This window comes from Flavobacterium sp. 21.1 (genome assembly GCF_057801535.1).
Map to the genome: position 1 here is coordinate 57,672 of NZ_JBYNXA010000002.1, position 57,489 is coordinate 115,160.

The window sequence follows — 57,489 nt, forward strand, 5'->3', positions numbered from 1 at the left end:
TTTTAATATTTATTTGTTGGTGGCAATTTGGGTAATGTCACCAATTGTCTATATCTTGCACCTTTTTACGTATCCGTTGAAATTTGCGAGGATAAAGAAAGAAAAAGCCTATTATCAAGGGGTTTAAAAGAATTTTAGAATACTATGTTTGAAGTTTATATAACAAGATCCGGGAAATATTTACCTAACGAAGCGGTTCCAAATGGCGAGATGGAGACGTTTCTCGGATTAATAAATAATACGGCCTCAAAAGCCAGAAGGATAATTCTGCGGAATAACGGAATTGCCTCACGCTATTATGCCTTGGACCGGGAAGGAAATCCCACGCATACCAATGCGGAATTAACCAATAATGCCATAAATACACTTTTTGACGCAACTTTTACTGCCAATGATGTAGAACTACTTTCATGCGGGACTTCTACCCCGGACACTTTATTGCCATCGCATGCCGCTATGGTACACGGATTGATGAAAAACAGATCCGTAGAACTGAATTCGTCCTCAGGCGTTTGCAATGCCGGGATGAATGCGATGAAATTCGGCTACCTTTCCGTAAAAGCCGGAAATACCAAAAATGCGATTTGTACCGGATCGGAACGCGTTTCCACATGGATGCTTGCCGATAAGTTTCAAAATGAAGTAGCCAATCTGAAAAGCCTTGAAGAGCAGCCTATAATTGCATTCAAAAAAGACTTTTTACGTTGGATGTTGTCTGATGGAGCGGCCGCTTTTTTATTGGAGAATGAACCAAGAGGTGAAAATTCCCTGAAAATAGAATGGATGGAAGCGTTTTCCTATGCCCATGAATTGGAAGCCTGTATGTATGCGGGCGGCGATAAAATGGGGAATGGTGAGTTGAAACCTTGGAGTAATTACAGTTCAAGCGAGTGGCTTACCCAATCGGTTTTTTCTCTTAAACAGGATGTAAAACTGCTGGACAGCAATATCCTTGAAAAAGGAGCAGAAAGTATGAAGGCGGCCATGGATAAAAATAATGTAACGGCTGACGATATCACTTATTTTCTGCCGCACGTTTCGTCCCATTATTTTGTGGACGGTTTAAGAAATAAACTTGCGGAACGGGGAATCGAAGTACCGGCTGAAAGATGGTTTATGAATCTTTCAAAAGTCGGGAATGTAGGTTCGGCTTCCATCTACTTAATGTTGGAAGAACTGATGAATTCCGGAAATCTGAAAAAAGGGGATAAGGTAATGTTATCCGTTCCTGAAAGTGGAAGATTCTCGTACACCTATGCTTATTTAACTGTGTGCTAATGGAAAAGATGTTTCCTATCCTTGATGATGTTTTTGTAGGTAATCTGATACCGCAGAAATTTCCGTTTGTTATGGTGGATAAACTGTTGTCGTATTCTGAAAATGAAGTTGTGGCAGGTCTGACCGTTGCCGGTGATAATATTTTTTTTAACGAAAATAAGTTTCAGGAATCCGGTCTGATAGAACATATGGCACAATCCGTTGCCTTGTATACCGGTTATCAGTTTTATTTAAAAAACGAACAGGCTCCCACCGGTTATATCGGTTCCATAAAATCGATTGCCATCACGGAATTACCTCTGTTAGGTGATAGGGTTGAAACTACAGTGACTGTGCTTCACGAGTTTATGGGAGTAACCTTGGTGGACATAGTTTCAAAAATAAATGATAAAGTGATTGCCCGAGGGCAGATGAAAACAGTTTTAGCATCCTAACTGATGAGACAGCTCGAAAATGCAATCGATATTAAGCAGTTTTTACCACATCGTAAGCCGATGCTTATGGTCGATTACATACTGGAACTTACGGCCGAGGAAGTCGAAACGATATTTGAAATCAAAGACGATAACCTTTTTGTCGAAAGTGGTTTTTTTTCAGAAACAGGGCTCATTGAGAACGGAGCACAAACCTGTTCTTCCATTGTAGGACAATGTTTTTTTCTGGATGAGAACAATCAGGTAAAGAACGATGTGAAGGTTATCGGTTTTATCAGCGGAATAAAAAAAATAACAATACATGCCTTGCCGAAGGTTGGAAGTTCCATTACCACTCACGGCATTTTGATCTCCCGATTTGACACCGAGGAATACAGCATCTGTACGATGACCTGTCAGACGTTTTGTGAGGGAGTATTGCTTTTTGAAGCAGAAATAAATTTATTCATTCAGGAGGAAAGATAAATGAAGAAGGAAGAAGTACCGCAGGACCAAAGCAATCTTTCGAAAGGAAATCTGAGAGAACTTTGTTATGCAACTGATGAAAACGGGAATTATACGACGGCTTTAAGTTCGGGTTGGGAACCCAAAACCATTGCCCTGGAAAATTCCATGCAGGATATCAATGAAAGAGTGGAACAGGCCAAAATAGCTGTGAAGGAAGGGGGTTCGAGTCCGATTGTATATTTTATGGAATTGCATAAAATGGATTGGACTATTCTGGCAAGTTACGTCGGTATGTGGGTTTGGCGCGTGAAACGGCACGGTAAACCCGCCGTATTTAAAAAAATGAATGATAAAATGATGGCGAAATACGCTGAAGCCTTTGAGGTTTCGGTGGAAACGCTAAAAAATTATAAAGGAGACTAATGGAAACCAATTTCATCCATCACCAGTCCGCACACTGCGAAAACGGAGTAGCCTCCAATTTGCTCAAGCATCACGGAATCAATATCAGTGAACCAATGGTTTTCGGTATAGGATCCGGGCTTTTCTTTTTCTACCTTCCGATGTTGAAAGTCAATCATGCACCGGCAATCAGTTACCGTCCGATGCCCGGTTCTATTTTCAATAAAGCAGCCAAACGATTGGGGATTAAAGTGAAAAGAGTAAAATTTTCCAATCCGCAGTCGGCTCAAAAAGCACTTGAAGAAAATCTTAAAAACAATATACCTTCAGGACTACAGGTTGGGGTTTATAATTTAACCTATTTTCCTGATGAATACCGCTTTCATTTCAATGCACACAATCTGGTGGTGTATGGAAAGAAAGAGGATACGTTCTTAATCAGTGATCCGGTAATGGAGACCGTTACCACGCTGACCGAAAAAGAACTGGAGAAAGTGCGTTTTGCCAAAGGAGCTCTTGCGCCTAAAGGCCAGATGTATTATCCTGTGGCAATTCCGGAAAAGATCGATTGGGAAAAAGCCATCAGAAAAGGAATAAAAAATACCTGTAAAGACATGCTTGCCCCTATGCCGATCATCGGTGTAAAAGGAATGCGCTATGTTGCGAAAGGCATCCGCAGATGGCCGATTAAAAAGAATCCAAGAGTAGCAAACCACTATTTAGCGCAAATGGTGCGCATGCAGGAGGAAATCGGTACCGGGGGCGGTGGTTTCCGATTTATTTATGCGGCTTTTCTTCAGGAAGCAGCAGTTATTCTTCAGAATGATAAATTGAAGGAACTTTCGCTTGAAATGACAACTATCGGTGACAAATGGCGTGATTTTGCCGTTAATGCGTCCCGAGTTTATAAAAAGAGAAGTAATCAGAATGATGTTTATAACAGTCTGGCTGATGAACTTCTCGGATTGGCGGATTTGGAAGAAGCTTTTTTTAAAAAACTGAAAAAAGCGATATAAAACGATGAACGAGCCAATAATCCATATAACAGAACTTTACAAAAAGTATAAGGAGGCGGAAGATTTTTCGGTGAACAACCTGAGTTTGTTAATCGAGAAAAACGAAATTTTTGGTTTGTTGGGACCGAACGGCGCCGGCAAAACCACGCTGATCTCCATGTTATGCGGACTGATAAAACCGACTTCAGGTAAGTTTACCATTGACGGACTTTCCTATGATAAAAGCGCGACGGTAATCAAAGAAAATATTGGCGTAGTTCCTCAGGAGTATGCCTTGTATCCGACGTTAACGGCGCGTGAAAACCTGCGTTATTTCGGAAGCATGTACGGATTGAGAGGTAAAGAGCTGCACAGTAAGGTAGATGACGCTCTGGATCATTTGGGTTTGTTGAAATTTGCAGATAAAAGAGTAGAGACTTTTTCAGGGGGAATGAAGCGAAGAGTCAATCTCATCGCCGGAATCCTGCATCAACCTTCGGTTTTGTTTTTGGATGAACCTACTGTTGGGGTAGATGTGCAGTCAAAAAATGTTATTATCGATTATCTGAAGGAACTTAATACAAAAGGGACTTCGATTATTTATACTTCACATCATTTGTCGGAAGCGCAGGATTTCTGTACACACATTGCAATTATCGACAAAGGACGAATTTATGCCCAGGGTGCACCGGAGGAATTAATCCGGAAGACGCCCAATGCGCATAATCTGGAAGACGTATACATTTCATTAACCGGTAAAGAATTGCGCGATGATGTATAAGTTTTTGATGTCGGTTCATAAAGAAATACTTCTGCTGAAAAGAGATTTAGGTGGATTGGTGATCTTGTTCATCATGCCATTGATATTGATCATTACGGTTACTTTAATTCAGGATAGCACCTTCAAATCGGTTACTGAAAGTAAGATTCCGATTCTGTTGGTGGATAAAGACAATGGTCAAATTTCCAAAACGGTAAAGACCAGTTTAGATGAAAGTGGTTCTTTTGAAATAGTTGCCGAGATAAATGGACAAGCCGTAACCGAGGACGTGGCAAGGGAAGCCGTTTTTAAAGGGAAATACCAGTTGGCAATCGTTATTCCTGAAAAACTGAGTGCCGATTTGGAAAAGAAAGTAACTCAGAATGTAGACGAGATCATCAGCAAATTTGGTCTGGAAGATTCGGTTCCAAAAACCAAAAAAGAAAAAATCAGCAAAAAAGAAATCAAAATGTACTTTGATCCCGCTACACAGCTTACTTTTAAGAATGCGGTGAAAAGTGCGATTGATAAAATGATATCCCAGGTTGAAACGAAATCTATTTACAAAGCATTTCAGGATCAGCTAGGTGAAGAAGGCGAGCCTTTTTTCGAACAGGAAAACTTTATCACTTTTAAGGAAATAGTACCTAGAATCGATAATAAAGAGATGCTTCCCAATTCGGTGCAGCATAATGTGCCGGCGTGGACGCTGTTTGCGATATTTTTTATCATCGTGCCGCTTTCGATCAACATCGTAAAGGAAAAAGGACAAGGCACACAGATACGTTTAATTACAAATCCGGTTCCGTACGCCGTTGTAATTGCAGGTAAAACCGCTACCTATCTGATCATTTGTATGATTCAGTTTTTCCTGATGGTCGCTGTGGGAGTTTATCTTTTTCCGTACTTAGGTCTTCCGGTTTTGGACATCGAAGGAAAAGTGATTTTAATGAGCCTGGTGGCACTTTTTTCAGGTTTGGCGGCTATCGGATTCGGGATTTTATTGGGAACCGTTGCTAGAACACAGGAACAGTCGGCGCCATTCGGAGCGACTTCTGTTGTTATTTTGGCGGCCATCGGAGGTGTTTGGGTTCCCGTTTTTGCCATGCCTAAAATCATGCAGTATGTGTCGCATATCTCACCGATGAACTGGGGATTGAATGCATTTTATGATGTGCTGTTGCGCAACGGAGGTATTATGGAAATCCTTCCCGAAATTAATTTATTACTTTTGTTTTTTATACTTACAATAACCATTGCAATCGTCTATGATAAAAAGAAAAGAGCAGTATAACGAAGCGACGGAACTTACGGTTACCCAGGAAATACGTGTTCGTTTTAACGAAACCGATCCGTTGGGGATTGTATGGCACGGTTATTACATTACGTATTTTGAAGACGGACGCGAAGCATTTGGCCGCAAACACGGCATTTCCTATTTAGATGTGAACAAATATGGTTATACGACACCCATCGTGAAGTCGACCTGCGAACATAAATTATCGTTGCGTTATGGCGATGTAGGTCGGATTGAAACCACAATCGTGGATACACCTGCCGCTAAAATGATCTTCAGATATAAGATTTACGATCCTAATAATGAAGTGGCCTGCACTGGGGAAACCGTTCAGGTATTTGTAGATGAAACGGGAACATTATCGTTAAATCTTCCGCCTTTTTTTGAAGAATGGAAGCGAAAAGTAGGTTTGTTGAAGTAATGGTAAAGAATGTTTACATAACAGAAACCAACTGTGTTACCCCTTTAGGTTTTGACGTGGCTTCCAATTGGGAGGCGCTGCTGAAAGGGCGATCCGGCATTCAGCAGTTTAAGAAATTGGGCATGCTTGAATCGTTTTATTCATCGATCATTAATTCAGATGAAATCGATACGGCTTTCAGCGGAATTTCTTCGGAAACCCATTTCACCAAATTAGAAAAAATGCTGATTTTGGCTTTATCGCCATTAATCGCTACACATAAAATTACCAACAGAACAGCATTTGTTTTTTCAACAACTAAAGGGAATATCCGCCTTTTGGAAGATCAAAACAATACTGTTGATGCAGCTCATTTAGCTGCTTTGGCAAAGAAAATCAGTTTGTTTTTCGGGTTTTCGACCGAACCTATCGTAGTTTCCAACGCCTGTGTGTCTGGTGTATTGGCCATTGCAATCGCCAAGCGAATGATTCAGGCCGGTGTTTATGATAACGCTTTCGTGCTTGCCGGAGACGAGGTATCCGAATTTGTTCTGTCGGGATTCAATTCGTTTCAGGCGATGAGTGAGGTTCCCTGCAAACCATACGACGAGGAACGAAATGGAGTTTCATTGGGTGAAGCAACCGCTGCAGTTTACGTGACTTCAATCGAATCGGAAGTGGGCAAAGGAGCTGTAAAAGTTATAGGAGATGGTGCTGTAAATGACGCCAACCACATTTCAGGTCCTTCGCGAACCGGAGAGGGATTGTTCAGAAGTATTGAAAGTGCTTTTTCGGAAGCAGGCTTAGAAAAAGAAAAGCTGGATTATATTTCGGCGCACGGAACCGCGACACTTTACAATGATGAAATGGAAGCGGTGGCATTTAGCCGTTTGGGTATTAACGACGTTTCCGTGAATAGCCTAAAAGCATTTTATGGTCACACGTTGGGTGCATCCGGGCTTTTAGAGGCAGTAATCGCTATCGAAAGTGCCAGAAAAAATCAACTGATCGCATCAAAAGGATTTACTAAAATGGGAGTTTCACAGCCTATTTCGGTTCTGACAAAAAATGAAAAAAAGGAAATCAATTATTTCCTGAAAACGGCCTCCGGTTTTGGAGGATGTAATACCGCTGTTTTATTTGAAAAAGTAAATTAAATTTGCAGACAAAAAATTACATATCAGGTCATTGTGTAATCGAAAACAATTCGGTTACAATTAACGGCGCGAAAGTATTTGAACTCGGGGAGGTTCCTTTTTCGGAATTTGCAAAAACGGCTTATAAAAATTTCAACATGGATTATCCTAAATTTTTCAAAATGGATAATCTAAGCAAATTGGCCTTTTTAGCTTCGGAGATCATTCTGTCGAACAGTGATAAACAAGAAGAGAATAATAATATCGCTTTGGTTTTTGCCAATCAGTCATCCAGTTTGGATACCGACGTGAAATACCAGAGTTCCATTGCGGATAAGGAGAATTATTTTCCGAGTCCGGCCGTCTTTGTTTATACGTTGCCTAATATTTGCATCGGTGAGGTCAGTATCAAGCACAAATTACAGTCGGAAAACGCTTTTTTTGTTTTTGAAGATTTCAATGCCGAGTTCATGACCAATTATGCCGACTTACTTTTGGCGACAAACAAAGCGGAAAAAGTATTGTGCGGTTGGGTGGAATATTATCAGGAACAGTACAAAGCAATCCTTTATATGGTTGAAAAACAAGGGGATTTAGAACATAATAAAGAAACAGTAAAAACATTATACAATAAATAATCATGGAAGCATTAAAGCAGGAGTTAAAGGGGAAAATTATTGAAGTTTTAAATTTAGAAGACATTGCGGTTGAGGAAATTAATGATGACGATGCGCTTTTCGGAGATGGTTTAGGATTGGATTCTATTGATGCTTTGGAACTAATCGTATTGTTGGATAAAGATTACGGTATCAAATTGACAGATCCGAAAGCGGGAAAAACAATTTTCCAGTCAATTGAAACCATGGCAACCTATATTACCGATAACAGAACAAAATAAGCGTTAGTTGCTTTTTTGTCTCACCGACTAAAAAAGAACTATAACAATCCGGATATATCAGATGAAAGTAGCCATAACAGGAATGGGGATAATCTCTTCGATTGGAAACAATGTCGAAGAGAATTATGCTGCTTTGATAAGCGGTAAAACCGGAATTTCTGCCATTGAGAATTTTGAAACGACCCACGCAGCCGTTATTAAAGTCGGAGAAATTAAAAAAAGCAATCAGGAGTTAGCGCAGCAATTAGGACTTTCGTCGGATAATGATTTTTCCCGAACGTCCATGTTGGGTGCCATTGCTGCACAACAAGCTTTGGAAGATGCCGGAATCAAAGACTGTAATGAGTACCGAACCGGACTGATTTCTGCGACAAGTGTAGGCGGAATGGACATGACCGAAAAGTACTATTACGATTACTTTGAAGACGAATCCTGCAGAAGATACATTACCAGCCACGATTGCGGCGAAGTCACTCATAAAATCGCCGAGTATATCGGACTGAAAGGATTGGTGACTACAGTCAGTACGGCCTGTTCTTCGGCGGCGAATGCCATTATGATCGGTGCGCGTCTAATACAGTCGGGACAATTGGATCGAGTAATCGTAGGCGGAACAGACGCTTTGGCGAAATTCACCATCAACGGTTTCAAGACCCTGATGATTTTGTCGGATTCTTATAACACGCCGTTTGATAACAACCGTAAGGGATTGAATTTAGGGGAGGCTGCGGCTTTTCTGGTCTTGGAATCTGATGCGATGGTTGGCAAGGAAAACAAAAAAGTACTGGCCTATGTTTCCGGTTTCGGAAATGCCAACGATGCCTACCACCAAACGGCTTCTTCTGAAAACGGGGAAGGTGCTTTCTTAGCAATGCAAAAAGCTTTGAAAATGGCCAATTTAAAGATGTCAGATATTGATTATATCAACGCACACGGAACGGCAACGCCGAATAACGATTTGTCGGAAGGACGTGCCCTCTTGCGTATTTTCGGAGAAAACGTTCCGGAATTCAGTTCAACGAAAGCATTTACCGGACATACTTTAGCGGCAGCTGCTGCCATTGAAGCGGTTTACAGTGTTTTGGCTTTGCAGAACAATGTTGTTTTTCCGAATCTGAATTTCAAAACGCCAATGGAGGAATTTGATTTAATTCCGCAGACTACTCTGAAAGAAAAACCTATTTCACATGTTCTATCCAATTCTTTCGGATTTGGTGGAAATTGTTCAACCGTATTATTCTCTAAAAACTGATGAAGACGTATATCAACGGAACAAGTTGTATTTCAGTGCAAGATACTTTCGAAACGGAATTTTTATCGGAAGTAACCGTGAATACTACGGAGAATGTGGTTTATGCCAATCAGCCCTCGTACAAGGAGTTTATTCCGCCGGCGGCAAGCCGTCGTATGGCTAAAGGAGTGAAAATGGGAATTGCAGCTTCTTCAAAAGCGCTGAAAGAAGCAAATGTGGAAATGCCGGAAGCCATCATCATTGGAACAGGAATGGGTTGTGTTGAAGATTCGGAAAAGTTTTTGAAATCCATCTTAGACAATCAAGAAGAATTCCTTACGCCAACATCCTTCATCCAATCCACACACAATACCGTAGGTGGTCAGATCGCTTTGGGATTGCAGTGTAAAGGCTATAATTTTACGTATGTAAACGGTGCGGTTTCTTTTGAAATGGCATTGTTAGATGCAAAAATGCAGATCGAAAACAAGGAAGCAGACAGTATTCTGGTCGGCGGAATCGATGAAACAGGTGCTTATACCTTGTCACTTCACAAGCTGGTTAATCTCGTGAAGTCAGAAGAAGATAAACCTTACTCTGTTCTAAATTCCGACTCAAAAGGAATTGTTCACGCCGAAGGAGCCGGTTTTTTTGTGTTGGAAAGTGAAAAAAAGGATAGCTCCTATGCCTCCGTTGACGCAGTTGCTATGCAAAGCGCCATGGAAGTTAATGAGGTTGCTAATTTCATCTCTGCCTTTTTAGAAGCTAATAATTTAAAAATTTCCGACCTTGACGCAGTAGTTCTGGGGAATAATGGTGATGTGGAATTCGATAATTACTACGATGTTTCCCGTTCACTTTTCGGAAATACGCCTCAAGTATATTACAAACACTTAAGTGGTGAGTACAATACATCATCCGCATTTGGTTTCTGGACCGCTGCGAACATTATCAAAAATCAGCATATTCCGGAAATCGTAAGTATGAATGCGCTGAAAAAAGATGCATACAATACAATTTTACTATACAATCAGTACCGGGGGAAAGACCATAGTTTAATCTTACTCAAGAAATGCTAAAACATAAAAACATACTTATTTTTTGTATTTGTGCAGTTGCCTTTCTTTCCGTTTTGAGTTTTTTTATTGATGTGAAATGGTGGGTTGTTCTACCATTTTTTGCTTTTTGGATTGGGATCACCATTTTCGGGTCGTCGAATATCAAAATGGGCTATTTCGTAAAAACCTATTGCGATAATCCCGGTGAAAAAAAGCCAAGAATTGCGATTTCGTTTGATGACGGACCGCACCCAATGACCGAAAAAGTACTTGATCTTTTGAAGGAATACAATGCAAAAGCTACTTTTTTCTGTATCGGAAGTCAGATCGAAAAGCATCCCGATATTTTTAAACGTATTGTAGCGGAAGGTCACACCGTTGGAAATCACTCGTATTCCCATTCGAACCGTTTCGGTATTTTTCCGACGCGAAAAGTAGTAGAGGAACTGGTTCAGACCAACACAATCATTGAGCGTTTTTCCGGTAAGAAAGCTTTGTATTTCCGACCGCCGTTCGGTGTAACGAATCCCAAAATAGCCAGAGCCGTTTCCAAGACCAATCACCATGTTATTGGTTGGAACAATCGCTCGTTAGATACGGTTATTGATAATGAAATCAAGATTTTGGAGCGCATCAAAAAAAGACTGGTGCCGGGAGGAATTATATTGTTACATGACACTTCGTTAAAAACAGTGAATGTTTTGGAACAGTTATTGTTATTTTTGCAATCCGAAAAGTATGAATGTGTAACCATAGATGCTTTATTAAATCTTCCAGCTTATGAAAATTAGAGTTTTTATACTGTTGCTTTTAATTGCCAACAGTGTTTTTGCCCAGGAAAAGAAATTGACTCCGGCAGAAATCGATGTTTTTAAAACGAAAGTTGAGAAAGAAACCAAGAACATAAAAACATTAAAGACTGATTTTACGCAATACAAACACCTTGATTTCTTATCGAAAGATATTGAAACGTCGGGAAAAATGTATTTCAAACAGCCGAACTGGCTTAACTGGCAGTATACAAAACCGTATCAGTACAGTATTGTTTTCAAAAACAATAAGGTATATATTAATGATCAGGGAAATAAAAGTACGGTGGATGCGAAAAGCAAGATGTTTGAAAAAATCAATAAACTGATAGTCGGCAGCGTAAGCGGAAACATGTTTGATGATAAGGAATTTACGATAGCTTATTTCAAAAGTAAAGATTCCTATATCGCCAAACTGACGCCGAAAACAGCAACCATTAAGAAATACATTCAGCAGGTGGATCTGTATTTTCCAATGGATGACGCGACCGTTTCTCAGGTAAAACTGATTGAGCCGTCCGGCGACTTTACCCTAATCGTATTTAAAAATAAACAGATCAATGCAAAAATTGACGATTCGGTTTTTACTAATTAGTTTTTTTTCGACGCTTCTTTTTTCCTGTAAATCCTATGAAATTCCCAATGCGGTCAGAAAGGAATCAACAATAAAAGAAGTAAAGAATCCCTATTTTTCGGATCCGAAAACCGATTATATCTATAAAGCACATATTGAGGTTTATGGAAATGAACTCAGCGGAATATTTATCGCCAAAAGACTTAATGATTCCATTCATCGTGTAGTTTTTACGACGGATTTTGGAAACACCCTGCTTGATTTTGAATTATCGGAAAAAGATTTTAAGGTCAATTACATTGTTGAAGATTTAAATAAGAAAATAGTCGTAAACACCTTGCGGGATGATTTCCGCTTACTGCTGAAAGTAAATTACGCGGTAACGGATAGGATGGCCCACGAAGAGTACGATATTTATAAATCCGAAGCAGGCAAACGATTTAACTATCTCTTTTTTGATAAAAAGGATCAGAAGTTGCAGAAATTGATCAATGCGTCGCGTCATAAGGAAAAAGTTGTCTTCGAATTTGATTCAAAAAACAGTACTTTTGCCGAAAATATCACCATCAGTCATAAGAATATCCGGCTGACGATTAAATTAAATCAAATCACTAATCAAAATTAAAGATGAAAAAACAAGTATTTGTAGCGTTGTTATGCTTTTTCGGATTAACACAGATGAATGCACAGGTAACCGTAAAACCGGGTATCCGAGGTGGTGCTACCTTCTCAAAGTTCACCGGTGTGGATGATGCCGATTTCAAAACCGATTTTTACGTTAGTGCTTTTGCGGCCATTAAACTGGCAAAAATTTATACCCTTCAGCCGGAACTTGGATACTCCGGGCAAGGAGCGATCGTTCAAAACTACAACTTCGCTACCGACACCTATACTGAAAAAAAGTATTCATTGGATTTTTTATCTTTAGGACTGATGAATAAATTTACATTCCACGGGTTCGAAGCCGTTGTGGGACCGACATTAGATTTTAAATTAAACGATAATTTTGAAAGACCGCTAGGTAATGACCTGATCGGTTTTGATATGGGAATCGTGGGAGGTTTCGGGTATACGTTGCCTAACGGACTTGGTTTCGAAGCTCGATACAAACAAGGATTGATCGATATTTTTGGAGGTGAGTACTATGATGATAGCGGTTATAACAACGATTTTAATGATGTTTATTTAAATCAGGTTTTCCAGGTAGGTATTTCTTATACTTTTGATATTAAACAATAATCATAGCTTATGTTACTTAAGGATTTTTATACCGTTCAAAAATTAGAAAATGTTTCGGAAGGGAAATATGATGTAGTCGTGCAGTTGAATAACCAACACGATGTTTTTAAAGGTCATTTTCCGGGAAATCCTGTAACGCCGGGCGTATGCATGATGCAGATAATCAAAGAACTTTCTCAGGAAATACTGGGAAGTTCTTTGTTTATGACCAATTCTTCCAACGTGAAATTCATGGCGCTTATCAATCCGGATGTGCATGCTGTACTGCGCTTGGAATTGGAGATTTCAGGTACGCTGGAAACCGAAATCAAAGTTAAAAACACTACAAGCTTCGAAGATACCGTAGCGCTAAAACTGACCAACACTTATAAAAAAGCATAGTTTTGAAATTACTGTTTTGCATAGTTGCGACTTTTTGTACCCTGCTTGCCCAAGATTTGACGGAGGTGCGGGAAGCTTATTATGCCGCTTCACAGTCAAAGCAAACAGCGGAACAGTTTCATACAATGCTTTCGGGATACAGTAAAAACAATCCGACTTTATTGGCTTATAAAGGCGCTTCGATCATTCTTACAGCAAAGTATGCTCCGAAAGTCAAACAGAAAAAAGAACTGTTTCTTGAAGGTGTAACTTTGTTGGAAAAGACATTAAAATCGGAGCCTTCAAGCGTTGAGATTCGTCTGATTCGTCTCAGTATTCAGGAAAACTCACCCAAGATCCTGAAATATAAAAGCAATATTGAAGAAGATAAGAAGTTGATTATGAGTTCTTTCGATAAACAGTCTCGTGAGGTAAAGGAATACGTAAAAAAATACGTTAGACAATCAACGGTTTTTTCCGATAGCGAAAAGCAACAGATTTTAAAATAATACACATGAGTGCCAATCCATTCTTTAGTGAGCGAATTGAAACCCATAAATTGTGTGTTATCATTCCAACTTACAATAATCACAAAACCTTACGACGTGTTATTGACGGTGTCCTGAAATATACGCAACACTGTATCGTCGTTAATGACGGTTCAACCGACACCACAAAAGAAATTTTGACCTCATATCCGCAGATTCAACAGATTCACGTAGCTGAAAATAAAGGAAAAGGGAATGCGCTTCGCGTAGGTTTTAAAAAAGCAAAGGAATTAGGTTATCGTTATGCAATTACTATTGATTCTGACGGCCAGCATTTTCCTGATGATATTCCCGTTTTTTTGGATCATTTGGAGCAATCCGGAGAGAAGGTACTGTTGATCGGAAGCCGTAACATGAGTCAGGACGGTGTTCCGAAAAAGAGCAGTTTCGGGAATAAATTTTCAAATTTTTGGTTTTGGTTCGAAACCGGAATCAGACTGGAGGATACACAGTCGGGTTATCGCTTGTATCCGCTGGAGTCGCTTCCGACCCGTTTTTTTACTAAGAAATTCGAATTTGAGATCGAAGTTATTGTCCGTTCAGCATGGAATGGTGTTGAAGTAAAAAACATACCGATTGACATTTTATACGATCCGAATGAACGTGTAACTCATTTTCGTCCTTTTAAAGATTTTACCCGAATCAGTATCCTGAATACGGTTTTGGTGATCATTACTCTTTTATACATCAAACCCAGAGACTTCTTTCGAAGTTTTAAAAAAAAAAGTTTAGCGGAGTTCATTCGTGAGGACATTTTAGAGAGTTCGGATTCCTATTCGATAAAAGCATCCTCTATCGCCTTGGGCGTTTTTGTGGGCATAGCGCCTTTTTGGGGATTTCAAACGCTGATCGCCATTTCGGTCGCGGTACTGCTGAAGTGGAACAAAGCCTTGGCTTTTGCGTTTTCCAATGTTAGTATTCCGCCGATGATTCCTTTTATCATTTATGGTTCATTGCAGGCAGGTTCGTTTTTTGTCGAGGATACCGCAAAATATACTTTAGGGAGCCCTATAACCTTTGAGCATATAAAAACAAATGCGCTGCAATATGTGATTGGCAGTTTTGTTTTGGCAACTGTAATGGCAATTCTTTTTGGAGTTGGAAGTTATTTGCTACTTTCGCTGTCGAAAAAATCGAGAAATTAAATGCATACCTATTTTATAAGAATTCATCATTTTGTGCAGCGAAATAAGCTGGCAGCAGTAGGGATTGCTGTGGTATTTTTGCTGATTTTCGGTTTTTTTGCCTCCAAAATCAAATTTGAGGAAGACATTACCCGCATCATCCCGAAAAACGACAAAGCCGATGTAGCGACCAAAGTGTTGAAACAGCTTAACTTTTCGGATAAAATTACGGTAATAATCGAGAAGGAAAAAGGCGGCACGGTAGACGATATGGCCGAAACCGCAACTGTTTTTTTGGACAGTGTGGCTTCCTGCAACGCTTACATTAAAGATATTCAAGGGAAGGTTGATGAAGAAAATATTCAGGAAACGTTCGATTTTGTATACAATAATCTTCCTTTGTTTCTGGAGGACAAAGATTATGATCAAATAGAGCAGAAACTGAGTAAAGACAGTATTTCAGTTCAGGTCGAAAAAAATTACCATACCTTAATTTCGCCAACCGGAATCGTAGCAAAGGATTTTATCTTAAACGATCCGCTCGGAATTTCCTTTATCGCCTTAAAGAAACTGCAACAGTTGAGTATTGGCGATGAGTTTCAGCTTAAAAACGGTTTTCTGGTTACTAAGGACGAATCGAAACTTTTGTTGTTCATCAATCCGAAATTAAGCGGAAGCGAAACCAAAAAAAACACGCTTTTCGTTGATAAACTAACGGCTATAAAATCCAATTTAAACAAACAGTTTGCCGGGAAAGCAAGCGTGGATTATTTTGGTGCATCGCTGATTGCAGTAGCCAATGCCAAACAGATCAAACAGGACATCATCACGACCATTTTGGTTTCTCTGGGAACGCTGATGCTGATTCTGATCCTGTTCTACAGAAAATTACTGGTACCGGTGATCATTTTTATCCCTTCAATTTTCGGCGTACTGGTTGCCATTGCATGCCTGTATTTCATAAGAAACACGATTTCGGCTATTTCATTAAGTGTGGGTGCGGTATTGTTAGGGGTGACCATCGATTATTCACTACACATCCTCACACATTACAAGAATAACAGCGATCTGAAAACACTGTACAAAGACATTACGATGCCACTGATCATGAGTAGCAGCACCACGGCTTTGGCTTTTTTGTGTTTACTCTTCGTGAATTCCGAAGCGCTTAAGGATTTGGGGATTTTTGCGGCCATCAGTGTCGTGGTTTCGGCTTTGTTCTCCTTGCTGATTATCCCGCATCTGTATCATCCTAAAATCGATGAGCAGGAACGCAAAACGATATTGGACAAAGCAGCCGGTTTTTCGTTTGAACGCAATAAGTTTCTGATCATTTCGAGTATTGTAATTATCATCATTAGCATTTTTACTTTCGGAAAAGTGAAGTTCAATAACAATCTTTCTGAATTGAATTTTGTTCCGACCGAAATTAAAAAGGCCGAATCTAAATTGGAAAATGCAACCAATCTGACATCAAAATCGATCTATCTGGCCTCTTACGGTAATTCTGCGGAAGAAGCACTTTCCAATGCAAATTCGCTATTCCGAACGCTAACCGAAGATAAAAATAATAAGGAGATTCTAAACTTCAGTTCCATTGGAGGCGTAGTGCTTTCAAAGGAAACGCAGCAAAAGAAAATAGCAAAATGGAATGCATTCTGGACAGCTGATAAAAAAGCAGTTCTACAACAAAATTTAATTTCAGCAGGAAGCGCCATCGGTTTTAAACCGGAATCGCATCAAAATTTCTATGATTTGCTTCAAAAGCAATTTGCACCTATTGGGTTTGAAACTTATGCTAAAGTGAAAACCCTCTTTTTGGATGAATTTGTGGCATCGAAAAATGGTTTTTATACGATCGCTTCGGTTGTAAAAGTATCCAACGAGCAAAGGGATGCTTTCGTGAAGAATATTTCAAATGAAAAGAATGTACTGCCGATCGACAGACAGCAAATGAACGAAACCTTTTTAGGTAGACTTCGAGATGATTTCAACGATCTGGTAAACTATTCGTTTGCGGCCGTAATTTTGATATTGTTCGTGTTTTTCCGTCGTATCGAACTGGTAATTGTGAGCACAATCCCAATTGTCATCACCGGATTGGTTACAGCCGGAGTAATGGGGGTTTTCGGAATTCAGCTGAATATTTTCAGTACGATCGTATGTACGCTTATTTTCGGTCACGGAGTCGATTTCAGTATTTTCATGACCAGCGCAATGCAGAAGGAATACACCACTGGAAGAGACGAAATGCCGACGTACCGGACTTCAATAATATTAGCGGCTTTAACAACAATTTTAGCTATCGGAGCGTTGATTTTTGCGGATCATCCGGCCTTAAAATCCATTTCATCTGTTTCGTTAATAGGTGTTTTCGCAGCGCTGTTGATTACGTTTATTTTCTACCCTATTTTGTTCAGAATCTGTTTCTTCAACAGAACAAAGAAAGGGAACTCGCCGATATCAATGAGATTGTTGATCCACTCGACGCTTTCGTTTTTATATTATGGCTTGGGCGGACTTGTTTTCTCCTTCACCGGAAAAATCATATTGAAATTGTTGCCGGTTAAAAAGGAAGTGAAAATCATGTGGTTCCGGATCATTATTTCCAACTTCATGAAATCGGTTTTGTATTCGAACCCATTTGTGAAAAAACAGATCATAAATCGAAACGGGGAAACCTTTGATAAGCCGTCAGTGATTATTTCCAATCATACGTCTTTCTTGGATACTTTGGCCATCGGAATGGTAACACCAAAAATCATTTATCTGGTGAATGACTGGGTTTACAATTCGCCGATCTTTGGCCGCGTGGTAAAATTGGCTGGCTATTATCCGGTTTCACAAGGAGTGGAAGGAAGTGTGGAGCATTTACGCGAAAAAGTGGAACAGGGTTATTCCCTAATGGTTTTCCCCGAAGGTTCGCGTTCTGATGATGGTGTAATCAATCGTTTCCACAAAGGCGCTTTCTATCTGGCCGAACATTTTAATTTAGATGTGCTCCCGGTATACATCCACGGAAATGCAGAAGTTCTTCCTAAAGGCGACCATATTATTTACGACGGAAGTATTTCGGTGGTTATTGGAAAAAGAATTGAACCTGAAGATACTTCCTTCGGAACGAATTACTCCGAACGAACAAAAAAAATAGGCAAATATTTCCGTGCGGAATATGATGTGTTACGCAAGGAACTGGAAGATGAGAATTACTTCAGAAACAAAATTCATCTTAGTTACCTTTACAAAGAACGGGAAGTGATCGATGCTGTGAAATCTGATTTTGAAAAGAGAAAATCATTGTATTTCAAATTAAGTCAGATCATAAAAGAAGAGGCTAAAATACTTCACATAGCTGATGATTACGGTCAGTTGGATACTTTATTAGTGCTCCAACAGCCGAAAAGAAAAATAGAAAGCTTTATTCAGGACGAAGAAAAAAGGAGCATAGCGTCGTCCAATTATATTTTGAAAAGACGACAGCTGTCTTATCTGAATTCCGTTTCGGGAAATAATCAGAAAGCAAATGTTTTACTGGTTTCAGGGCAGCGTACTGATTTTGTAAAGCAAATGGAACTGAACGATGTAAAACAAATCGTTTTAATTGATAATTTTGAGTTGAAAGACCATTTTATAGGGCAAGGTTTCGAGATGAGTGGTAATGAAGAGGGTCTAATGGTTTTAAAGAAATAAAGAGTGGATAAAAAATACGACATAGTAATTATCGGTAGTGGTCTGGGAGGTTTAGTTTCTGCCATTATTCTTGCCAAGGAAGGGAAGAGCGTCTGCGTGCTGGAGAAGAACAACCAATACGGCGGCAATCTGCAGACTTTCGTACGCGAAAAGACAATTTTTGATACCGGTATCCATTATATTGGCGGATTGGAAGAAGGCCAGAATCTTTATAAATATTTTTCTTATTTAGGGATTATGGACGATCTGAAGCTCAAGAAGATGGATGAGGATGGGTTCGATATTATTACTTTTGAAGGTGATGAAACCGAATACCCACATGCGCAGGGCTATGAGAATTTCGTGCAGCAATTACTAACTTATTTTCCTGAGGAAGAAAAGACCATAAGAGCTTATTGCGATAAACTGATCTATACCTGCGATTCGTTTCCGTTATACAATCTAAAGCAAGGTGGCGGCTATCAAAGTGAAATTTTATCCTTAAATGCCAAAGCGTATCTGGATGAATTAACGGATAATGAAAAACTGAAAGCGGTTTTAGCCGGTTCCAACTTTTTATATGCCGGAATTGCCGATAAAACACCTTTTTATGTTCACGCACTTTCCGTAAATTCGTATATCCAAAGTGCCTGGCGTTGCATAAACGGGGGAAGCCAGATTTCCAAACAGCTGATCAAACAGCTTAGGAGATACGGCGGGGAAGTGTATAAGCACCGTGAAGTAGTAGGCTTTAATTTTGAAGAAGATAAGCTGGTTTCGGTTAACACACGTAATGGTGAAGTGTTTTCGGGAGCTATTTTTCTTTCGAATATAGAACCGAAGACCACATTGAAAATGGTAGGAGAAGAAAGGTTCCGAAAATCGTATTACAGCAGAATTCAGAGTTTGGAGGTACTGCCGTCCGCTTTTAGTCTGTATATTGTTTTTAAACCGGAATCGTTCCCATATCTTAATCATAATTATTACCATTTCAAAGATAGTAACAGAGTTTGGGATACAATCGAATATACTGAAGACTCGTGGCCGGAGGGTTATATGGCTTCGATGAATGTCTCGGAAGAAAATCAGGTTTGGGCGGAAAGCTTTACGGCTATCACTTATCTGAAATTTGAAGAATTTGCAGAATGGGAAAACACGCATAATACGGTTTCTCAAAAAGGCGATCGCGGTGAATTATATGAACAATATAAAAAGGAAAAAGCGGGAATTTTTATAGCAGAAATTGAGAAGAAATTCCCTGGGATACAAGAGTGTATTCAGTCGGTACATACATCGACGCCGCTTTCGTATCGCGATTATATCGGAGGGCATAACGGAAATTTGTATGGCTACATAAAAGATTCGAGCAATCCGATGAAAACATTCATTTCGCCAAAAACGAAATTGGACAACCTGTATTTGACCGGGCAAAGTATCAATATGCATGGCGTTTTAGGTGTAACTATTGGGGCAGTAGCCACTTGTTCGGAAATTTTAGGTGGCGATTATCTTGTAGATAAAATCAACAAAGAATTAGAGCTGTAATATGAAAAGAGGAATTCAAATACTGCTTGTTATAGGATTGGCCTTTTGTATGTTCTCTTGCGGGACTTACGAATCAGTTCATCATATACCTAAAATAGAAGGATACAAGCAGGAAAAGCCGGTAGTCGTAAAACATTCGGATACTCTTTTTTCCTCGGGCAGCAACTATTTCATTAAGAACAGGCAGAATCTTTGGGAATTATATGTTTCGGGGGATGCTTTGCAGATTGGACTCATTACCGGCAGCCTTTCTGAACCGCTGATCAAGAAGCAGGAACACGTATTCTTTGGGAAAATTCAGGAAATGATTCCTTCAAAATTCAAACAGAAGATGCTGCGTCAGTTTCTGAAATGGTATAATCGAAAACTCTACCTCAATGTTCCCGAAGAATATCAGACTGAAATTTACGGTATTTCACAATATGTTTCCAATGATTTTGAATCGATAGCGCCCAATTATTTACGAATATTATATCTTCATGGCGCCCACGATATTGGGCATGCGATGCAAGACCTGGCTTTGATAGGTTGTTCGTCTATGGCGGTTTGGGGCGATAAAACCGAAGATGGCGAATTGTTGATCGGGCGAAATTTTGATTTTTATGCCGGCGATGAGTTTGCCAAGGACAAAATGGTATCTTTCGTTAGACCGGAGACCGGACATCCATTCATGTCTGTTACCTGGGGAGGAATGATAGGCGTTGTTTCCGGTATGAATTTAGAAGGACTGACCGTGACGATAAATTCCGGAAAATCCGAAATCCCATTGGTTGCTAAAACGCCTATTGCTATACTTGCAAGGGAGATTTTACAATATGCTTCGAACATTGATGAGGCGGTAGCCATTGCAAAAAAACGCTCCGTTTTCGTTTCTGAATCCATTATGGTCGGAAGTGCCAAAGATAAAAAAGCGATCCTAATCGAAGTTTCTCCGGATAAATTTGGAGTTTATGAAGTAGTGAACAGTGACCAGTTGGTGTGTTCCAATCATTTTCAGAGCGATGCCTACAAGACTGACGAACGCAATCGCATGCATATCATAGAAAGCCATTCCAAATACCGTTTTGATAGGATGACCGAGTTGTTGGCCGAGAAGGACAAAATGAATCCGCAAAAAATGGCTGATATTTTGAGAAACAGAGAAGGGCTTAAGAACGAAAAGATCGGTTACGGAAATGAAAAATCGGTAAACGAGTTACTGGCGCATCACAGCGTTGTTTTTAAACCGGAAAGCAGAATGGCATGGGTTTCTTCCAATCCCTATCAGTTAGGGGAGTTTGTGGCCTATGATCTAAATAAAATTTTTGGTAAGAAAGATAATGACTTTGCGGTTTTGGAAACGGCATCAGCTAATATTCCGAAAGATCCTTTTGTGGATTCGCCGGCTTATCATGCTTATGAGGAATTCAGGATTCAAGACAGGACAATAGATAAAGCCATTAAAAAGGATACATCATTGTCTGCGGATTTTATCAAAAAATACCAAAGCAACAATCCTGATTATTGGATGGTGTATTATAAAACGGGAAAATATTACTTCGAAAAAGGATGGGACGCGGCCGCTAAAATCGAATTTGAAAAAGCACTGGCCAGAGTAATTCCATCGCTTCAGGAGCGCAATCACATCGAAGATTATCTGAAAAAAATAAATCGCAGACGCTAATGATACCGGCAATAGAAAAAGCAACCTTACAGGAAATCAATGCGCTGCAGGAGCAAAAGTTGGTCGAGACGCTGCAGTATTTAAGCAAAAAATCACCTTATTACAAAGCGCTTTTCGAAAGAGAAAAAATAGATATCCTCGAAATAAGAACGGTTAAGGATTTACAACAGATCCCTACTACTTCCAAAACGGATCTTCAGTTGGATAACGATGCTTTTTTTTGTGTTCCGATGCATGAAATCATTGATTACGCCACTACCTCCGGAACCTTGGGAAGTCCTGTGACCTTTGGGTTGACCGACAAAGATTTGGATCGTCTGGCCTATAATGAAGCCATTTCGTTTGCGTGTGCGGGAATTCAGAAAGGTGATGTCGTACAGTTGATGACCACACTTGACAGAAGGTTTATGGCAGGTCTGGCCTATTTCTTAGGGTTGCGAAAACTGGGAGCGGGTGTTATCCGTGTGGGAGCCGGCATTCCGGAATTGCAATGGGATTCGATTTTAAAGTATGACCCTAAATATTTGATAGCCGTTCCTTCTTTTTTGTTGAAAATGATCGAATATGCTGAAAATCACGGGATCGATTATAATGCTTCAAGCATAAAAGGAGTAATCTGTATCGGTGAATCCCTGAGAAATCAGGATTTTTCCCCGACACTATTAGCCGAAAAGATTACATCAAAATGGAATCTGCAGTTGTTTTCCACTTACGCTTCCACCGAGATGAGTACAGCTTTTACCGAATGCGAATATTTTCAGGGCGGACACCAGCATCCGGAACTGATCATTACCGAGGTCTTAGACGACAACGATAATCCCGTTGCAGAAGGTGAAAGCGGAGAACTGACCATCACTACTTTAGGAGTTGAAGCAATGCCTTTACTGCGGTTTAAAACGGGCGATATTGTAAGACTCCATAAGTCGCCTTGTCAATGTGGAAAAAATACGCTGAGGGTTGGCCCGGTCGTAGGCAGAAAGCAACACATGATCAAGTACAAAGGAACTACGTTGTACCCGCCGGCTATGCATGATTTGCTGACTTATTTTGAAGGGGTTCAAAGCCATGTGATCGAGATTTCCTCCAATGAGGTGGGGACAGACGAAATTCTGATTAAAATTGCCTCTAACCAGCCTTCCGAAGAGTTGCTCACTGAAATCAAAGATCATTTCAGAGCAAAATTACGTGTTTCGCCAAAAGTGGAATTTGTTGCAAAAGATATATTAAATAATGTTATATTTGCACCGAAGAGCCGTAAACCTATTACTTTTATAGACAAACGGACTTCCTAATATGGGGATGTAGCTCAGTTGGCTAGAGTGCTTGACTGGCAGTCAAGAGGTCGTGGGTTCGAGCCCCATCTTCTCCACAGTGTAAAATTGTAAAACCTTGTAAGCGTTGAGTTTACAAGGTTTTTTGTTTTTCATTTATTTGTTTCACTTTGATGATAGTAATTTGAATTTGACTATCGGAAATTTCATATTTTTTTAATAATTTTAATGTCCTCTAACAGAGGTGTTTGTGTTTTTGTTTTTCGGTCCCAAATCCTAAAGATGCGTTTAATTCTAATTAAGGATATTATGAATAGAGTAAAAAAAACACTATTGTTTTTGGGATTGTTTGCAATTGCCGGCCTCTTTTTAGCAATGCTGTACGTAAAAACAGCGCTTCCCGATGTAGGTTCTCCCCCGGATATCAAAGTGATTTCCACCCCTGAAAAAATTGAAAGAGGAAGATACCTGGCCTATCATGTAACGATTTGTATCGATTGTCATTCCAAAAGGGATTGGTCTAAATTTTCCGGCCCGCTGGTTCCCGGATCCATAGGGATGGGAGGTGAGTTGTTCGATCAGAAATTCGGTTTTCCGGGGTCCTATTATTCCAAAAACATTACGCCGTCTTCCATCAGCAATTATACGGATGGTGAGCTTTACCGAGCCATAACTACAGGTGTAAACAAAAATGGGGATGCGATGTTTCCGGTGATGCCTTTTCATAATTATGGCAAGATGGATCCTGAAGATATCAAATCGATTATTGCTTATATCCGTACCTTAAGTCCGATTCAAAACGCAATTCCGGAATCGTCTTCCGATTTCCCTATGAATTTTATCATCAATACGATTCCGCAGAAAGCAACGCCAACCAAAATGCCTGATCCAGGTAATACGGTGGCCTATGGCAAGTATTTGGCCACAGCGGCCTCCTGCTTTGATTGTCATACACAGTTTGAAAAAGGGAGTTTTATCGCGGGAACTGACTTTGGCGGCGGCCGGGAATTTCCTTTTCCGGATGGTTCGGTAGTACGCTCGGGAAATATTTCCCCACATTCGACCGGTATCGGTTCCTGGTCAAAAGAAAGTTTTGTCGCTTTGTTTAAATCAAGGATGGATATTTCTAAAAATCCGGCAAATATTAAACCCGGAGAGTATAATTCCGTGATGCCGTGGACTATGTACGCAGGGATGAAAGACGAAGATTTAGCGGCTATCTACGATTATCTTAAAACGGTTAAACCAATCAACAATAAAGTTGAAAAGTTTACGAAAGGCGGTAAATAAAGTCATTCCGGCAATCGGACTACATAAACAAAAAACACGAAAAGTTACTGAGGTAGTTGGTGGCTTTTCGTGTTTTATATGCTGGATAAAATGTTTTTATTGTTGAGGGATAGGTGCTCCAACGGGTAGGTCACAACGATGTCCTTCCTGGCCATGAGCAGGATTCGTTTTCAATTGGGTAACGGTCGCGGTGTTTGTATTCAAAATCGCGGGAACTGCTTGGTTTTGCGGGGTAACAGTCCCTGCTGCTGAAGGGTTCGCCGGCGTAACTGTATACTGAGCATTTTCAATCTTCTGGATGCTTGCTGTTCCTTGCGGAGTAGCCGGTTTTGCAGTCGGTGAATTCAAAGGTGCTCCTACAGGAATATCACAACGGTGACCTGGTTGGCCATGCGACGGGTTCATTCCTTTACCAACTTTTACCGGAGCCGGCAAAGTCGGTGGTGTAACAGTTGTTATAGTTTGTGGTTGTGTAGTCGCAACCGATTGTTGCATTTGTGCCGGTTGTTGCATTTGTGCCGGTTTATTCGGAATGTTGGTGCCATTCACAATTTCATAAACAGAAGGTACCGGTTTTTTATTGGTTGGATCTGTTTCGGCGGTTTCTTCATTTTTACAAGAAACAAACGTTATGGTCCCGGCTAAAACAAGGCCTAAAAAGTATTTTTTGTTCATGGGTTGTGTTTTTAATAAAGTCAAAAATACTGTTTATTGTTCAGCTTTTTTCATTATAACATGTTAAAAATAAGCTCGCAACTGAATACTTCCCGTATGAACTGTCTGACTGGTTTCACTCTTTCTTCCCTGATAATTGACATTCACATCCAGATATTGGGTCAGGTTTTTTTGCAGCAGTAAATTCCAGGTCATGTTTTTTCCCGGCTGAAGTCCTTCCAGCATCTGATAGGCCACGGCGGAGAACTGATTTCCTTCAAAAGCGTTTTTATAAAATGAAAATTCTCCGTTGGCAGTGAATTTCTTCTCGGAAGAATAAGTGAATGAAGTTCCCATTCGCTGCTGGTTCAGCTTTTCTGTAGCATTGATCTTATTTTCTTTATTCTGAAATTCATAGAAAATATCCCAACTGGCATTTTGCGAAAACAGATAAGAAATTTTAGGAGCCAGTAAATAACCTTTTAAGATATAATTTTTACTGGCATAGTTTTCAGAATCGACTTTACTGGAAAGGGTTTGACCGTCGAGACCGAAAAGCCATATTTTCTGCACCAGATGCGCATATTGCAATTGATGGGAATACGATTTGTTTTCCTGCGTACCGGCAGAAAGTAAGGCCTTCGAATGATTGTTGAGATAGGTGTACGTTACCGAATGCTGCTGTTTTCCGCGATTGTAAAACAAGCTGTTCCGGAAGGTGGCATTCAGTCCCAATAAATCTTTATCGCTGTCCGAAAAGGGATTCAGGTCGAAATTATCACCCTTGCGTTCAATTTTGCGATCCATTAAAAAAGAGGTCTGATTGTAAAAAAAAGACAGTGTTTTTTTGAATCCGGATTCATTTTGCCATTGCAGGGGATTAAGGGTCAGCGATTGTGAAAATTTATTCTGATGGGTTTTTACGTAAATCTGATTCGGAAGAAAAACGCGTACATAGATCGCCTGATCTGGAAACGGCGCTACCTCAAACTCCTGCAGCTCCTGAATGCCATTGCCATTGTAGTCGTTCCAGGTATAAACACCCTGGCCCGGTTCTACTTCCAGATAGGTGAATTCCTGCTGCGCTAGGGTTCCTGAACCGGTTTCAAATGTGGTTGCGGTTTGGATCAACTGATTGAAAAAGCGATCGGTATACAGTATTCTGGAATTCAAGGACGGTTCATTGCCAAGGGCAGGGTCTTCAAATTTCAGATTGCGATAGTTGACAAAAACGCCCAAATCGCTTTTTTCAGTTTGGATCAGTTTGGATTTGAGATAATAGGAATCTGAGGTGTTTACTTTCTGCAGAAGTCCGTTTTGCAAACTGTCGTTGCTTCGGTGCAGATAGCCGAGTTCCATATAAACTTTTGTACTGTCACCCCGTCCGATGAAAGTACCAAATTCCCTGTAACGCTGACTCAAAGGCGAATATTCGTCCGTGGCATTGTTTTTTTCTTCGTTATCTTCCATGCGGAAACTTCCGCCCACCCAGTTTTTGCTGAAATGATACTTTCCTAAAGTCTGACTTCGGATGAAACGGGAATTGGTCTCGCTGGCATCACTTTTTAGGGCACTGCTGTTGTTGGAAAAAGTCCATTGATTCAGTTTGAAAAAACCATCCACCACATGACGGATCCCTGAAAAATTTTCCGAAAAGTCGAGTTTTTCCAATTGATAACGGGCCATTCCTTTTCCGGGTAATTCAAAATTCAAGCCCGAAATCAACAGACTTTGATCGCCTTCCGGATTGGTCAGGTTCCAGTCGCGGTTGAATTCAATGGTGAACAGTCGTTCGATGGTGCGGAATTCTTTTTGTATGAATTGCAAATCGGCAAAAGCGTCCACTTTCCATTTATTGGTGAAAAGTCGTTGTCTGGCATTGATTTTTCCGGCCAAGCCTTGATTGTCATTGTCGTCCATGGAAGAAAATAAATTCAGGTCGTTATTGCTGAGACCGAATTCAAAATCGACTTTGGTTTTCTCACTTGGATTGTATTTTCCCATTAGGGTAGCAATCTGGATTTTTGTGGGTGCGATCAACCGCGTTATCGGTTCATAATTTCCCTGCGAAACACCGGCTATAGGAGCCACATATTCATAAATCCGTCCAATAGCCTGATTGCTGGATAGTACATAATTTCCGAGATTGTTGCCTACCAAGGTGAATTTTACATTATACAAAACTTCGGTTGCATCGATCGAATATTCAAAGACTTCCACGCCGCCAATCAGTGTTTTTCTGTACAGGATTTTATTTTCGGAATAGCTGTCTTCGTATGCGGAAGGAGCGGTCATCAGATCTGGATTGTCACCTGCATCTACTAGTATTTGTGCCTGTTCGGGAGAAAGATTTTGCTGTAAAGGCTGGTTTTTTACATCGTTTTCAGAATACAAAAATGTACCGATACTCCACTTTTCCCGCTCGTGCGTTACGCCTCCGTAGGTAACAAATCGGGTGTAGCTTCGTTCGGAATATTGGTATTCTACGTTGATACGCATTTCGGAGGTTATCGGGAATAAAGACGTAAATCGAATTTCCCCGGCGTTGTAATCGATGGTATAATCGTTATTTTCTCCGCGTTCCAAAAGGATTCCGTTCACATACACGCGCTCTGAACCGGAAATGACCAGGACATACAATTCGCCATTTGGACCTTTCAGCTTGTACGGGCCCTGATTTCCTTCCTGACCTGTAAACGTGCTTTTGGCATATTGCCCGCGAACGATAGCTCCGGACACGAATAGATCGGTTTTATTTTCAGGTTGGCCAAAAGTGAAATGGGTGGATAAACCCTGTACTTTTTTGTTGAAATTAAGAAAGCGCGACTGTCGGTTTTCAAGAAAGAGGTCTCCGGCGCGAATGGCCCAGTTATCGGAAAATAATTCAACGAAAATCTGATCGAATTCATCCAGTTTCTGTGAATATCCACCTTCCTGCAACGGAATATTGCTATCCTGAAGCGAGGCACGCAGACTCACTTTTTCGGAAATTTTCCCGGTAATCTGTAAATCGAGATTCGAATTTACTACCGAATTCTGATTGTTTCCTACCGTAACCCCTCGGGAAATGCTTCCCGATGTATTTAATCCGTCGAAAGGTTTGAAAGTGGCGATCGGTTCTCGTGAAACCTGGTATAGATTCTGACCGGCATCGTTACTTACCACGCGGCTTTGGTCATAAATAGTATACTTTTTGGTGAGGTATTCGGGGAATTTTAGATAGCGTACCGTTAATGTGTCAGCAGATTTGAAATCGTTCTTAAAAACCAATGTTCCTTGTTGAAAATCAACGTTGTAGAAAAGGGTGTCGATCTCATTTCCGAACCTGTCCAGAAGTTTGAAAAATTCCTTGTTGATGCTGATGCTGTCAATAACTACCGGTTTTTCGGAGACCGTTATTTTTTTTGTCTGATAAGGCGTCTTTGCTTCCTGCGCCAAAACGGCAGAAAAACAAAGGAAAAAAAGAAGTAAATACGCCTGTTTCAACATAACTACTATAACTCGGATTTGCCAAAAGTAGTGTAATTAATCGAGAAATTCTCAGGCATTATACCAAGGAAAGCAGGTAGCCTGTAAGTGCTCCGCCTAAAACGATCCATACGCTGTTTATTTTTCGGAAAGCAAAGGTGATGATTAAGCTCAATACCATGATAAGAACCGTTTTCCATTCGGTTATCGATTCCTTTCCCATGATGAAACAGACCACGATGATCAGTGCCACGGAGGCAACATTTACCGCATCCAAAAACGAAGAAAAAAGAGCCGAATTTCGCATCTTTTTTACCATCGGATTTAATGCCGCCACAAAAACAAAAGAAGGCAGGAATATTCCGATGGTGGCAACCAAAGCGCCTATATAACCGTTGATCTGATATCCGATGAATGTCACTGAAGAAAAAACAGGACCGGGCGTAAACTGTCCTACGGCTATCGCGTCAATGAGTGTTTGTCTTGATAGTATACCGGTTTGTACAAGTTCCGAATCCAGAAAGGCAAACAGCACGTAGCCGCTTCCGTATAGAATGGAGCCGATTTTCAGAAAGATGAAAAAGAGTTTGGTGTTGGAAACTGTAAGGAAGCCAATTGGCATAAAACTGTTGAGATGCTTTCTGGAATTCCTGCAATATTGGACCGCGAGCGCCAATAGTCCGGATCCGAAGAGCACAATGATTTCGTTTATTCCAAAAAATGACGCGACGAGCGCAAGTATGCCTATTGCAATAAGAAATTGGGATTTTAAAGAAGATTTTGCCAAAGGGTAAACCGCAGAGAGAATAATGGCAATTATCGCAGGTTTAATTCCGTAAATGAACGGTTGAATTTCCGGTAAGGCACCATAGTTTTTATAGAGCCACGCAAAACCCAGGGTGAGGAATACGGCAGGGAGAATGAAACTCAGACCGGCAAGTAGAAGTCCTTTCCAGCCGCCTCTTTCTTTGCCTAAGTGTATGGCTAACTCCGTGCTGTTAGGGCCGGGAATCAGATTGGTCGCGCCCACCAGATCCATGAAGTGGTCGTCGTTCATCCATCGTCGTTTGCGAACGACTTCATCCCGCATCATGGCAATATGAGCGGCAGGTCCGCCAAAAGCAATCAGCCCCAGTTTTAAAAACAGTTTTCCGATTTCTTTCAGCGAACCTGGCTGCATAAATTATTCTTGTGTTACGATCTGCATCGTTTCACGGCTCATCTGTTTTACAAGAACGGTTTTATCCTTTTCCACCATGCTGATGGCTTTGTCGGTAAAATGACGGATGGTGTACAACGATACATTTTCGTTATAGAAAATCTTGAATTTCTTAGCTAAGATGCTTTTCAGTTCATTGAAATTGCCAAACTTGTCTTCGATACAAACCGAGAAACTGATGGCTGTATTCTGAATTAGACTAACCTTAACTTTGTATTTGTGGAATAAAGCAAAGATTTCACTGATGTTTTCCTCCATGATGAATGAAAAGTCGATCGACGAAAGGGAAAGCAGTAATTGGTTTTTCTTTACGATAAAACAAGAAGTTTCCGGTTCAAGGTGACTTCCTTTTGCAATGCTGGTGCCCGGTAAAAGCGGATTTAAAAAGGATTTTACATACAAAGGAATTTCTTTGCTTTGTAGCGGCTGCAATGTTTTCGGGTGGATTACCGAAGCACCGTAAAACGCAAGCTCGATCGCTTCACGGTAGGAAATCTGGTTCAATAAGGTTGTATTTTCAAAATATCTCGGATCGGCATTTAAAACTCCCGGAACGTCTTTCCAGATCGTTACGCTTTCCGCATTTAAGCAGTAAGCGAAAATCGCCGCTGTATAATCGGAACCTTCACGACCTAAAGTAGTAGTGAAATTATTCTCATCCGAACCTAAGAATCCCTGAGTGATGTTAAGAACTTTCTTTTTTACGTTTTTGGAGATCGTTTTCTGAGTTGTTTCCCAGTCAACGATCGCATCACGATACGTATTGTCGGTTTTGATTAAATTACGAACATCGACCCAGTTGTTTTTTATTCCCACATGATTGAAATAATGGCTCAGAATGGTCGTCGAAATAATCTCTCCCATACTTACGATCTGATCGTATACGAAATTGTAATTTGGTGATTTGTTCGAACTTAAAAAGTATTCCAAATCAAGGAAATGTTTGTTTACGGCTGTGAAAGCAGGATTTTTTTCATCTTCAAACAAATCCAAAAGAATCTGATTGTGGTACTTTTTTATCTCCTGAACCGATGCATTCAATTCCTTGGATTTCTCAAAATAATTCTTGATTACCAACTCCAATGCATTGGTCGTTTTTCCCATAGCCGAAACTACAAGAAGTACATCTTCATAACCTACCTGTTGTAAAACATTGTGTACGTTTTTAATGCCTTCGGCATCTTTTACGGAGGCTCCTCCAAACTTAAAAATTCTCATGTTGTGTAATAATTCCAATCCTAATATCTCTTCGCAATCCGAAAGAAACGTTAAGACTGATCGTTGTTAATATAGTTAGTTGCCATTTAAAAAGGTAGCAATTCCTTCTTCATTCATTTGGACCACTCTCCAGTCATCCAATACTTTTGCGCCTGATTTTTCGTAGAAATCAATGGCGTTCTGGTTCCAGTCCAATACATTCCATTCGATTCTTCGAACGCCGTCTGCTTTACCCTGTTTCATGATTTCCGTGTAAAGTGCCAATCCTAAACCGGTGCCGCGCATTTTTTCTTTTACGATCAGGTCTTCCAGATGGATGGTTTTTCCTTTCCAGGTTGAATAACGGTAATAGTATAATGCCATACCGACAATTTCTCCGTCTACTTCCGCAACAAACGTGTGGAATAAGGGATTGGTACCAAAACCGTCGCGTTCCAAATCAGCCACGGTAACCACTACCGCATCCGGTTCTTTTTCGAAAACAGCCAGCTCGCGGATCAGGTCCAATACGGCCGGCATGTCATTTTTTGTTCCTGTCCTGATCAGCATCGGATTATTTTTTCTTTTTCTTAGTTGTTTTCTTTGCAGCCGGTTTTGCGACTTGTTTTACATAAGGTTTGTACAAGCCGTCTTTTTCAGCTCTGGCTTTTGCATTGGCCGCTCTCTTTTTTGGGTCAGGGTGAGAACTCATCATTCTTTCGATAAAAGAGGATTGTTGTCCTTCGCTTAATTTGGCAAGAATGGTAAAAGCCGATTCAACAGCATTCACATTGTATCCGTTGCGCTTCATGAAATCATAAGAATACATGTCGGCATCCGATTCCTGCTTTTGGCTGTATTGGCTGTCGACAACCGCACTGCCTATTTTGGCTAGCTGACTGTCGGTAAGTTTAGCTACGCTGGCAGATTGTGATCCAACGGCATCAGTTACGGCTTCCTTCTGATAGGCAATTTTTATGGCATCTCTCGAATCGTGATTGGCTACGTGTCCGATTTCGTGTCCGATTACGGCTAAAAGTTCGTTGTCATCCATGATGTCCATCAAACCGGAAAAAACACGAACGCTTCCGTCTGCAGTGGCAAACGCATTTACTTCTTTTAGTTTGTATACTTTGAAGTTAAGGGTCATTCCGTTCTCGTTGGCATGTTTTCCGAAAACTCTTTTCAAACGGATGGTGTACGGATCCTTTTCGTCGGCAACCGGATTTTCTTTGTCCATTTTGGCAACCGCTTCTTTGGATAGATTGGCGGCATCGGCATCGCTGAACGTGATACCGGTAATCCCTTTTTGAACGGCGCCCAGAGCTTTTTCACCTAGATTGATCTGAGCATTAGAGTTTTGTGATCCCAAAAGGGCTACTGCTGCAACAAGAAGTAATGACGTTTTCTTCATAAAATTTGAATTAAGTCCGAAGACATTTATGTTTATGTTTTCTTCTCTACGAAGTGAATAATATTTGAAAATCTTGCATTAAAAATCAAAAATATGATTAATATTTGCAACTGCAAAAACGACATGCTAACAATGAAACAGCGCAATAACACTTTAGGTGAATTTATCATCGAAAAACAGGAGGAATTCAAGTATTCTTCCGGAGAATTATCACGTATTATCAATGCTATCCGTTTGGCTGCAAAGGTAGTGAATTATAAGGTAAATAAAGCCGGATTGGTTGATATTGTCGGCGCGGCTGGAGAACAGAACGTTCAGGGAGAAGATCAGCAGAAATTAGACGTTTATGCCAATGAGGTTTTTATCCAGACGCTGATCAACCGTGAGATTGTTTGCGGTATTGCTTCGGAAGAGAATGATGATTTTATCTCCGTTCACGGAAAAGCCGGTGATGACAACAATAAATATGTGGTATTGATGGATCCGTTGGACGGTTCTTCCAATATCGATGTGAATGTATCTGTAGGAACGATTTTTTCGGTTTACAGAAGAGTGACACCGATCGGAACACCGGTAACCCTTGAAGATTTTTTACAGCCGGGTGATCAACAGGTAGCGGCAGGTTATGTGATTTACGGAACGTCAACCATGTTGGTGTATACAACCGGTCATGGCGTAAACGGATTCACGCTTAACCCTGCAATCGGAACGTTCTATCTTTCCCATCCGAACATGCAATACTCGAAAGACGGTAAGATTTATTCGGTAAACGAAGGGAATTACATTCACTTCCCGCAAGGTGTGAAGGATTATATCAAATACTGTCAGATGGAAGAAGGCGATCGTCCGTATACATCCCGCTACATTGGTAGTTTGGTTTCCGATTTCCATCGAAACATGATCAAAGGAGGAGTTTATATCTATCCGACGAGTTCCAAAGCGCCAAAAGGTAAATTGCGTTTGTTGTACGAATGTAATCCGATGGCTTTCCTGGCGGAACAGGCCGGAGGTAAAGCTTCTGACGGTTACGGAAGAATCATGGAGATCAAGCCGACCGAGTTGCACCAGCGCGTGCCGTTCTTCTGCGGAAGTCTGAATATGGTTGAAAAGGCTGAAGAATTTATGGCGAAGTACAAATAGGTACTAGGGCTTTCAGTGGCTAAGGCGCTGAGTTATAATGAATGAAAAAAGGAGTGAAAAGTTATCTGTTTTTCACTCCTTTTTTCTTTACGAATATTTTTAATTGCTTAGCAACGGAGAACCTTGGTGCCTCAAAACCTCAAAAAAGCTATTTATTCATATGCTGCATTTCATAGATGAAGGTGTCCAGATCGACATTGAGCACCAAAAGTGACAGCGCTTTTTCCACAATCAATTTCACGTTTCCCGGCGTGAAGCCCAAAGCTAGGGCAAATTTTGCCAAAAGATCTTTTTGTTTGGGACCCAGAACGTGGTCGACAAACACCATTCGGGATAAGTCATATAAGCGCTCCAGTCGGTGAATATAAATAGACGGCGCGTTAATAGGGTATTTCATTGGGTTTTCAAGAATTTCCTCGTATTCTTCTTTGGAAATCTCAAGTTTGACTGCAAGTTTGTCCAGGAAGGCTTTTGCTTCGGTACTCATGTCGCCATCTGCCACGGCGACTCTAACAATGGCAGAGAAATGACCTTTGTTGCGACTCTTAAATTCGCTGTCAAATAAATCTGAAAAAGACATAGCTGTGTGTTTTAGTGTAGCTCAAATTTACGAATTTTCCTTTTTGTTTTGAATAAAATTGGTAAGCTTTTCTTAACGGAAGAAAGCAATTATCAAAATAAATTGTAAGTTTGAGAACCCAATCTGTAAATTGTTTGTAATGTCGGAATTTATAACGTATTTCAATATAGGTCTGCGCCACGTGCTTGACATTAATGCGTATGATCATGTATTGTTCCTGATTGCTTTAGTGACGCCTTATGCTTTTAAAGACTGGAAAAAAGTCTTCATATTGGTTTCCCTGTTCACCCTCGGACATACTTTGGCGCTGATTCTTTCCGTTTACGGTGTGGTATATATCAAACCGGTTCTGGTAGAGTTTCTGATTCCGATTACGATCATCCTTACCGCGCTGTTTCATTTGTTTACGGCGGGGAAATCGGGAAAAAATGAAAGCATTACCTTTGAGGCGGTGGTTACGGCATTTTTCGGGATCATTCACGGTTTAGGGTTTTCGAATTACTTCAAAGCCATTTTGCCGGGCAGTGCTTCTGACAAATTGCTGCCGCTTTTGGAATTTGCGGTCGGGATAGAAGCAGCACAGGTGATCATAGTGCTGGCGGTACTTATCATCTCCTATGTTGTGCAGACATTCTTCCGTTTTTCGAAGCGGGACTGGGCGTTGGTCATATCGGCCTTTGTGGTCGGAGTGGTATTGCCGATGATTATTAAAAGTGAGATTTGGAACAGATAAGTTGTAATGAAAGAAAAGAAAAAATCAAAATATGATAAAGCTTATTTGCGCATTGCCAAAGAATGGGGGCAGTTGTCTTATTGCCAGCGCAAAAAAGTAGGTGCAATAATAGTTAAAGACCGAATGATTATTTCGGATGGCTATAACGGAACACCGTCCGGTTTTGAAAATTGCTGTGAAGATGCAGAAGGTCTGACCAAATGGTATGTGCTTCATGCGGAAGCCAATGCGATTTCCAAAGTGGCCCGTTCCACACAATCATGCGAAGGCGCTACTTTGTACATTACACTTTCACCCTGCAAGGAATGTAGTAAGCTAATCCATCAGTCCGGTGTAAAACGAGTAGTGTATTATGAAGGATACAAGGACGATTCGGGATTGGAATTTTTGAGAAAAGCAGGTGTTGAGGTGGATAGTATCCACGAATTGGAATTGGACTAAAATGTCATGAGAATTAAAAGATTATACTTACCTGTTATTTTAGCTACTGCTTTGGCGGTCGGCGTCCTTATTGGCGGGCACCTGAATTTTCCGGGTGCCGGGAAGGGATTAGCATCGACTTCAAACCGAAGTAAGCTTAATAAGCTTATTGAACTTATCGAGAGCGAGTATGTAGATGATGTTAATACGGATTCGATCGTTGATTTAACGGTTAACGGTATTTTGGAGAAACTTGATCCGCATTCGGTATACATTGCCAAAAATGAAATGGAACAGGTGTCTCAAAGCATGAAAGGTGATTTTGTGGGTATCGGCGTAAATTTTTACATGTATAATGATACTGTTGCCATCATTAAACCTATCGCGAACGGGCCGTCAGAACATGCCGGACTAAAAGCCGGAGACCGGATTTTGTATGCGGACAAAACAAAACTTTTCGGAAGAAAGTTGCCTACCGACAGCCTCTTCTCAAAGCTGAAGGGCGAAGAAGGTTCTAAGGTGCAGTTGACGATCTACCGCAAATCGGAAAACAAAAAATTCAAGGTTCCCGTTACGCGCGGACTTATTCCCATAAAAAGCGTCGATATAGCCATCATGTTGGATAAAAAAACAGGTTATATCAAAATCAACCGTTTTGCCGAAACTACGTTTAAGGAATTCCACAACGGGTTGCTGGGACTTAAAAAGCAAGGAGCTACTGAGCTGATCGTTGATGTTCGAGATAACGGCGGCGGTTACATGGAAATGGCAGCAGATATAGCCGACGAGTTTCTGAAGAATGACGAACTCATCGTTAAGACAAAGAACAAAAAAGGAAATATCGACAAAACTTTCGCTACCGAATCCGGTAATTTCGAGAACGGAAAAGTGTATGTGCTGATCAATGAAAATACCGCGTCGGCGAGTGAAATTTTAGCCGGGGCGCTTCAGGATAATGACCGAGGAATTATTGTCGGCCGTCGTTCTTTCGGTAAAGGACTGGTGCAAAAGGAAATGCCATTAGGTGACGGTTCCGCTGTCCGATTAACCGTAGCCCGATATTATACACCGTCCGGTCGATCCATCCAAAAACCATATAATCACGGTACAGAAGAATATTTCAGTGATTTCGAAAAACGTTTTGTCAATGGAGAACTTTTTGCTGCCGATAGCATAAAGGTGGCGGACAGCTTAAAATTCAAAACCAAAAAAGGCCGTATCGTATATGGTGGTGGCGGAATCATACCCGACGTGTTTGTGCCGATTGAAGGCAGTCACGGTGATGAAGCGGTAGGTATGCTGATGCAGTCCGGACTGATGAGCTATTTCGTTTTCGAACAATTGGATAAAGACCGAAAAGCGTTTCAGAACCTAACATTCGTACAAATGTTGGAAAAACTGAATGCTACAGATGTGTATTTCAATAATTTTAAAAGTTACATTGGAAGAAGCGGATTGGTTTTCAATTTAGATTCGCAAAAAGCCGTAGTAAAGCGCTTTATTGTTGCCGAATTTGCCCGTCAGTTGTTCGATGAGAATAAGTACTTCCAATTGGTGCTGAAAGAAGATTCGATGATCAAAGAGATATTAAAAAGGAAATAAGAAAAAAGCCTTCAGTGTAAAAAAACTGAAGGCTTTTTTTATGTTTATAGGTCAGAAATTCCAGCAGATTACTTCTGCTGACTGATCACTGCCAATTATTTTTTTCTGATGCTATCGTGGGAATGGGTTTCTACGCCGTCATTCCATAAAACCAAGATGTCCGTTGCAACTGCTGCGCCGCTACCGGCCGCTATGGATAACTGGCTTCGGTGTCCGGCTAAAGTACCGCAAACATAAATTCCTTCCGCTACTTGGTGATCGGTATTTTTAAGTTGGATACGGTTTTTTTCGGCCAACGATTTTTTGTGCGGCTCGATATACTGAAGTAAACCGTCAATCGCAAATAAATTGGAAGAGCCAATGGCAACGACAATAATTTTTGAGGTATACGAATTTTTGTTGGTGATAACGGTAAGGTTTCCGGCTTCACCTTGTACTTCCATGACTTTTTCGTCTTCGATCTGCTGAACCTGAGGATACACTGCGGCTAACTGATGTGTGGTTTCGGTTAGTAAATCCGAGCCTAATTTCCCGTTGGGGATGCCATAGGCATTATGAAAAATAGCATCCTGTAAGGAAGAAGTTTTCTGATGGGTAATAATTCCGACTTGCTTACCGGCGGCAAAATCCTTTTTTTGGGCCGAACCCAAAATCAGCGCGCAGGAAACCCCTGAAACGCCTCCGCCAATGATAAGGACATCAAACATAGATTAATTTCCTCGGGTTTTCTCGTCAATCAGTTTTGACATACGGAAAATCAACAAAATGCATATGGCGCATAATGAAGCGGCAATTCCGATAAGTGCAATTAAACTGTTGCCTTCAAAAAGATTGCTGAAATCAAGTAAAGTGATGTTGAAAATAACTAGCCCTAATGCAAGGCCAATCATGATATAGGTAAAAAGTTTCATCTTTTAATTTGTTTATTTATTATACGTATTCGTTGCTGTTTGTTTTGGCAAGGAAATCGCATTACTTTCGAGTAAGGCTCAAATAATGCGTGAAATTAGTAAAAATCAGGTTAAACAAATAGCCCTTTAACATTAGCGGCAAATAATTTAACAGCGATGGCCAAAAGTACGACGCCAAACACTTTTCTCACCACTCCAAGGCCGTTTTTTCCTAGCACTTTTTCGATTTTTGATGATAATTTCAAAACGACATAAACAATGATGATGTTGATAAGAATCGCCACCACTATATTTATGGACTGGTATTGTGCACGAAGAGAAAGCAAAGTGGTCATGGTTCCGGCTCCGGCAATTAGTGGAAAGGCCAGCGGGACTATGGATGCGGAACTAGGTTCTTCGTCTTTATATAAGGTGATGCCCAGAATCATTTCCAACGCCAGGAAAAACAAAATGAAGGATCCGGCAACCGCAAAGGATTTTACATCAACGCCCATGAATTTCAGTATTTCTTCCCCTACAAAAAGAAAAGTGATCATGATGATTCCCGAAACCAGTGATGCTTTTTCGGATTGGATGTGTCCTACTTTGCTGCGCAGATCAACGATAATGGGAATCGTACCTACGATGTCGATTACTGCAAAAAGTACCATTCCGATCGTTAATATTTCTTTCCAGTCAAATCCCATAAATGGTATTATTTTTTTGATGGCGCAAAATTATCCTTTCGCAAATTAAATATAACTAATAAATCGTTAATTTTTGATATTTAGGAAAATATGGTTTTAAACTTTGTAACTTTGCGGCAAATAGAAGTTTTAGTTATGTTTCAGTTAGGGAAAACAATCGTGTCGGAGGAGATTTTGGAAAAGGAATTTGTATGCAATTTGTCTGCCTGTAAAGGTGCTTGTTGCGTGGATGGAGATGCCGGTGCGCCTTTAACGGAAGAAGAAACTAAAATTTTAGTCGAGATTTATCCTAAGGTAAAACCATTTTTACGTCCGGAAGGAATCGCTGCTATCGAAGCACAGGGAACTTCGGTAATAGGTGAAGACGGCGAATTTGAAACGACACTGATCGACGGTGCCGATTGTGCTTATGTGATTTTCGACGGAAAGACTGCGCTTTGCGGCATCGAGCAGGCTTATAACCAGGGTTTGGTCGACTGGAAAAAACCGGTTTCCTGTCATTTATATCCTATCCGTGTAAAGGAGTTTTCAGAATTTTCAGCGGTGAACTACCATAAATGGCATATCTGTGATGATGCCTGTTCGCTTGGAAAGGAACTGGAGGTTCCGGTGTACAAATTTGTAAAAGAGGCGCTGGTTAGAAGATTTGGTTCCGAGTGGTATTCAGAATTGGAAAAAGTGGCTGATGAATTTAAAAATTCAAATCCAAAAAGATAATTATAAAGAAAAAGCCGGCTGAATCACCGGCTTTTCTTAATAATGGTGTGATTTATAAGTCGGTTATTTTTGCTGATGAGGTAAAGTTTGTACCTACACCTGTGCCTGAGAAAGCAAGGCTGCAAAATGTTGCTGACATGTGTCCGTTTACATAGGAGATATAAACATTTCCAGTATTTGCTCTGAAGTAATCAGAGAATGTTCCGCCGGTTACGATAGAAACGCAAACTTGATTAGCATCCATAAATGAAGTTGGGCAATCTGGGCAGACAGAATACATTCCTGCAGTTGGTGTTGCATCATTTGCAAATATGATAGTCAGGTCACCATTTGATCCGTTTGCCTCAATTTGATAGGAATCCATTACTACGCTTGCTGTTACAGAATAAAAACTCATCGTAGGGTATACGGAATTGGTTGCGGTATTATTTGTTGGGTTGCATGGTGCGGTAGGTGTTGTTACGGCGATTGTTGCAGAAGCGGTTGCGCTAACACAGTTATATTCATTAACATAAAGAGAATATGTTCCCGCGCTTAGGTCTGATGCCATCACCATTGGATTTTGTTCAGATGATGTAAACCCGTTTGGCCCTGTCCAGTGATACTCAGCCATAGTGCTATAGTGTGGCGTTTGAAGCATGATGTATTCGCCGGCTGTAACGGGGGTATTGCTGCTGATGGTTGGGGTCTCCATGTTGCAGTTATTCTGTTCGCCGTTGGAACTTTCATCATTGCTGCAGCTTGATAGAAAAGGAGAGCATGCCAGAATTAAAAGAAGAAAAGTTGTAAATTTTTTGTTGAACATAATTTTAGGATTTAAGTTTTAAAGTATTTTGCAAAGAAAGGGCTTTGTGGTAGGTTTTTAATTTTTGTCTTAAAAAAAGCAACATAAGTTTATGCTTTATAAGAGCGTTGGTTTTGCTTGATTTTTTTTAGATATAAAAAGTTAAATCTTCTTGTTTTGTGCTTTTAAACCACTATATTAACACGTGTATTGTGTGTTTTAAAATTCTGATTGTCAGATTTTTAAATTTTTGTATGAAAAAGGTTTCAGTTTGTCTGGTTGTTAAAAACTCGGCTTAATTGTGAATAAGTTTGACTTTCTTTTTACAATTCAAATGACAATCTTTGTAGACCCCAATTAAATCAAATAATCAATTTTTAATCCTATAAAAGTCAGTATACTATGTCAGTAGTTGAGCCTATATTGCAAGAAAACAAAGATCGATTTGTTATTTTCCCTATCAAACACCATGATATTTGGGAATGGTATAAAAAATCACAAGCCAGTTTCTGGACTGCAGAGGAAATCGATTTGCATACGGACTTGAACGACTGGAATACAAAGCTGAACGATGATGAGAAATATTTCATCAAACACATTCTTGCGTTTTTCGCGGCTTCGGACGGAATTGTGAATGAAAATCTAGCGGAAAATTTCGTTAATGAAGTACAATATCCTGAAGCTAAATTTTTCTATGGGTTCCAAATCATGATGGAAAACATCCACAGTGAGACTTACTCATTGTTGATTGATACTTACGTGAAAAACGAAGAAGAGAAAAACCAGTTGTTCCACGCCATTGATGTGTTCCCTGCTATTAAGAAAAAAGCGGAATGGGCATTGAAATGGATCGAATCCGATTCGTTTGCAGAGCGTCTGATCGCTTTTGCGGCGGTAGAAGGAATCTTCTTTTCGGGTGCATTCTGTTCTATTTTCTGGTTGAAAAAACGCGGATTAATGCCGGGATTGACTTTCTCTAACGAGTTAATTTCCCGTGATGAAGGGGTACATTGTGATTTCGCAGTGCACTTGCACAACCATCATTTGGTAAACAAAGTGCCTAAAGCAAGAATCACTGAAATTATTACGGATGCCTTAAATATTGAAAGAGAGTTTATCACCGAATCGCTTCCGGTAAGTTTGATCGGAATGAATGCAGGTTTGATGACGCAATATCTTGAATTCGTGGCAGATCGATTATTGGTGGAATTAGGTTGTTCGAAAGTATATAACTCTTCGAATCCGTTCGACTTCATGGACATGATCTCGTTGCAGGGAAAAACGAATTTCTTCGAAAAACGAGTGTCGGAATACCAAAAAGCGGGAGTGTTGAACAAAGATACTGATTCGCAAAAAATTAGCTTCGACGCTGATTTTTAATCAAATAATAGAAAACAGAAAATTCGCGGCCTTGGGCCACTATAAATAGTTAACCTTCAAAACAGTAACCCTATGAATGTAGTAAAAAGAGACGGAAGAAGAGAGCCGGTAATGTTCGATAAGATTACGGACCGAGTTAGAATCCTATGTTATGGATTAAACGATTTGGTTGATCCGGTAAAAGTGGCTATGCGCGTTATTGAAGGTTTGTACGATGGGGTAACCACTTCCGAATTGGATAATCTGGCGGCTGAAACAGCGGCTTCCATGACGGTAACGCATCCGGATTATGCGCAATTGGCAGCTCGTATTGCTGTTTCGAACTTGCATAAGAACACCAAGAAATCGTTCTCTGAAACGATGGCGGATATGTATCATTATGTTAACCCAAGAACAGGACAGGAATCGCCTTTGTTGTCTGATGAGGTGTATGAGTGCATCATGGCAAATGCGGAAATCCTTGATTCAACGATTATCTACAACCGTGATTTCAACTACGATTATTTCGGATTCAAAACCTTGGAGCGTTCTTATTTGTTGCGTATCAATGGGCAAATTGTGGAACGTCCGCAACATATGTTAATGCGTGTTTCCGTTGGGATTCACTTAGATGATATTTCTGCAGCGATTGAAACGTATGAGTTGATGTCGAAGAAATTCTTCACGCATGCGACTCCGACACTTTTCAACGCAGGTACACCAAAACCACAGATGTCGTCTTGTTTCCTTTTGACTATGCAGGATGACAGTATCGACGGAATTTATGATACATTGAAACAAACGGCTAAGATCTCGCAATCGGCGGGAGGAATCGGTTTGTCTATCCATAATGTACGTGCGACAGGTTCTTATATCCGCGGAACAAACGGAACTTCTAACGGAATCGTACCGATGTTGCGTGTATTCAACGATACAGCACGTTATGTAGATCAAGGTGGAGGAAAACGTAAAGGTAGTTTCGCGATTTATGTGGAGCCATGGCATGCTGATATCTTTGACTTCCTGGATTTGAAGAAAAACCACGGAAAAGAAGAAATGCGTGCGCGTGATTTGTTCTATGCGATGTGGATGAACGATTTGTTCATGAAACGTGTGCAGGACGATGCGCTGTGGACCTTAATGTGTCCAAACGAATGTCCGGGTTTGTATGATGTTTATGGCGAAGAATTTGACGCTATGTACATTGCATACGAGCAGGCTGGTAAAGGAAGAAAAACGATCAAAGCACGTGAGCTTTGGGAAAAAATATTGGAATCTCAAATCGAGACCGGAACGCCTTACATGCTGTATAAAGATGCGGCGAACCGTAAATCGAACCAAAAGAATTTAGGTACGATCCGTTCTTCGAATTTATGTACTGAGATCTTAGAGTATACTTCTGCGGATGAAATCGCTGTATGTAACTTGGCATCGATTTCGTTACCAATGTTCGTGGAAAACGGTCAGTTTAACCACCAGTTGTTGCACGATGTTACGAAACGAGTTACCCGTAACCTGAATAAAGTAATTGACAGAAACTACTATCCGGTACAGGAAGCTGAGAATTCTAACATGCGCCACCGTCCGGTTGGATTGGGCGTGCAAGGTTTGGCGGATGCCTTCATTTTATTGAGAATGCCGTTTACTTCGGATGAGGCTAAAAAACTAAACCAGGAAATCTTCGAAACTATTTATTTCGCAGCATGTACAGCTTCAATGGAAATGGCTAAAGAGGAAGGTGCATATTCAACATTTAAAGGATCGCCAATTTCTCAAGGAGAATTCCAATACAACCTTTGGGGGTTGAATGACGGTGATTTAAGCGGTCGTTGGAATTGGGCTTCACTTCGTAAAGAAGTAATGGAGCACGGAGTTCGTAACTCTTTGCTGATGGCACCGATGCCGACTGCTTCGACTTCACAGATTCTTGGGAACAACGAAGCTTTCGAGCCATATACATCTAATATTTACACCCGTCGTGTATTGTCCGGAGAGTTTATCGTAGTAAACAAACACTTATTACAGGATTTGGTAAGCCTTGGTTTGTGGAACGAATCATTGAAACAGGAAATCATGCGCGCCAACGGTTCGATTCAGGATATCAACGGAATTCCGCAGGATATCAAAGAATTGTACAGAACGGTTTGGGAAATGAGTATGAAAGATATCATTGACATGTCACGTCAGCGTGGTTATTTCATCGACCAGTCACAATCCTTGAACTTATTCATGGAAGGTGCTACGTTTGCGAAGCTGACTTCTATGCACTTCTATGCTTGGCAGTCAGGTTTGAAAACCGGTATGTATTATTTGAGAACTAAATCGGCTGTAGATGCGATCAAGTTCACATTGAATAATGATAAGAAAACAGAATCATTAGGTGTTCCTGCTGAAGTTGCTAACGAAACTGCTCCGATGACAGAAGACGAATTCAGAGCCATGTTGGAGCGTTCTAAAAATGCCGGTCCTGAGGATTGTGAAATGTGCGGATCATAAGTAATGACCTTAAAAATAGAAAATAAAAACAGCCGTTACTACAACGGCTGTTTTTATTTTACGGCAATCTGAATCGGACTTCGTACCTTTGTAGTTCTAAAATCGAAAAATCATGACAAAAGATAAGAAAAAGGGAGTATATACCGGAATCATTGAAAGAGATGCAGATGGGAATTATTTCTGCGGGGAATATTTATTGGATTATCAGTACACGGAAGCTAACTTTAAAGTGGGCGATGAGATCAATATCAAATCGGTAATTGAAAACCCGAGTGATAAAAGTTATGATAAGTACCCGAAGAAATCACGCAATTTCTTTCTTTCAAACGATAAAGAGTAAGACTCATAATTAAATCTTGTTACCTTGAGTAATTTATATTTTACCGACCGAAGCAATGTGAAACTCGAAGACGTGGTTTTCAATGAGGCCGTTTCCGAACAGATCAAACAGTTTTTATGCGAATATCAGTTTCGGGCCGTGCTTGAAAAGTACGATTTGCCGGTGGTAAACAAAATGCTGCTGTATGGCAAGACGGGCTGCGGAAAAACCATGACTGCAAAGGCAATCGCAAAACAGCTCGACAAGAAAATCATAATCGTTAATCTGGCCAGCATTGTTTCTTCGAAATTAGGAGAGACTTCTAAGAATATTGAAGGATTATTCAAGGAGGTTAATTACGAAAGTGCGGTATTGTTCTTCGACGAGTTTGATTCTTTGGGGCAGATCCGGGATTACGATAACAAGGATAACAGCGAGATGAAACGCGTGGTCAATGCTATTTTGCAGCTTATCGATAATTTTCCTAAGAAATCCATTCTTATTGCAGCTACCAATCAGATTCAGATGATTGACGATGCTTTAGTGCGCCGTTTTGAGCTGAAACTGGAATTCACGTCTCCTTCAAAAGAGGTTCTGGATAAGTATTACGACACATTATTGGCGAAGTATCCGACGCAATTTCAGCAATTGGACCGCATTTATGATGTTTCCTTTGCCGAAGCTAAAAATCACGTATTCAAATCGGTTAAAAACAATATCATTCAGGCAGAAATCCATAAACAGGCAAACCAATGATAAAACTTGTCCGAACTACATCCGATAATTCCGATTTCAAGCACCTTACCCAATTATTTGATACTTATCTGATTGATATTGATGGTGACGAAAAAGATTTCTTTGCACAATACAATCAGATCTACTTTGAAAATGTAATTATGTGTTATGAGAATGATATTGCTGTAGGATGTGGAGCGCTTAAGGCATATGATTCACAAACCGGTGAAATTAAACGCATGTTCGTACATCCCGACCATAGAAACAAAGGTGTTGCGATGTCGGTTTTACAGGAACTTGAAGCTTGGGCCAAAGAATTGCATTTTACTTCCTGTCTGCTGGAAACTTCTTTCAAACTCGAAAATGCCATTGCTTTGTATGAAAAAGTCGGCTACCGTAAGATACCATGTTATGGTCAGTATGTTGGTGTCGAGAGTAGTGTCTGCATGAAAAAAAATATATAACAGATTTCGATTTGCAATTTGTACTTTCGTAACGCTAAATTTTCAAACTTTAGGTTATGATGCAATGGGAACAGCTGCTGTCGTTAAGAAGACAGGGCGATACGAGTAAGCGATTACGAAAGGAACAGGACGATACCCGCCTGGGTTTTGAGGTTGATTACGACCGGATTATATTTTCTTCAGCGTTCAGAAGTCTGCAGGATAAAACGCAAGTCATTCCGCTTTCCAAAACCGATTTCGTGCATACGCGACTGACCCATAGTTTGGAGGTTTCGGTGGTAGGCCGCTCGCTTGGGCGATTGGTCGGTAAACAACTTTTGGAAAAATATCCTCATTTAAAAGAAATTCATGGTTATCATATGAACGATTTCGGTGCGATTGTGGCTGCGGCTGCTTTGGCGCATGATATCGGGAATCCTCCGTTCGGGCACTCCGGCGAAAAAGCGATTGGGGAATATTTTAAAACAGGCCGCGGACAACAATATAAAGAACATCTGACAGCTAAAGAATGGCAGGACCTTATTGATTTTGAGGGAAATGCCAATGGGTTTTCTGTGGTAACGGGCTCGCGTCCGGGTGTGGAAGGTGGTCTGCGCTTAACTTATGCGACGCTTGGCGCTTTTATGAAATACCCAAAAGAAAGTCTGCCCAAAAAACCTACTTCAGATATTGCGGATAAAAAATACGGTTTCTTTCAGCAGGATAAACCTTTTTTTAAAGAAGTAGCTTCCGAATTAGGAATGATTCCTAATAAGTCAGGTGAGGATATCGGATATGAAAGACATCCCTTGGCTTATTTGGTTGAAGCTGCTGATGACATCTGTTATACGATAATCGACTTTGAAGACGGAATCAATCTTGGCTTGATACAAGAAGAATTTGCGCTGGAATATCTGATCAAACTGGTGAAAAACAGCATCGATTCGGATAAATATAAATCATTGATTACTAAGGAGGACAGGATCAGTTATTTGAGGGCATTGGCCATCGGGAGTCTGATCAACGACGCGGTAAAAGTTTTTATCGCAAACGAAAAGCAGATCCTGGAAGGTAAATTTCCACATGCGCTTACCGATAAAAGTGAATTTAAGGCGCAGATGAATGATGTTATCAAGATCAGTGTGAAAAATATTTATCAGAGCAGAGAGGTGGTTGAAAAAGAAGTTGTGGGTTATCAGGTAATCAATACGCTTTTGGATAAATTTTCGTCCGCTTATAATAATAAATTCGAAGGAAAGTCCAGTAATTATGATGAATTGATCCTGAAATTACTGCCGGAAAAATTCGTGACCGAAAAAATGAGTCTGTACGAACGCCTGATGCATATCTGTCATTTTGTTTCAATGTTAACCGACGGTAAAGCGCTTCAATTATTTAAAATTATTCAAGGAATTAGTTGAATTACTGGAAATTCGGTTAAATTCTTTTGAAAACTGAATTAAATAATTAATTTTGTGGTACTTAACTAGAAAAACATTATTAATAGCTATGAAAAAAATTACTATCGGACTGTTTTTTCTGGCGTCGTTTTTAGGCTTCTCTCAGAATCCAATTGAGAAGATCAAAGCATACGCAGGGGAAAACCGAGCCAAATTTTCATTGACAACGGAAGATGTTTCCGATTTGGTTATTGTGAATGAATTTAGTTCCGAATCTACCGGGATTAATAACTATCACGTGAAACAACGCGTTAATGGTATTGAAGTATTTAATTCTGATTCCAATTTTTGGATAAAAAACGGTCAGGTGATCAATGGAGGCGAAGACTTTATTGCTAATATCGGGCAAAAAGTTAATGGAGCGACTCCGTCTTTTGACGTAACTGCCGCATTACTGCGTGTTTTACCACAATTGAATGAGGCTCCGTTTGCAGCTCAGATCATTGAAAAACAAGGAAACGAATATAAATTAAACAATGGCGTTCAGGCTGAATTCCCAATCAGAGCTGAACTTGTTTATTTCCGCACCGATGAGAATACACTGAAATTAGCCTGGGATTACGAATTTTATTCTCAGGATTTAAACCACTTGTGGAACTTGAAAGTGGACGCTTTAACAGGAACACTTCTTGAAAAACAAGACATGGTGTTGAGTTGTAATTTCGGTGGTAATCACACAGAGCATAATCACTATTCGAATAGATTTACGCAGACATTCTTCAAGGAAAGTAGTGCTGTTTTATTGACTCCGGGAACTACCAACTACCGTGTGGTGCCTTGGAACTATGAAAGTCCAAACCACAGCCCAAGACAATTGATCACTAATCCGGAAATGACGACGCCATCGGCTACTGCGCCATCGCCTAATGGCTGGCACAATACCAATGGTACAATTGGAGGAGGAACGGTTGCTACTCAGTTTACCATTACAAGAGGTAATAACGTGTGGGTAAAAGATGATGTCGATGCTAATAACGCAGGTGGATCTTCTGCGACAGGTGCTGGTACTTATCCTAACCTTACTTTTGATTTTGCTTATCCGGGTACTGGAGTTGCAGCAAGTACCTATTTGCCGGCTGCGATGACGAACTTATTCTACATGAATAATATCATGCATGATTTGTGGTACAATTATGGATTTAATGAAGCTAACAAAAACTTCCAGCTTACGAACTATACCGGTAGAGGCGGTGTAGGAAACGATGCGGTTAACGCTGATGCACAGGATGGTTCTCAGGCTTCACCTCCAAACTTAAATAATGCCAATTTCTCAACTCCGGCAGACGGATCAGCTCCAAGAATGCAGATGTATTTGTGGGATGCGGGACCGAAACCTACAATGACAATCAGTGCGCCTGCTTCAGTAGCGGGAACTTATACGGTTACAGATAACAACTTTAATCCTGGGCACGTTGCTTTGCCTGCTTCTCCGGGAGGAATCAGCGGATCATTTGTTTTATTTGATGACGGTGCTCCGGATTCTTCAGATGCTTGTACAGGTGCTGTCAATGCAGCTGCATTGAATGGTAAGATTGCAATCATCAGAAGAGGTACTTGTACTTTTGTCGAAAAAGTAAAATTTGCACAACAGGCCGGTGCTACAGCTGCGCTTGTAGTTAACAATGTTGCCGGTGGTATTATCATGGGTGGAGCTGATGCGACAATCACTATTCCTGCCGTAAGTATTACACAGGCAGAAGGGGAAGCATTAATCGCAGCGTTAAGCAGCGGAACTGTGACCGGAATTATCTCAGGTCCTGCAAGTGCTTTCGTTAATACGGACGGAGATCTTGATAATGGAGTTATTGCTCACGAATATGGTCACGGTATTTCAACACGTTTATCAGGTAACTGTTTGTCAGGTAGTGCTGAACAAATGGGTGAGGGTTGGTCCGATTGGTTCTGGTTAATGATGCAGATCAAACCTGGAGATACAAGAAACGATGCCAGAGGTATGGCTACTTTTTGTGCCGGTCAGCCGACAACAGGAAACGGAATCAGAGAGTACAAGTACTCTACAAATATGGCTGTTAATCCACATACTTTTGGGGATACTAACGATATGTGGTACAACGACGGAACTCAGGACAGAGTGGACGTTCACTCAGTAGGTTCGGTTTGGGCTGTGATGTTATGGGACTTAGCTTGGAATTATATAGACAGATACGGTTACGACCCTAATATCTACACTGGTACAGGGGGTAACAATAAGGTAATGCGTTTGGTTTTGGATGCGATTAAATTAGATGGTTGTGATCCTTCATTCGTGACGGCTCGTGACGCTATCATCGCTGCAGATCAGGCAACGACAGGAGGACAGAATTTCTGTATGATCTGGCAGACTTTTGCAAGACGCGGACTTGGAACTAATGCTACTTCAGGAAGTGTTGCCGGAGTTGCCGGTATTCGTGATCAGGTAGAAGGATTTGCAATTCCTGCATCATGTGCTGCCGGAGTAAATGATATCTTCAATAACAAAGGTATCCGTGTATATCCAAACCCAACAAAAGGACAGTTGAATATCGCAATCAGTGATTACGCCGGAAAATTGTCAATCCAGGTGTTTGACTTAAACGGAAGAAGCGTTTACAATCAGGATGTTAATGATTTTAATGCAGAAAGTGCAATCAATTTAGGCAATCTGCAGTCAGGTATGTATCTGATTAAAGTTAACGGAGAAAATGTTAACTATACACAAAAAATCATTCTTAACTAAGAATTGAGAATTAGATATATAGAAAAAGGGAACCCAATCGGGTTCCCTTTTTTATTTCTAGATTAATATGTTCTGTTGGAAATGTGCTTCTTCAACTTCGGCTATTAGTCCATTGTAGTCCGGATTATGGTTGTCCCATATTTTCCAGACGCCGTTTCTTTTTTTGATGAAGTAAGTCTGTCTGTTGATCTTATTATAGATTCGGATCGGGTTGTCACTTTCGTCGGTCCATTCAATGTTCCAGAATTCTTTGGCCGACAAAACAACCAGATTTTCATCGGAGCTGATCATTTTGAAATCATACACTTCAAAATTGGAACGATTGTCGGTCGTGTTGACTTTGAAGTTTAAGGCAGCATATTTGAGGAACGCATCGGTAATCCTCTTTGTTAATGGCGCATCTTCGAAAGTGTGGTTTGTTAATTTGCTTAAATCGAGATCAGGAAGGCTTTTAAGGCATTTAAACTCTTCAAGGCAATGATTCTGAATCAGCTTTTCAAAATCTTCTGCTAATGGCTTGTATTGATGTTTTTCTGATTCCGATTCAAGAAACTTTTGATGTGACAGGAAGTCGTTTAAAGATGCGAAGCCTAAAAAAATGGCCAGCTTGTCTAATGTTTTTAAAAAACGTAAGTCGGGGTTTTCTTTGTCAGTGTAAGCGTCGTTGAAGATTCTTTGCAAAGTCATTCCCGAAATGGTCAGGTTGGCTTTATTTTTTTTAGATTCCCGGGATGAAGTTGTTTTTAATAAAGCTTCGGAAATAATTTGGGAAAGAATAATACATTGCGTTCGGTTCCAGGTGGCGTTGGGGCCAATGGAACTGTATACAACGGAAGGATGCAACCTGATGCACTCCTTGAGTTGGTCAATAATAGTTTTCATTTTTGGTTGTGTTGTTGTTGCTGGTTAGTTCGTTATCTTAATTCAATAGTATTTGATTTTAAATTAAAAATGTAAATGTAAGATTTTTTTTCTTAAAAGTCGTAAGTTAATCCGACGCCTAATATTTGCTTTAACTGTAATTTGGGACCGCGGGTCACCTGTACGCCGTTAACATCTTCTTTGGATTTGATATCGTCATCGTAAATTACATTCGTCAAAACGTTTGCACGTACATGCGCATTGACTTTCATATCCAATTGTATTTGCCAGTCGACATCAATGTTTCCGAAATTATTGATATAATCGCTATACAAGACCAAACGGTGGTCAAGCATAATATTTTTGAAGATTTCCTTTTTATATCGGTTGGTAATTAATATACCCATTTCAGTTCTGGTTTTTTTACCGTGACTGATAACGTTTCCGGTTTCATCATAGACTGCTTTGTCAACCCCAAAAGAACCCTGGTCGGCCAAACGTTCGTCCAAAACAAGAGTGGTTTTGAAAGTTAACGGCGAGAAATAGAAGGTTAGACCGCCTTCCCCTTCTTTTTTCACATATTCCGTACCGACTCCGAAAAAGATATAAGCCGGAGCAAAAGGTTTTGAAATCGCATAATCCGTATTTGGGTACGCATAACCGTTGGTGAATTGCGTATTAAAGTTAAACTTAGCAGAATAATACCAGTTTGAAATTGTATCCGTTTTAAAACCTGCAGTCGAATTGAGTTGGACCGCATCATCGGTTTTTCGGGCTTCTAGTCCGTCCTGCTTATTCATTCCGTAACGGGCAATAAGTTCACTGTACCAAATGAAGCGTCCTTTGGTGTACTTTCGGGTAAAGTTACCTTTTAAAATCCCGGAAATGGCATTTTCACCACCGGCACTCCAGTTGATAAAGGCTACCTGGGTTAAATCCAGTCCGACGCTGTTTTTTTTCTCCCATCGCTTGATGGTATCCGGAACAGAAGTACGGATCACATCTTGGGCAATACTTTGCTGAAACGATACAATACAGATTAATCCTAATAAATAGGTTTTCAAGGAATTCATGACAAAAGCTTAGGTTAAATTTGGTGCAAAAATGAACATTTTCAACGACTTGAGAAAATGCTTTTCAAACTATTAACGTCGATGCCGCAAATTTGTTGTTGCTCCAAAACAGTGCCCTGTTCTATAAAAATGTCCGGAATTCCGATTTTTTTTACAGAAACGGAATAGTTGTTTTCGGTGCAGAAAGAAGAAATCAAACTTCCAAAACCACCAATAACCGTTCCTTCCTCAAGGGTAATAAGGTGTTCGTGATTTTCGCAGATGGTTTTTAAGGTTTCCGTATCCAATGGTTTTACAAAGGGGAAGTGGTAGTGCGAAAATAGTTCGTTATTTTCAATCTCATCAAGTGCTTGCGCCGCATTGTTTCCTATAAAGCCGGTGGATAAAATAGCAGTCTTTGAACCTTTTCGGAGTAATTTTGCTTTTCCGATTTCCAGTTTTTCAAAAGGTTGCTGCCAGTCAATTATGAGTCCGCGTCCGCGTGGATAACGTATAGCGATCGGATGTTCCAGTCCCAATTGGGCAGTATACATGATGTTTCGCAATTCCAATTCATTCATCGGGACACAAAGTATCATATTTGGGATACAGCTAAGATAAGCCAAATCATAGGCGCCGTGATGTGTTGCGCCGTCTTCACCAACTAATCCGGCCCGATCAAGACAGAAAATTACCGGTAAATTTTGCAGCGCGACATCATGGATCAACTGATCGTAAGCGCGTTGCATGAAAGTGGAGTAGATATTGCAAAATACAACCATTTCTTCCGTAGCCATTCCTGCTGCTAAAGTAACCGCATGTTGTTCGGCGATTCCTACGTCAAAAGCTCTTTTCGGAAAGGCATCCATCATTAACTTCATGGAAGAACCTGTTGGCATGGCTGGTGTAATTCCGATGATTTTTTCGTTTTGTTGTGCTAGTTCCACCAATGTGTGTCCGAAGACATCCTGGAATTTAGGCGGAAGGTTTTCTTCTGATTTCGGCAGAATTTCTCCGGTTTCCTTGTTGAATTTCCCCGGAGCATGGTATTTCACCTGATCTTCCTCAGCTAATTGCATCCCTTTTCCTTTGGTGGTTATGATGTGTAGGAATTTGGGGCCTTTTTTATGTTTTAATCGGTTGAGTTCTTTTAAAAGCGCATCAAAATCATGCCCGTCAATCGGACCGGAATAATCAAAATTCAACGATTTGATCATGTTGTTTTCCTTCGGGTTTTTTCCCTCTTTAACCGAAGTGAGGTAATCTTTCAAAGCGCCCACACTCGGGTCGATCCCAATAGCATTGTCGTTCAGAATCACCAGAAGGTTCGCGTCGGTAACACCGGCATGGTTCAGGCCTTCGAAAGCCATTCCGGATGCGATTGAAGCATCTCCAATAACTGCAATATGCTGTTTCTCGGTTTCGCCTTTTAAATTTGACGCCAAAGCCATTCCCAAAGCCGCTGAAATAGACGTTGAGGAATGCCCTACACCAAACGTGTCATATAGACTTTCACTGCGTTTCGGAAATCCTGAAATGCCGTTAAGCTGTCGATTCGTGTGAAAAACGTCTTTTCGTTCGGTCAGTATTTTATGCCCGTAAGCCTGATGTCCTACATCCCAAACCAACAGATCTTCCGGTGTGTTGAAAACGTAATGCAAGGCAATGGTTAATTCAATCACGCCTAAACTGGCGCCCAAGTGTCCTTCTTTCCTGGAAACTACATCGATAATGAAGTCGCGCAGTTCTTTCGCTAAGAGCGGCAATTGCTCAGGAGCGAGTTTTCTTAAATCGGTCGGGTTGTTGATATTTTGTAAGAGATTCTCAGACATAAAGCAAATGTACGATTTGAAATTGTATTTTTGTTTTCATGGAAGCGATTTTCACCGACGAATATTTTATGAAAAAAGCCCTACAGGAAGCCGAAGTAGCTTTTGAAAAAGGCGAAATTCCCGTGGGAGCAATTGTAGTGGTTGATAATCGCGTTATTGCCCGTACCCACAATCTTACCGAATTACTTAACGATGTGACCGCACACGCCGAAATGCAGGCCATTACTTCGTCAGCAAATTTTCTGGGTGGAAAGTACTTAAAAGACTGTACGCTTTATGTTACGCTGGAACCATGTCAAATGTGTGCAGGAGCTTTGTATTGGAGTCAGATCACCAAAATTGTTTTTGGTGCGCGTGACGAACATCGTGGTTATATAAAAATGGGCACCCAACTGCATCCGAAGACTATTGTGGTTAGCGGAGTAATGGAAGAAGAGTGTGGTAATCTGATGAAACGGTTTTTTGCTTCTCGAAGAAAATAAAACTGCTATCCGTAAGAATGGCAGTTTTGTATATCATTTGTAAAATCTTATTTAATTGCAACCTTGTTCAATGTCACAGCTGTTTTCATCGGTTGTGTTTTGTAGATTAAATGCCAGGTCAAACCCGCCATCTTCCCATGCTTTTTGCAGGACTTCTAAAAATATATCGGGAGATTGCGCACCGGTTACCGCATATTTATTGTCGAAAACAAAAAACGGAACACTGTTCACACCAAACGATTGTGCTTCGTTCATTTCCTGTTCGACTTCATTGGTATAGATGTCCGAATCAAGAACCGCTTCTGTTTCTTCCATTTTCAATCCTGCTTCTACGGCAAGTTTCAACAATGTCTCTTTATTGTCGATATCCAACCCTTGTGTGAAATGTGCCTTGAATAACAGTTCTTGGAAAGCATCCCCTAAATTGTGTTTTTTAGCCAAATGTGATAAGCGATGTGCATTTGTGGTATTGGCTAAAATTAATTTCTCAAAATGATAGTCCAGACCGACTGCTTTGGCCTGTTGTGTAACATTTTCGTGCATGGCAATGGACCAGTCTCTGTCCCGACCATATTTTTTGGCAAGACGATCGAAAGAGTTGTCTTCGGGCTGGTATTTGGCTCTGGGATCAAGCTGAAAGCTTTTCCATTCTACGCTAACTGAATCTTTATTTTCGAACTGATCCAATGCCAGTTCCATTTTTCGCTTTCCGATATAGCAAAACGGGCACATTACATCCGACCAGATTTGTATTTTCAATTGATTTTTCATTCTTGCTAAATGATTTATAATGGCAAAATTAGGGTATTTGTATCTGTATTGATTTTAGTTTAGGTTTTTATTGGGAAAAAGAAAGTTTAAAAAAAGGCATTAAAAAAACCGCCTCGTTTCACAACGGGCGGTTTTTATCTTTAAAGTAAGAGTGTTTTATTTCTTAATCATTTTTTTAGTGAAAGTAGCGCCTTCTAAAGTGGTTACTTGTACTAAATAAGTTCCGGACGAGAGACCCGCAACATTAATTTCGTTGTTAACAAGAGTTGTGTTCGCTTTTCTTCCGTTCAAATCATAAATGACAACTTCTTTAACTTCTTTGTTGAAAGTGATTTTGTCGGTTGAAGGGTTTGGATAGAAGAAATAGTCTTTAGCCACAAGGTTGTTTTCATGGGTACTTAAGGTGGTTTCAATATAGATAACATTTTTGAAAACCGGGCCCCAAACCCCGTTAGAGTCTTTAAGACGTACGTTAAATACGTGATACCCTACCGGTTGCGCAATGGTTATTCCGTTTTTGAATACAGATTCCAAAGCAGTATTAAGGTTTCCGTCCATGGCTATAAGCGCAGTTCCGCTTCCTTCACCCGGATCGGTGTCCCAAAAATACTCGGCTTGGGTAATTGTAACCGGTGGAGGGGTAAGGGTTTGATCGATACTGATGATGTTTGAAAAAACGGGTCCCCACATACCATTGCTGTCTTTTATCCTTATGCTGAATTTGTGTATTCCCACCGCAGGTTTCGCGATACCGGATTGCAACACGGTTTCTAAGGCTGTGTCAAAGTTACCGTCTAACGCTAAAAGTGATGTTCCGCTGCCTTCACCCGGATCGGTATCCCAAAAATATTCGGCTTGCGAAATGGAAACAGGAGAAGGTGTAAGGGTTTGATCGATACTGATGATGTTTGAAAAAACGGGTCCCCACACTCCATTGTTGTCTTTTATCCTTACGCTGAATTTGTGGATTCCTACTGCAGGTTTAGCAATTCCGGTTTTGAAAACCGTTTCTAAAGCGGCGTCGAAATTACCGTCTTCTGCTAAAAGCGTTGTTCCGTTTCCTTCACCTGGGTCGGTATCCCAAAAATATTCGCCTTGGGCAATTTTTACTTGGGCCTGAGCGGTCAATATGCCAAAACCCAATAATAAACTATAGATGTACTTTTTCATAAGATATTTCTAAAATTATTTAGAATACCCTGTAGCAGAAGCATCGATTGTCGTGGTTCCCGGGTATACTCTTCTCGGAGTGTCTAAAAAGAAAACCTGTGGTTTACCGGTAGTGTTTGTTGGCCAGTAATTGTCCCAGCTGTCTGACCCTCCGAAAGGACCAATATCGTTCAAGCTTAAATCTAAATCTTGGAATTCCGGTTCAGGGTATCCTGCATTTACATGCTGAGTTCCGCTGACAGTATAAGTTGTTGTACTCACAGTTACTGTGGATCCGCTAATGTTTGAAGCTTGGCTGGTAACTCCCAAAGTATTAAAAACCAGACTGCTGTTTGTTAAATTGTAAAAAGCGTAAACACTTGCAGTTGTAGAGCCATTTTCAACTTCAGTGCCGGGAGTATAGGAATTGACGATAATGTTATTCAGTAGACTAACAATAGCACTGTTTGTTATTGCGCCAGACAGATTGATTGTTCCGCCTGAAGAAAGTGAATTTGAAATGTAATTATTTTGGATATAATTGGTGCTGCTTGTTTTAAGGCCGTTTATAGCTATTACTGACGTTCCAACTGCCCCGTAAATAAAGTTATTGGATACTGTAAACCTATAATTTGAATTTATAAAAACTTGAGTTGGTATTTTGTTTCCAATAATAAAAATATCTGTTGTTGCCAATACGTCGCCGGTATCTTTTGATAGTAAAATTCCCCCTATCGAATTTCCTGTTAGCTTACCGTGTTCGAAGCTTATTGCGTTTGCAATTGTTGAGCCCGATACGTTTAAGGTTGTATTGTTGTATCCAGCATTTAAAGTCGAACTAAAAGTCGAATTTGAGATATTAACAATGGTTCTTCCACCTGCAGGAGAATCAGCAGTTGTTGAAAAGGTTCCTGTTAATCCTAAATTGTTAATGTTTACCAATCTGCCTACGACAGGTGTTACAGTTACTGTTCCTTGCACCAAAAATCTTGCATTGGCAGTTTCACTTACAAAAGACAAATTTTTGTCTATCGTTAAGTTTTCTAAATAAGGGATCCCTCCCGCTTTTGGCTTGATAATGATTCTGTCGCCGTTGTTTGCAGCCGTAATAGCCGCTGAAATTGTTGAATAAGCGCCTCCGGCTCCCATGTCACGAACGTACAAATCAGCAGCTGAAGCGGCTGTACAAAATAAACCAGTAATTGCAAAAAATGCAATCTTTAAATTTTTCATAAGTTTTATTTTTAAGAATTTTACTGCGAAAATATGTTATTTTTTTACCTTAAAAATTGGTTCATTGTTAATATTTGTAAATAAAATTTGACTTTTTGTCTATGTTGCTGATAATCAAATTTGTAAGAATATACTTTTGTTGTGTTTTTTTGTAAGAAAGGGCGTTTTTTTTAAGATTTGGAGTGGTGTTTATGTGTGTAAGAAATACTTGCGATAATTTAAAATTGTGGTGTCATTTTTAAGGAAGTTGGTTTTTTGGAGAATTTGTTTGGGATAGGTAGGAATTGGAAAACTTTTAAAAATAAAAAAACCGCCTCGTTTCACAACGGGCGGTTTTGTTTTGGTTTTTATCGAACTTCATTTCCTTCTTTGTCAAAGAAATGGTATTCGAGGAACGTGTAAGCGTCACGCGGTATGATTTTAACCCATTTTTTATGTTCAAAAAACCATTTTGAACGTATTGATGGAAAACCTTTGGTAAGGTATGCTGCCACAAAAGGGTGTGCGTTTAAAACAACCTTTTTATGGTCTTTGGTAATTCTTTCAAGATCAGCCACTATTTTATCGACAATCAAGATTGGAGCTTCGATTTCCCCATTTTCATTATTAGGGTCTTCTTCTCTTGTTT

General features: G+C 40.3%; 57 protein-coding genes and 1 tRNA gene (2 of these 58 running past the window's edge). 40 read left to right on the forward strand and 18 right to left on the reverse strand.

What is annotated here, in order from left to right; all coding sequences use genetic code 11:
* The 27 genes from AC3E9U_RS03560 to AC3E9U_RS03690 form a co-directional block, all read left to right on the forward strand.
* On the forward strand, nt 1–127 hold the end of the coding sequence (locus tag AC3E9U_RS03560; RefSeq protein WP_488745543.1) for a dialkylresorcinol condensing enzyme DarA. Its footprint begins 776 nt before the window's first position; only the last 127 of its 903 coding nucleotides appear in the window; its start codon lies off the left edge, out of view; the stop codon is at nt 125–127.
* Nucleotides 128–144: 17 nt separating this feature from the next.
* Nucleotides 145–1,278: a dialkylresorcinol biosynthesis protein DarB gene (darB, locus tag AC3E9U_RS03565; RefSeq protein ID WP_488745544.1), complete on the forward strand. Its 1,134-nt coding sequence runs from the start codon at nt 145–147 to the stop codon at nt 1,276–1,278.
* Nucleotides 1,278–1,712 carry a hotdog family protein gene (locus AC3E9U_RS03570; RefSeq protein WP_488745545.1) on the forward strand — a complete coding sequence of 145 codons (435 nt, stop codon included), beginning with the start codon at nt 1,278–1,280 and terminating at the stop codon, nt 1,710–1,712. The genes darB and AC3E9U_RS03570 overlap by 1 nt, the downstream gene beginning before the upstream one ends.
* A 3-nt stretch (nt 1,713–1,715) precedes the next feature.
* A complete protein-coding gene (locus AC3E9U_RS03575; RefSeq protein ID WP_488745546.1) occupies nt 1,716–2,177 on the forward strand; it encodes a hotdog family protein in 462 nt (153 codons plus the stop codon).
* Nucleotides 2,178–2,582: a flexirubin biosynthesis protein DarG gene (gene DarG / locus AC3E9U_RS03580; protein WP_488745547.1), complete on the forward strand. Its 405-nt coding sequence runs from the start codon at nt 2,178–2,180 to the stop codon at nt 2,580–2,582.
* Nucleotides 2,582–3,577: a BtrH-related acyltransferase DarH gene (darH, locus tag AC3E9U_RS03585; RefSeq protein WP_488745548.1), complete on the forward strand. Its 996-nt coding sequence runs from the start codon at nt 2,582–2,584 to the stop codon at nt 3,575–3,577. Before DarG ends, darH begins: the two co-directional genes overlap by 1 nt.
* Nucleotides 3,578–3,581: 4 nt before the next feature.
* Nucleotides 3,582–4,337 (forward strand): ABC transporter ATP-binding protein, encoded by a 756-nt coding sequence (locus AC3E9U_RS03590; RefSeq protein WP_488745549.1) that lies wholly within the window; start codon nt 3,582–3,584, stop codon nt 4,335–4,337.
* A complete protein-coding gene (locus tag AC3E9U_RS03595; RefSeq protein ID WP_488745550.1) occupies nt 4,327–5,610 on the forward strand; it encodes an ABC transporter permease in 1,284 nt (427 codons plus the stop codon). Before AC3E9U_RS03590 ends, AC3E9U_RS03595 begins: the two co-directional genes overlap by 11 nt.
* Nucleotides 5,585–6,034 (forward strand): acyl-CoA thioesterase, encoded by a 450-nt coding sequence (locus AC3E9U_RS03600; RefSeq protein WP_488745551.1) that lies wholly within the window; start codon nt 5,585–5,587, stop codon nt 6,032–6,034. Before AC3E9U_RS03595 ends, AC3E9U_RS03600 begins: the two co-directional genes overlap by 26 nt.
* The gene (locus AC3E9U_RS03605) at nt 6,004–7,170 is read left to right on the forward strand and encodes a beta-ketoacyl synthase N-terminal-like domain-containing protein (protein WP_488745552.1); all 1,167 of its coding nucleotides are present in this window, start codon (nt 6,004–6,006) and stop codon (nt 7,168–7,170) included. The genes AC3E9U_RS03600 and AC3E9U_RS03605 overlap by 31 nt, the downstream gene beginning before the upstream one ends.
* Nucleotides 7,171–7,172: 2 nt before the next feature.
* Complete coding sequence (locus AC3E9U_RS03610; protein ID WP_488745553.1) at nt 7,173–7,787, forward strand: 3-oxoacyl-ACP synthase; 615 nt, start codon at nt 7,173–7,175, stop codon at nt 7,785–7,787.
* 2 nt (nt 7,788–7,789) lie between these two features.
* A complete protein-coding gene (locus tag AC3E9U_RS03615; protein ID WP_488745554.1) occupies nt 7,790–8,047 on the forward strand; it encodes a phosphopantetheine-binding protein in 258 nt (85 codons plus the stop codon).
* Between the two features lie 61 nt (nt 8,048–8,108).
* Nucleotides 8,109–9,299: a beta-ketoacyl-[acyl-carrier-protein] synthase family protein gene (locus AC3E9U_RS03620; protein WP_488745555.1), complete on the forward strand. Its 1,191-nt coding sequence runs from the start codon at nt 8,109–8,111 to the stop codon at nt 9,297–9,299.
* Nucleotides 9,299–10,357, forward strand: coding sequence for a beta-ketoacyl synthase N-terminal-like domain-containing protein (locus AC3E9U_RS03625; RefSeq protein ID WP_488745556.1), 1,059 nt, complete (start codon nt 9,299–9,301; stop codon nt 10,355–10,357). The genes AC3E9U_RS03620 and AC3E9U_RS03625 overlap by 1 nt, the downstream gene beginning before the upstream one ends.
* Entirely contained in the window at nt 10,351–11,127 is a 777-nt protein-coding gene (locus AC3E9U_RS03630; RefSeq protein ID WP_488745557.1) for a polysaccharide deacetylase family protein, read from the forward strand. Before AC3E9U_RS03625 ends, AC3E9U_RS03630 begins: the two co-directional genes overlap by 7 nt.
* Entirely contained in the window at nt 11,117–11,740 is a 624-nt protein-coding gene (gene lolA2, locus AC3E9U_RS03635; protein WP_488745558.1) for a flexirubin biosynthesis/transport protein LolA2, read from the forward strand. The genes AC3E9U_RS03630 and lolA2 overlap by 11 nt, the downstream gene beginning before the upstream one ends.
* Entirely contained in the window at nt 11,706–12,344 is a 639-nt protein-coding gene (lolB2, locus tag AC3E9U_RS03640; protein ID WP_488745559.1) for a flexirubin biosynthesis protein LolB2, read from the forward strand. The genes lolA2 and lolB2 overlap by 35 nt, the downstream gene beginning before the upstream one ends.
* 2 nt (nt 12,345–12,346) lie before the next feature.
* Nucleotides 12,347–12,958 (forward strand): porin family protein, encoded by a 612-nt coding sequence (locus AC3E9U_RS03645; protein ID WP_488745560.1) that lies wholly within the window; start codon nt 12,347–12,349, stop codon nt 12,956–12,958.
* A 9-nt stretch (nt 12,959–12,967) separates the two neighbouring features.
* Entirely contained in the window at nt 12,968–13,339 is a 372-nt protein-coding gene (locus AC3E9U_RS03650; protein WP_488745561.1) for an ApeI family dehydratase, read from the forward strand.
* Between the two features lie 2 nt (nt 13,340–13,341).
* On the forward strand, nt 13,342–13,827 hold the full coding sequence (locus AC3E9U_RS03655; protein ID WP_488745562.1) for a hypothetical protein: 486 nt from the start codon (nt 13,342–13,344) through the stop codon (nt 13,825–13,827).
* 5 nt (nt 13,828–13,832) lie between these two features.
* Nucleotides 13,833–15,011, forward strand: a complete 1,179-nt coding sequence (locus tag AC3E9U_RS03660; RefSeq protein WP_488745563.1) for a DUF2062 domain-containing protein — start codon at nt 13,833–13,835, stop codon at nt 15,009–15,011.
* On the forward strand, nt 15,012–18,680 hold the full coding sequence (locus AC3E9U_RS03665) for an MMPL family transporter (RefSeq protein ID WP_488745564.1): 3,669 nt from the start codon (nt 15,012–15,014) through the stop codon (nt 18,678–18,680).
* Nucleotides 18,681–18,683: 3 nt separating this feature from the next.
* Nucleotides 18,684–20,204: a phytoene desaturase family protein gene (locus tag AC3E9U_RS03670; protein WP_488745565.1), complete on the forward strand. Its 1,521-nt coding sequence runs from the start codon at nt 18,684–18,686 to the stop codon at nt 20,202–20,204.
* Between the two features lies 1 nt (nt 20,205).
* On the forward strand, nt 20,206–21,867 hold the full coding sequence (locus tag AC3E9U_RS03675; protein ID WP_488745566.1) for a C45 family autoproteolytic acyltransferase/hydrolase: 1,662 nt from the start codon (nt 20,206–20,208) through the stop codon (nt 21,865–21,867).
* On the forward strand, nt 21,867–23,159 hold the full coding sequence (gene flxY / locus AC3E9U_RS03680) for a flexirubin biosynthesis putative acyl-CoA ligase FlxY (RefSeq protein ID WP_488745567.1): 1,293 nt from the start codon (nt 21,867–21,869) through the stop codon (nt 23,157–23,159). The genes AC3E9U_RS03675 and flxY overlap by 1 nt, the downstream gene beginning before the upstream one ends.
* 3 nt (nt 23,160–23,162) lie before the next feature.
* A tRNA-Ala gene (locus AC3E9U_RS03685) sits at nt 23,163–23,236 on the forward strand.
* Nucleotides 23,237–23,447: 211 nt separating this feature from the next.
* On the forward strand, nt 23,448–24,428 hold the full coding sequence (locus AC3E9U_RS03690) for a c-type cytochrome (protein WP_488745568.1): 981 nt from the start codon (nt 23,448–23,450) through the stop codon (nt 24,426–24,428).
* Nucleotides 24,429–24,524: 96 nt separating this feature from the next.
* Here AC3E9U_RS03690 and AC3E9U_RS03695 read toward each other — a convergent pair whose 3' ends face one another.
* The 6 genes from AC3E9U_RS03695 to AC3E9U_RS03720 form a co-directional block, all read right to left on the reverse strand.
* Nucleotides 24,525–25,103: a hypothetical protein gene (locus AC3E9U_RS03695; RefSeq protein WP_488746142.1), complete on the reverse strand. Its 579-nt coding sequence runs from the start codon at nt 25,101–25,103 to the stop codon at nt 24,525–24,527.
* Nucleotides 25,104–25,166: 63 nt separating this feature from the next.
* Nucleotides 25,167–28,571 carry a DUF8818 domain-containing protein gene (locus AC3E9U_RS03700; RefSeq protein WP_488745569.1) on the reverse strand — a complete coding sequence of 1,135 codons (3,405 nt, stop codon included), beginning with the start codon at nt 28,569–28,571 and terminating at the stop codon, nt 25,167–25,169.
* Nucleotides 28,572–28,629: 58 nt separating this feature from the next.
* Nucleotides 28,630–29,730: a chromate efflux transporter gene (gene chrA, locus AC3E9U_RS03705; RefSeq protein WP_488745570.1), complete on the reverse strand. Its 1,101-nt coding sequence runs from the start codon at nt 29,728–29,730 to the stop codon at nt 28,630–28,632.
* Nucleotides 29,731–29,733: 3 nt separating this feature from the next.
* Nucleotides 29,734–30,987, reverse strand: a complete 1,254-nt coding sequence (locus AC3E9U_RS03710) for an aspartate kinase (protein WP_488745571.1) — start codon at nt 30,985–30,987, stop codon at nt 29,734–29,736.
* A gap of 75 nt (nt 30,988–31,062) precedes the next feature.
* On the reverse strand, nt 31,063–31,536 hold the full coding sequence (locus AC3E9U_RS03715) for a GNAT family N-acetyltransferase (protein WP_488745572.1): 474 nt from the start codon (nt 31,534–31,536) through the stop codon (nt 31,063–31,065).
* Nucleotides 31,537–31,540: 4 nt separating this feature from the next.
* The gene (locus AC3E9U_RS03720; protein ID WP_488745573.1) at nt 31,541–32,380 is read right to left on the reverse strand and encodes a M48 family metalloprotease; all 840 of its coding nucleotides are present in this window, start codon (nt 32,378–32,380) and stop codon (nt 31,541–31,543) included.
* A gap of 132 nt (nt 32,381–32,512) precedes the next feature.
* Between AC3E9U_RS03720 and fbp the strand changes: the two genes are divergently transcribed.
* Nucleotides 32,513–33,520 (forward strand): class 1 fructose-bisphosphatase, encoded by a 1,008-nt coding sequence (gene fbp / locus AC3E9U_RS03725; protein WP_488745574.1) that lies wholly within the window; start codon nt 32,513–32,515, stop codon nt 33,518–33,520.
* A gap of 148 nt (nt 33,521–33,668) precedes the next feature.
* On the opposite strand, the gene AC3E9U_RS03730 is transcribed toward fbp, so the two are convergent.
* Complete coding sequence (locus tag AC3E9U_RS03730; protein ID WP_488745575.1) at nt 33,669–34,100, reverse strand: tellurite resistance TerB family protein; 432 nt, start codon at nt 34,098–34,100, stop codon at nt 33,669–33,671.
* Between the two features lie 139 nt (nt 34,101–34,239).
* Between AC3E9U_RS03730 and AC3E9U_RS03735 the strand changes: the two genes are divergently transcribed.
* Genes AC3E9U_RS03735 through AC3E9U_RS03745 form a run of 3 tightly spaced genes read left to right on the forward strand, consistent with a single transcriptional unit; the run spans nt 34,240 to nt 36,855 of the window.
* Nucleotides 34,240–34,833: a HupE/UreJ family protein gene (locus tag AC3E9U_RS03735; RefSeq protein ID WP_488745576.1), complete on the forward strand. Its 594-nt coding sequence runs from the start codon at nt 34,240–34,242 to the stop codon at nt 34,831–34,833.
* Between the two features lie 6 nt (nt 34,834–34,839).
* Nucleotides 34,840–35,274 (forward strand): deoxycytidylate deaminase, encoded by a 435-nt coding sequence (locus AC3E9U_RS03740; RefSeq protein WP_488745577.1) that lies wholly within the window; start codon nt 34,840–34,842, stop codon nt 35,272–35,274.
* Between the two features lie 6 nt (nt 35,275–35,280).
* Nucleotides 35,281–36,855 (forward strand): S41 family peptidase, encoded by a 1,575-nt coding sequence (locus tag AC3E9U_RS03745; RefSeq protein ID WP_488745578.1) that lies wholly within the window; start codon nt 35,281–35,283, stop codon nt 36,853–36,855.
* Between the two features lie 95 nt (nt 36,856–36,950).
* On the opposite strand, the gene AC3E9U_RS03750 is transcribed toward AC3E9U_RS03745, so the two are convergent.
* From AC3E9U_RS03750 to AC3E9U_RS03760, 3 genes are all read right to left on the reverse strand, one after another.
* A complete protein-coding gene (locus AC3E9U_RS03750; RefSeq protein WP_488745579.1) occupies nt 36,951–37,562 on the reverse strand; it encodes an FAD-dependent oxidoreductase in 612 nt (203 codons plus the stop codon).
* Nucleotides 37,563–37,565: 3 nt separating this feature from the next.
* Nucleotides 37,566–37,766, reverse strand: a complete 201-nt coding sequence (locus AC3E9U_RS03755; protein ID WP_488745580.1) for a hypothetical protein — start codon at nt 37,764–37,766, stop codon at nt 37,566–37,568.
* A 110-nt stretch (nt 37,767–37,876) separates the two neighbouring features.
* A complete protein-coding gene (locus AC3E9U_RS03760; RefSeq protein WP_488745581.1) occupies nt 37,877–38,452 on the reverse strand; it encodes a MarC family protein in 576 nt (191 codons plus the stop codon).
* Nucleotides 38,453–38,587: 135 nt separating this feature from the next.
* Here AC3E9U_RS03760 and AC3E9U_RS03765 point away from each other — a divergent pair, with 135 nt between their 5' ends.
* Nucleotides 38,588–39,169 carry a DUF3109 family protein gene (locus AC3E9U_RS03765; RefSeq protein WP_488745582.1) on the forward strand — a complete coding sequence of 194 codons (582 nt, stop codon included), beginning with the start codon at nt 38,588–38,590 and terminating at the stop codon, nt 39,167–39,169.
* Between the two features lie 52 nt (nt 39,170–39,221).
* Here the strand turns inward: AC3E9U_RS03765 and AC3E9U_RS03770 are convergent, their stop codons facing one another.
* Entirely contained in the window at nt 39,222–39,974 is a 753-nt protein-coding gene (locus tag AC3E9U_RS03770; protein ID WP_488745583.1) for a hypothetical protein, read from the reverse strand.
* 381 nt (nt 39,975–40,355) lie between these two features.
* Between AC3E9U_RS03770 and AC3E9U_RS03775 the strand changes: the two genes are divergently transcribed.
* The 7 genes from AC3E9U_RS03775 to AC3E9U_RS03805 all read left to right on the forward strand — a co-directional run bounded on the left by AC3E9U_RS03775 (nt 40,356) and on the right by AC3E9U_RS03805 (nt 49,481).
* Entirely contained in the window at nt 40,356–41,333 is a 978-nt protein-coding gene (locus AC3E9U_RS03775) for a ribonucleotide-diphosphate reductase subunit beta (RefSeq protein WP_488745584.1), read from the forward strand.
* A gap of 72 nt (nt 41,334–41,405) precedes the next feature.
* Nucleotides 41,406–43,808, forward strand: coding sequence for a ribonucleoside-diphosphate reductase subunit alpha (locus AC3E9U_RS03780; RefSeq protein WP_488745585.1), 2,403 nt, complete (start codon nt 41,406–41,408; stop codon nt 43,806–43,808).
* A gap of 112 nt (nt 43,809–43,920) precedes the next feature.
* Nucleotides 43,921–44,148, forward strand: coding sequence for a hypothetical protein (locus AC3E9U_RS03785; RefSeq protein ID WP_488745586.1), 228 nt, complete (start codon nt 43,921–43,923; stop codon nt 44,146–44,148).
* A 24-nt stretch (nt 44,149–44,172) separates the two neighbouring features.
* Nucleotides 44,173–44,883: an AAA family ATPase gene (locus tag AC3E9U_RS03790; RefSeq protein WP_488745587.1), complete on the forward strand. Its 711-nt coding sequence runs from the start codon at nt 44,173–44,175 to the stop codon at nt 44,881–44,883.
* Nucleotides 44,880–45,326, forward strand: a complete 447-nt coding sequence (locus AC3E9U_RS03795; protein ID WP_488745588.1) for a GNAT family N-acetyltransferase — start codon at nt 44,880–44,882, stop codon at nt 45,324–45,326. Before AC3E9U_RS03790 ends, AC3E9U_RS03795 begins: the two co-directional genes overlap by 4 nt.
* Nucleotides 45,327–45,385: 59 nt before the next feature.
* Nucleotides 45,386–46,726: a deoxyguanosinetriphosphate triphosphohydrolase gene (locus tag AC3E9U_RS03800; protein WP_488746130.1), complete on the forward strand. Its 1,341-nt coding sequence runs from the start codon at nt 45,386–45,388 to the stop codon at nt 46,724–46,726.
* A gap of 88 nt (nt 46,727–46,814) precedes the next feature.
* On the forward strand, nt 46,815–49,481 hold the full coding sequence (locus tag AC3E9U_RS03805; protein WP_488745589.1) for a T9SS-dependent M36 family metallopeptidase: 2,667 nt from the start codon (nt 46,815–46,817) through the stop codon (nt 49,479–49,481).
* 57 nt (nt 49,482–49,538) lie between these two features.
* On the opposite strand, the gene AC3E9U_RS03810 is transcribed toward AC3E9U_RS03805, so the two are convergent.
* The 3 genes from AC3E9U_RS03810 to AC3E9U_RS03820 all read right to left on the reverse strand — a co-directional run bounded on the left by AC3E9U_RS03810 (nt 49,539) and on the right by AC3E9U_RS03820 (nt 53,226).
* Entirely contained in the window at nt 49,539–50,363 is an 825-nt protein-coding gene (locus AC3E9U_RS03810) for a hypothetical protein (RefSeq protein WP_488745590.1), read from the reverse strand.
* A 92-nt stretch (nt 50,364–50,455) separates the two neighbouring features.
* Nucleotides 50,456–51,415, reverse strand: a complete 960-nt coding sequence (locus AC3E9U_RS03815) for a DUF3078 domain-containing protein (protein ID WP_488745591.1) — start codon at nt 51,413–51,415, stop codon at nt 50,456–50,458.
* A gap of 41 nt (nt 51,416–51,456) precedes the next feature.
* Entirely contained in the window at nt 51,457–53,226 is a 1,770-nt protein-coding gene (locus AC3E9U_RS03820; RefSeq protein WP_488745592.1) for a 1-deoxy-D-xylulose-5-phosphate synthase, read from the reverse strand.
* Nucleotides 53,227–53,264: 38 nt separating this feature from the next.
* Between AC3E9U_RS03820 and AC3E9U_RS03825 the strand changes: the two genes are divergently transcribed.
* The gene (locus tag AC3E9U_RS03825; protein ID WP_488745593.1) at nt 53,265–53,708 is read left to right on the forward strand and encodes a nucleoside deaminase; all 444 of its coding nucleotides are present in this window, start codon (nt 53,265–53,267) and stop codon (nt 53,706–53,708) included.
* Nucleotides 53,709–53,759: 51 nt separating this feature from the next.
* Here AC3E9U_RS03825 and AC3E9U_RS03830 read toward each other — a convergent pair whose 3' ends face one another.
* The 4 genes from AC3E9U_RS03830 to AC3E9U_RS03845 form a co-directional block, all read right to left on the reverse strand.
* Nucleotides 53,760–54,479 (reverse strand): DsbA family oxidoreductase, encoded by a 720-nt coding sequence (locus tag AC3E9U_RS03830; RefSeq protein ID WP_488745594.1) that lies wholly within the window; start codon nt 54,477–54,479, stop codon nt 53,760–53,762.
* Nucleotides 54,480–54,635: 156 nt separating this feature from the next.
* The gene (locus AC3E9U_RS03835) at nt 54,636–55,649 is read right to left on the reverse strand and encodes a T9SS type A sorting domain-containing protein (RefSeq protein WP_488745595.1); all 1,014 of its coding nucleotides are present in this window, start codon (nt 55,647–55,649) and stop codon (nt 54,636–54,638) included.
* Nucleotides 55,650–55,664: 15 nt separating this feature from the next.
* Nucleotides 55,665–56,861 carry a hypothetical protein gene (locus AC3E9U_RS03840; protein WP_488745596.1) on the reverse strand — a complete coding sequence of 399 codons (1,197 nt, stop codon included), beginning with the start codon at nt 56,859–56,861 and terminating at the stop codon, nt 55,665–55,667.
* 347 nt (nt 56,862–57,208) lie between these two features.
* A protein-coding gene (locus AC3E9U_RS03845; RefSeq protein ID WP_488745597.1) for an Rne/Rng family ribonuclease crosses the window boundary here: on the reverse strand, nt 57,209–57,489 show its end. 1,270 nt of this gene lie beyond the right edge of the window; 281 of the gene's 1,551 nt are visible here — the last part of the coding sequence; its start codon lies off the right edge, out of view; it ends in the stop codon at nt 57,209–57,211.

What these genes read in the sequence shown, in the direction of transcription:
- AC3E9U_RS03650 (WP_488745561.1), top strand. Translation starts at nt 12,968, where the DNA reads ATGTTACTTAAGGATTTTTATACCGTTCAAAAATTAGAAAATGTTTCG.
- AC3E9U_RS03575 (WP_488745546.1), top strand. Translation starts at nt 1,716, where the DNA reads ATGAGACAGCTCGAAAATGCAATCGATATTAAGCAGTTTTTACCACAT.
- darB (WP_488745544.1), top strand. Translation starts at nt 145, where the DNA reads ATGTTTGAAGTTTATATAACAAGATCCGGGAAATATTTACCTAACGAA.
- AC3E9U_RS03830 (WP_488745594.1), bottom strand. Translation starts at nt 54,479, where the DNA reads ATGAAAAATCAATTGAAAATACAAATCTGGTCGGATGTAATGTGCCCG.
- AC3E9U_RS03590 (WP_488745549.1), top strand. Translation starts at nt 3,582, where the DNA reads ATGAACGAGCCAATAATCCATATAACAGAACTTTACAAAAAGTATAAG.
- AC3E9U_RS03605 (WP_488745552.1), top strand. Translation starts at nt 6,004, where the DNA reads ATGGAAGCGAAAAGTAGGTTTGTTGAAGTAATGGTAAAGAATGTTTAC.
- chrA (WP_488745570.1), bottom strand. Translation starts at nt 29,730, where the DNA reads ATGCAGCCAGGTTCGCTGAAAGAAATCGGAAAACTGTTTTTAAAACTG.
- AC3E9U_RS03780 (WP_488745585.1), top strand. Translation starts at nt 41,406, where the DNA reads ATGAATGTAGTAAAAAGAGACGGAAGAAGAGAGCCGGTAATGTTCGAT.
- AC3E9U_RS03805 (WP_488745589.1), top strand. Translation starts at nt 46,815, where the DNA reads ATGAAAAAAATTACTATCGGACTGTTTTTTCTGGCGTCGTTTTTAGGC.
- AC3E9U_RS03750 (WP_488745579.1), bottom strand. Translation starts at nt 37,562, where the DNA reads ATGTTTGATGTCCTTATCATTGGCGGAGGCGTTTCAGGGGTTTCCTGC.
- AC3E9U_RS03660 (WP_488745563.1), top strand. Translation starts at nt 13,833, where the DNA reads ATGAGTGCCAATCCATTCTTTAGTGAGCGAATTGAAACCCATAAATTG.
- AC3E9U_RS03630 (WP_488745557.1), top strand. Translation starts at nt 10,351, where the DNA reads ATGCTAAAACATAAAAACATACTTATTTTTTGTATTTGTGCAGTTGCC.
- AC3E9U_RS03760 (WP_488745581.1), bottom strand. Translation starts at nt 38,452, where the DNA reads ATGGGATTTGACTGGAAAGAAATATTAACGATCGGAATGGTACTTTTT.
- AC3E9U_RS03690 (WP_488745568.1), top strand. Translation starts at nt 23,448, where the DNA reads ATGAATAGAGTAAAAAAAACACTATTGTTTTTGGGATTGTTTGCAATT.
- lolB2 (WP_488745559.1), top strand. Translation starts at nt 11,706, where the DNA reads ATGCAAAAATTGACGATTCGGTTTTTACTAATTAGTTTTTTTTCGACG.
- AC3E9U_RS03755 (WP_488745580.1), bottom strand. Translation starts at nt 37,766, where the DNA reads ATGAAACTTTTTACCTATATCATGATTGGCCTTGCATTAGGGCTAGTT.
- AC3E9U_RS03835 (WP_488745595.1), bottom strand. Translation starts at nt 55,649, where the DNA reads ATGAAAAAGTACATCTATAGTTTATTATTGGGTTTTGGCATATTGACC.
- AC3E9U_RS03825 (WP_488745593.1), top strand. Translation starts at nt 53,265, where the DNA reads ATGGAAGCGATTTTCACCGACGAATATTTTATGAAAAAAGCCCTACAG.
- AC3E9U_RS03615 (WP_488745554.1), top strand. Translation starts at nt 7,790, where the DNA reads ATGGAAGCATTAAAGCAGGAGTTAAAGGGGAAAATTATTGAAGTTTTA.
- AC3E9U_RS03840 (WP_488745596.1), bottom strand. Translation starts at nt 56,861, where the DNA reads ATGAAAAATTTAAAGATTGCATTTTTTGCAATTACTGGTTTATTTTGT.
- AC3E9U_RS03620 (WP_488745555.1), top strand. Translation starts at nt 8,109, where the DNA reads ATGAAAGTAGCCATAACAGGAATGGGGATAATCTCTTCGATTGGAAAC.
- AC3E9U_RS03795 (WP_488745588.1), top strand. Translation starts at nt 44,880, where the DNA reads ATGATAAAACTTGTCCGAACTACATCCGATAATTCCGATTTCAAGCAC.
- darH (WP_488745548.1), top strand. Translation starts at nt 2,582, where the DNA reads ATGGAAACCAATTTCATCCATCACCAGTCCGCACACTGCGAAAACGGA.
- AC3E9U_RS03775 (WP_488745584.1), top strand. Translation starts at nt 40,356, where the DNA reads ATGTCAGTAGTTGAGCCTATATTGCAAGAAAACAAAGATCGATTTGTT.
- AC3E9U_RS03770 (WP_488745583.1), bottom strand. Translation starts at nt 39,974, where the DNA reads ATGTTCAACAAAAAATTTACAACTTTTCTTCTTTTAATTCTGGCATGC.
- AC3E9U_RS03695 (WP_488746142.1), bottom strand. Translation starts at nt 25,103, where the DNA reads ATGAACAAAAAATACTTTTTAGGCCTTGTTTTAGCCGGGACCATAACG.
- fbp (WP_488745574.1), top strand. Translation starts at nt 32,513, where the DNA reads ATGAAACAGCGCAATAACACTTTAGGTGAATTTATCATCGAAAAACAG.
- AC3E9U_RS03675 (WP_488745566.1), top strand. Translation starts at nt 20,206, where the DNA reads ATGAAAAGAGGAATTCAAATACTGCTTGTTATAGGATTGGCCTTTTGT.
- AC3E9U_RS03645 (WP_488745560.1), top strand. Translation starts at nt 12,347, where the DNA reads ATGAAAAAACAAGTATTTGTAGCGTTGTTATGCTTTTTCGGATTAACA.
- AC3E9U_RS03665 (WP_488745564.1), top strand. Translation starts at nt 15,012, where the DNA reads ATGCATACCTATTTTATAAGAATTCATCATTTTGTGCAGCGAAATAAG.
- AC3E9U_RS03800 (WP_488746130.1), top strand. Translation starts at nt 45,386, where the DNA reads ATGCAATGGGAACAGCTGCTGTCGTTAAGAAGACAGGGCGATACGAGT.
- AC3E9U_RS03700 (WP_488745569.1), bottom strand. Translation starts at nt 28,571, where the DNA reads ATGTTGAAACAGGCGTATTTACTTCTTTTTTTCCTTTGTTTTTCTGCC.
- AC3E9U_RS03820 (WP_488745592.1), bottom strand. Translation starts at nt 53,226, where the DNA reads ATGTCTGAGAATCTCTTACAAAATATCAACAACCCGACCGATTTAAGA.
- AC3E9U_RS03815 (WP_488745591.1), bottom strand. Translation starts at nt 51,415, where the DNA reads ATGAATTCCTTGAAAACCTATTTATTAGGATTAATCTGTATTGTATCG.
- lolA2 (WP_488745558.1), top strand. Translation starts at nt 11,117, where the DNA reads ATGAAAATTAGAGTTTTTATACTGTTGCTTTTAATTGCCAACAGTGTT.
- AC3E9U_RS03785 (WP_488745586.1), top strand. Translation starts at nt 43,921, where the DNA reads ATGACAAAAGATAAGAAAAAGGGAGTATATACCGGAATCATTGAAAGA.
- AC3E9U_RS03740 (WP_488745577.1), top strand. Translation starts at nt 34,840, where the DNA reads ATGAAAGAAAAGAAAAAATCAAAATATGATAAAGCTTATTTGCGCATT.
- AC3E9U_RS03810 (WP_488745590.1), bottom strand. Translation starts at nt 50,363, where the DNA reads ATGAAAACTATTATTGACCAACTCAAGGAGTGCATCAGGTTGCATCCT.
- AC3E9U_RS03730 (WP_488745575.1), bottom strand. Translation starts at nt 34,100, where the DNA reads ATGTCTTTTTCAGATTTATTTGACAGCGAATTTAAGAGTCGCAACAAA.
- flxY (WP_488745567.1), top strand. Translation starts at nt 21,867, where the DNA reads ATGATACCGGCAATAGAAAAAGCAACCTTACAGGAAATCAATGCGCTG.
- AC3E9U_RS03765 (WP_488745582.1), top strand. Translation starts at nt 38,588, where the DNA reads ATGTTTCAGTTAGGGAAAACAATCGTGTCGGAGGAGATTTTGGAAAAG.
- AC3E9U_RS03625 (WP_488745556.1), top strand. Translation starts at nt 9,299, where the DNA reads ATGAAGACGTATATCAACGGAACAAGTTGTATTTCAGTGCAAGATACT.
- AC3E9U_RS03600 (WP_488745551.1), top strand. Translation starts at nt 5,585, where the DNA reads ATGATAAAAAGAAAAGAGCAGTATAACGAAGCGACGGAACTTACGGTT.
- AC3E9U_RS03570 (WP_488745545.1), top strand. Translation starts at nt 1,278, where the DNA reads ATGGAAAAGATGTTTCCTATCCTTGATGATGTTTTTGTAGGTAATCTG.
- AC3E9U_RS03710 (WP_488745571.1), bottom strand. Translation starts at nt 30,987, where the DNA reads ATGAGAATTTTTAAGTTTGGAGGAGCCTCCGTAAAAGATGCCGAAGGC.
- AC3E9U_RS03735 (WP_488745576.1), top strand. Translation starts at nt 34,240, where the DNA reads ATGTCGGAATTTATAACGTATTTCAATATAGGTCTGCGCCACGTGCTT.
- AC3E9U_RS03720 (WP_488745573.1), bottom strand. Translation starts at nt 32,380, where the DNA reads ATGAAGAAAACGTCATTACTTCTTGTTGCAGCAGTAGCCCTTTTGGGA.
- DarG (WP_488745547.1), top strand. Translation starts at nt 2,178, where the DNA reads ATGAAGAAGGAAGAAGTACCGCAGGACCAAAGCAATCTTTCGAAAGGA.
- AC3E9U_RS03595 (WP_488745550.1), top strand. Translation starts at nt 4,327, where the DNA reads ATGATGTATAAGTTTTTGATGTCGGTTCATAAAGAAATACTTCTGCTG.
- AC3E9U_RS03715 (WP_488745572.1), bottom strand. Translation starts at nt 31,536, where the DNA reads ATGCTGATCAGGACAGGAACAAAAAATGACATGCCGGCCGTATTGGAC.
- AC3E9U_RS03745 (WP_488745578.1), top strand. Translation starts at nt 35,281, where the DNA reads ATGAGAATTAAAAGATTATACTTACCTGTTATTTTAGCTACTGCTTTG.